The organism is uncultured Mesonia sp., from assembly GCA_947499595.1.
Classification (GTDB): Bacteria; Bacteroidota; Bacteroidia; order Flavobacteriales; family Flavobacteriaceae; genus Mesonia; species Mesonia sediminis.
The window spans coordinates 115,344-173,014 of record CANMOY010000006.1; the positions used below are offsets into that span (position 1 = coordinate 115,344).

Below are 57,671 nucleotides of genomic sequence, written 5' to 3' on the forward strand. Positions count from 1 at the left end.
GTATCCAGTGTAACGGATATACTCCTTAGCTTCCCATTTTTTCCCTGTAAGGTTGATTTTTTCTGCGTTTATAACGATTACGTTATCACCACAATCAACATGCGGGGTGAAATTAGGCTTGTGCTTTCCTCTGATCAACTTTGCCGCGATCGAAGAAAGACGACCTAACGATTGTCCTTCTGCATCTAACACAACCCACTCCTTATTCACGGTGCTTTTGTTGGCCGATACGGTTTTGTAACTTAATGTATTCACACTAAATAAATTTATAAATTAAACATTCCTTTCCCATTCCCGATTGAGGGAAATGGGTTGCAAAAGTACGATTTTTAATTTATTGAACAAGCCTGTCTTGTTAATTTTTATGTGAAGAGACTCAATTTCAATTGTTTGATCTGGATATATGCCTGCAAATACCCATGCTTTACCGTTCTATAGTATTGTGTATTGTGATAAATTTGTTGGTTTATAACTAAAAAGACCACAATTATAAGAAACCGGCCTGTTTTAATTCTTTTTGGATGCTAGCAATATCTTCTGGGATATTATGAACGTTTAACCAATTAAAGTCTAAACCGTGGTGGATACACTTTTTTGTTAACAACTCATTCTTTACTATATTTTCTGATAATTCTTTTAATAGGGGTTGAAATTCTAGGTGTAGGTCTTCATGCATCTTTTTAATTTGAACCAAACATTTAAAGATGCGTTTAATGATGTAAATATAAAATTTTTGACTAGCATAAAGGTTACTATTTTCAAATAACGAGGTGCCATACTTCAACAAGTTGTTGAGCATTAAAAGATTTAAATATACTTCGCCAAATTGATCTTTGGTAGTGCGACTGTGATCGCTGATTTCTGAACTGAGTCGGCTGGTGAATACCTTTAGTTGGTTGAGTGAAACCGATTCTTGTGCAATTTTTTTACTGATTTTTAAAATATGTTGCTCTAAGATAGCTCTGCGCTCATCTACATTTTTATCATCAATTAACCTAAAATGCAATTGCTTGATTAGGTTTTTGTCCTTTTTAAGCAGACGCAATAAGAGTTGGTCTTTTTCTTTTTGTGACAAGGCTAAAACCGCTTCTTTAAAATCGTTTGAAAATTTCATAAGCTATCTTTTTAAATTAATAGTAAGGTGATGGCTTAACTTGGTTTTTGAAAATATATTAATGCGCTTCAAGCCAGTTATTGCCTACACCAACCTCTACATCAAGTGGGACACTTAATTTAAAAGCGTTTTCCATTTCATATTGTACCATTTGCTTTAATTCTTTCAACTCGGACTTAGGTACATCAAAAATCAATTCATCATGAACTTGAAGCAGCATTTTAGATTTTAAATTCTTAGCTTCTAACTGGTTTTGAATATTGATCATGGCAACTTTAATGATGTCTGCTGCGCTACCTTGAATGGGTGCATTTACAGCATTGCGCTCTGCTGCACTGCGCACGACATTGTTTTTTGCATTGATGTCTTTAAGATATCGGCGCCTACCTAATACGGTTTCTACATATCCGTTTTCTCGCGCAAACTCAATTTGTTTATCAATATAATCTCGTAATTTGGGGTAAGTTTTGTAATAGGTTTTAATCAAATCGCCAGCTTCACTCCGGCTCATATCGGTTTGATTGCTTAAACCGAAAGCCGATACGCCGTAAATTATCCCAAAGTTTACGGTTTTAGCGTTGCTTCTTTGCTCGCGAGTTACATCGGCTAAGGGTACATCAAAAACTTTTGCAGCAGTAGAGGCGTGTATGTCTTCACCGTTTTTAAAGGCTTCGATCATGGTATCTTCTTGGCTCAGCGCAGCAATGATGCGCAACTCAATTTGGGAGTAATCGGCGGCTACCAAAACGTGATTTTCATCTCTTGGGATAAAGGCTTTTCGAACCTCACGACCGCGCTCGGTGCGAATAGGAATATTTTGCAAATTAGGATTGTTACTGCTCAATCGGCCCGTGGCTGCTACAGTTTGCATGTATTCGGTATGAATTCTACCGGTTTTTTCTTGTATTTGTTGTGGTAAAGCATCCACGTAAGTGCTCTTTAGTTTCATTAATCCGCGCCAAGCGAGAACATCAGCGATAATTTGATGCTCGCTAGCCAGATAAGATAAAACATCTTCTGCCGTAGAATATTGACCGGTTTTGGTCTTTTTGGGTTTTTCTACCAACTTTAATTTACCAAATAAAATTTCGCCCAATTGCTTGGGAGAGCCAATATTAAAAGATTCCCCTGCTTCTTGATATATTGTTTTTTCTAGAGCCAGAATATCTTTTTCTAAGGCTTGGGAGAGTTGCTCTAGAAAATCTTGATTCACTCGAATGCCTTCTAATTCCATTCTTGCCAATACCTTTACCAAGGGTAACTCGATCTCTTCATAAAGTTTTTTGGTCTGGGTGGCTTCTAATTCTTGACCAAAATACTCTTTGAGTTGAAAGGTGATGTCTGCATCTTCTGCAGCATATTCTTTTTGTTGCTCTAGCGGAACCTCGCGCATAGAAATCTTCTTTCTTCCTTTACCTATGAGTTCTTCAATGGGTTGCGGACTGTATTTAAGGTAGGTTTCTGCTAGAACATCCATATTATGACGCATGTCTGGATTGATAACATAATGCGCTAACATGGTATCAAAAATAGGACCTTTAAGCTCCATGCCGTATTGAGCCAATACCTTAATGTCGTATTTCAGATTCTGTCCTACTTTTATAATGCTTTCGTGGGTAAAAAATACTTCTAATTGGTCAAGTAAAGCTTTGGCTTCTTGGCGATCTTCGGGAAAGGGAAGATAATAGCCTTTGTTTTTGTTCCAGCTAAAGGCTATGCCTACCAATTCGGCTTCAAAAGTGTTGAGTGAAGTGGTTTCTGTATCAAAACAAACCGCAGGTTGCTTTAGCATTTGCTTGATAAAAAGTTCTAAAGGTTTGCCGGTTTCTATAAGTTGATAATAATGCGCTGTGTTTTCTAGATTGCGATAACCCGTGAAATCTGAAGTGTCTAAATCTTCTTGATTTACCGCATTACCAAATAGCGAAAATTGACCGCTACCAGCAGTAGGTTTTTCTTGGCTTGTTTTATTGGCTTCTGGAGTGGTTAGACCGCCATTGTTGGTGCTTTGCTCGTTATACATTTTAAGGAACTGCTCACTTAAACGCCTAAATTCTAACTCTTGAAATAAAGCCATTAGTTTTTCGGTGTCGGGTGGTGAGAGTTCAAAATCTTGCTCATCAAATTCTACGTCGCAATCGGTAAATATGGTGGCTAGTTTTTTAGAAAGTTTACCTAATTCTTCATTGGCTTGGACTTTCTCTTTCATTTTGCCTTTAAGCTGGTCAATATTTTCATATAGGCCTTCCATGCTACCAAATTGCTTAATAAACTTTTTAGCCGTTTTATCGCCTACGCCAGGTAAACCTGGAATATTGTCTGATGCATCTCCCATCATCCCCAAGTAGTCGATAACCTGCTCGGGCTTTTCAACGCCGAAACGTTTTTGAACCTCCTCAACACCCCAAATTTCAATCGCATTTCCCATACGTGCTGGGCGGTACATAAAAATGTTTTCACTTACCAATTGACCAAAATCTTTATCTGGGGTAACCATAAAAACTTGGTAATCTTTTTTTTCGGCCTGTTTGGCTAAGGTTCCTATAATATCATCGGCTTCAAGTCCTTCTAATTCTATTACCGGAATATGCAATGCCTTTAAAATATCTTGAATAATGGGAATAGATTGCCTGATGACATCTGGCGTTTCATCTCTATTGGCTTTATATTCTTCAAACATTTCGGTACGGGCCTTACTTCCTCCCTTATCAAAACAAACTGCAAGATGATCTGGTTTTTCACGCTTAATCACATCGAAAAGCGAATTTACAAATCCCATGATAGCCGATGTGTCTTGGCCCTTTGAGTTTATTCTAGGGTTTTTTATCAAGGCGTAATATCCTCTAAAAATTAGCGCATAAGCATCTAATAAAAACAGTCTTTTTTGCTGGGCCATAATTTCTGGTATTTAGAAGCGTAAAGCTACACGATTTTTTATCGAAAATAAAATTAAGAAGCTGTAATATGACGCGCTTGTGTGCGTACTATTAGATGTGTTATTCTTGTACAGAAGTTAATTATCTCCAAATTAAACCTTAAAAAGAGCAATATAAGTTAGTTTTGTAATCTCAAAATACAAAAAATGCGCTGGATAATTTTTATACTTTTTTATGCTGCAATTAATTTTTATAGTTACCAAGCTATTAAAACCTTAAGCAAGATTTTTTGGGTACAGGCTTTATTTATAGGCTTAAGTCTTATTTTTTTGGGCTACTTTTTATTTTATTGGTTACAACCGGCAACAGGAAGCGTTTTTACTGGAAAACGTAGTGTTGCTTTTGGTCTGCTCTTGAGTTTTATGGCTGCCGAAATGGTTTTGATTGCTATTTTAATGGGGGAAGATATCATTCGTACCTTAATTTTTTTAAAAAATAAAATAGTTCATCCAGAAGTCGCTCATTTGCCTGGCCGAAGAAAGTTTGTAAGTACGCTGGCTTTAGGATTGGCAGCTATTCCTTTTGGTTCTCTGCTTTACGGAATGTTTAAAGGAAAGTATAATTATAAGGTACTCACCTATGAGATTAACTTTCCCGATTTACCAGAGGCATTTGATGGTTACCAAATTACCCAAATAAGCGATGTGCATAGCGGTAGTTTTGATAATCTAAAGAAGGTGAAATATGCAATAGATTTAATTAACCAACAAAAAAGTGATGCTATCTTTTTTACGGGTGATTTGGTGAACAATACCGCCGATGAAATGGAAGCTTGCCAAGAGTTATTTGGTGAACTTAAGGCTAAAGATGGTGTTTTTTCTGTATTAGGGAACCATGATTATGGCGATTATGTGCGTTGGGACTCACCTCAAGAGAAAAAAGAGAACTTAAATCGCTTAAAATCTATTCAAAAACAAATGGGATGGAAGCTATTATTAAACGAGCATACGTACATCCGTAAAGGAGATGCTAAATTGGCTGTTGTGGGTGTAGAGAATTGGGGAAAAGGCGGTTTTGTGAAGCATGGCGATTTAGATCGCGCTGCAGCGGAATTAAGCAAAGAAGAATTTAAAATACTTTTGAGCCACGATCCGAGTTACTGGCAAGAGAAAATAAAAGCACACGAAAAAGAATTTCAACTTACCTTAAGTGGTCATACACATGGCATGCAATTTGGTATTGAAATACCCGGTTGGTTCAAATGGAGTCCGGTTAAATACCGATACGAAAATTGGGCTGGACTCTACAAAGAATTTAATCGTTATCTCTACGTAAATCGAGGGTTTGGCTACCTGGCTTACCCCGGTCGGGTAGGAATGTGGCCCGAAATTACCGTACTTAAATTGAAAAAAGCTTCTGCAAATGTTTAAATTTTAACGTTTAAAGCACAAAAATTATAGATTAAGTGTTTATATTCGATTTTAAAATAGATAAAATGAAATCGATAACCTTATATCTTTTATTGTTAATTACTTTAAGTGGTTTTGCTCAAGTAGGTATAAACACCGACAATCCTCATAGTAGTTCTATTCTTGATGTGCAAAGTGAGGCTGCGGGTGTTTTATTACCTAGGGTAGCCCAAGCGTCTCGCGATACCCTAACCACTGGTATTGCAAATTCTTTGCTGCTATTTGATACCGATAATAACCAATTTTATTACAACGCTGGCGATGAGACCACCAGTAACTGGTTGGCCTTATTGAGCAGTGAAAACAAACGCGATAATCACGTGTTGGTTAAAAGTGAAAGCGATTTACCCGCAGCAAGCGGTGGTGTGATTACGCTAGACAGTCAAACGCTCTATGAAATAAACGGAACCGTTACCTTAAGCGCCAGTATAGATTTAAATGGAGCTTACTTAGTTGGGCGAGATACCGATGAGGATGTTTTAAACTATTCTGGTAGCAGTAGTCTGTTCGTTGGTGATGCCTCAGGAAGTTTAAGGAGTGTGACCTTGATTAACGCTGGAACGGGAAACCTGTTTAATCTAACGGCCGCTTCGTCAAGTGAACGTCTGATAGGACAGAGTGTTGTGGTAAATGGTTTTAACTCGGTTGGAAGTGTATCTGGTTATGGTCTAGTTTTTTTTAATGTTTTTCAGTTTATCGGAAATGCAGATGGAATTACTTATACCGACATAAACAGCTTACTTCTTAATAACATAGGATGGCAAATTAATAACAACGGAACTTATGAAACTTTTACAGGAACGTTTAATTTTATTCAAAAATCAAGCGGTTTTTCTTACGTCGGTGCTAGTTCAACGGGAATTGATGTAAGTAGCAATCCAACCTTAGATAAGGGGGTGATTAAGGATGTTGTTTTTAATGGTTTAGGAGATTTTGTAAAGCCCTACTCGGGATCTAACACTTATGCTGGTTACAATTTCGATATAAACTGGGATGTTGATTGCGTAGGAATACCTCGCGAATCAGACAATAATGCTTCGGGGAACATCTACATTACAAGGAATTCTACCACTAGTAATCCTTCATTTAATGTCAGTAGTGCGGTACCGATAGATGCACAGATTAGTGCTGGGCAGCTTTTTCGCTTTTCAAACTCTACTTCCAATGTTACCGGTACCAATAATGTGTTGGTTTATGAAGGGAAGGAACCTAGAACCTTTACAGTAACGGGTAATTTATCGTATCAGTCTGCATCTACTAATTCTAATGGAGATGCTACCATTCACGCCTTCTATATTAATCGTTTTAACAGTACTGGATCCTTTATAGAAATACCATCTGGGACAGAAATTTACTCTGAAGTGGGTGACCATCCTGATACAAGGGTTCGAACTGTACCGCTGGGAGGAAAGGTAACCTTAAATCCTGGTGACTACATACAAATCTATGCGCAATATATAAGTACTAATGGAACAACTGCTCGAAATAACATTCGAATTTATTCGGTTAGCTTAACGCTAGAATAAAATCTTACAGCTACTAGAAAACACGAGACCAGTTTCTTTTAAGATCTTGGTATAAAAATAGCCGTGAAAATCATTGAGTATTTTTGAGTACTTACTTTTAAACACCTTTAAATTAAAACAACTTTCTCCTTTTCGGATTTAAGGAAGTGATTTAAAACAATATCCTGCTTGGGAGAAATATTCTAAGGTGTTAGGGAGTAATTTTTTAAGGTTTTTTTCGGCTTTTAAGCTGTCGTGAAATACTAAAATGCTACCCGGGCGTGTATTTTCTTTGATGTAATCCAAACGCTTGTCTAAGCAAATATTTGGTTTGTAATCTAATGTAAGGATATCCCACATAACAATTTGATGGTTTTGTGCAATACGTTTTGCCTGTTTTGCCCTAAGCTTTCCATAGGGTGGTCTAAAAAGCAGTTTTTGATCTGATGACGACTTAATATAATTCTCGCACTTTTCGGTGTTTTCTATATAGATCTCATTATTGGTTTTCCATCCGTTTAAATGGTTGTAGGTGTGGTTGCCCACGCGATGGCCTTGGGATATAATTTTTTTGAATACCTCGGGGTGCTTTTTTATATTTTCTCCTATGCAAAAAAAGCTTGCTTTAGCCTCGTAATTTGTCAATTGCTCTAAGACCCATGGTGTTACCTCAGGAATTGGCCCATCATCAAAACTAAGATAAATTGATTTTTCCTCGCGTGGCATATGCCATAGACGTTTGGGAAAAATCAATTTACCAAGTTGAGCAGCTGCATCAATAATCATTTCAAACTACAATGGTAAGCTGTCAGGATTAACCAATAAATTATCATCTGGTAGATTAGGTTGGACATCATCTTCTTCCAGGTTACTCGACTCTTCTAAAGATTCGTTTTCTAGCATAGATTCATCATCTCCATAAAAATGATTAAACAAAGTCAGGTGTTTGTTGAATGCTTTAACCTTCTCTTCGAATATTTCTTCGTCTTGGTTGATAACTAATAAATCGATAAGACTTCGGTAACGCTGAATGTTACTTACAATCTCATCTCCTAGCATATACTGGCGTTCTAAATCAAGCTGACTATAGTATGCCAAATACTCTTGGTATTTTTCTGCGGTTCTATTCCATAAATCTCTAGCCAGTTGTTTTTCTCCTACCTTATAATAACCGTCAATAAAGGGTTCAACTAATGAGTAATACCCAAATTTATCAAGCGGCATTTTTTCCATGGCTAAATTGATAATTTCAAGCGCTTTATCCTCTTCTCCTGCAGCTAACAAAGACTCTGTTAAGCGTGCTAGATTACTGCGGTAAGTGATTGCATTTTTACGCGTTTCTGGGTCGTGGTATATTTTATCGCTACCACTGTTGCCCCATTCCCAATTGCTCACAATTGAGTACATTTTTTCGTGATCTATTCTCCCCATCGAAAACGGATCTTTAGGATCTACTGGGGTTCTAATAGGAACAAGCTTATAGCAAACCCCGTCTAATTGCAGATAGTCTTTCATCCATAAATAATCATCGTCGCCAAAGCTACCTCCAGTGAAATACACCGGCCGCTTCCATTGCGTATTAGCCACTACATCGAGCATAAGCAACCTATTTTTATAGAGAATCTGACTATTAATTTCTATATCAATATAAGGCACAATCTTATCTGCATCTTCGGGTTTAACCAAGCCGATGTTAAGGGCATTTTCTTTGTTAACGGGTAAGCGTAGCGTCTTGGCGGGAAAAGTATTTATTACTTGGCCATTGGCTAGCTCAGCTTGGGTACTAGGATGGTCACTTTTAATATACTTTAGCCAGTCGCCAATCATTAAGGTGTCTGAAAGTCTTGGGTCTTGGGAGTAACGAATATACTCATTGGTCCCGTAGCGGTAATTTTTATTTTCAAGGGTAGTGCGAATGGGTTCGCTTTCATAAGCCTTAACCCGCATTTGATCAATATACCAGTCGGTTGCAAATAGACTGGTGTTAATCACCCTTACATCGGTTCGGTAATTTTCGATCTCTTGCACATACCATAAAGCAAAAGTATCGTTGTCACCAATAGTGAATAAAATGGCGTTTTCATCTACAGAGTCGAGGTATTTTTTAGCCATGGCCTGAGCAGTATATCGGTCTGAACGATCATGGTCGTCATAATTTTGCGAAATTAAAACACCGGGAACTGCCAATAGACATACCAAGCCAATACTGCTGGCAGCTATTTTGCTTGGAATATAATTTCGTAGCTTATGATAAATGGCGTAAACCCCCATTCCAATCCACATCGCGAATACATAAAAAGAACCTACTAGGGCGTAATCTCTTTCTCGAGGTTCGAAGGGGCGCTCGTTGAGGTATATTTTTAGGGCAATTCCTGTAAACAAGAAGAAAACCAATAAGACCCAAAAGCCTTTCACTTCTCTTTGTGCGTGAAAAAGCAATCCGATAAGGCCTAAAATCAAAGGAAGGAAAAAATAGGTATTTCGACCTTTATTATTCTCAACATCGCTTGGTAAATTAGCTTGAGTGCCTAAACGCATTTCGTCTATAAAATCGATTCCGCTAAGCCAATTGCCATGTAAATCGTTTAATCGACCTTGGATATCATCCTGCTTTCCAACAAAGTTCCACATAAAGTAACGCCAATACATATACCCTATTTGAAACTCGATTAAATACCTGAAGTTTGAAACGTCTGAAGGTTTTTGAACTACGAGGTAAGGACTAAATTGCTTTAAAAAACTGATGTAGTCTTCGTTGTTTAAACGGCCTAACGCATACTCTTTTTTAAATTGGTTTACCGTTTGAATTAATTGTTCTTCTTGTTGGTATTCTGGACTTATGGTAAATTCAATGGGACCCGTATACTCCATATAATTGGCCATATGTTCTGTGCTCCACATACGAGGTAAAAAGGTTTTATGCTCTTTACTAGAATTTTGTTTAGCGTTTTTCCAGTTGTTTACAATTTCATATTTTCCTGTCGTCTCGTTCTCTTCATATTTGGGTTTATCATCTATATAAGGATTATCGGCATCTAAGCTACCAAAAATATCAGTAAACTGGGGTCCGTAAAACAACTTAGTTTCAGGATATTGCTCTCGGTTATAATAAGCGAGTAGTTCACGAGCATTGTCGGGTCTATTTTCATTGATTACTGTTCCTGCGTTGGCACGGATAGGGAGCATGATCCAAGATGAGAATCCTATGAAAATGAATAAAATACAAAGTAAAATCGTGTTGAGGTGTATAAAATTTTGCTTTCGCGTATAATTCAATCCAAAATAAAAGAAAGCCACCAAAGCTAGCGCTGCAATTATAGTTCCTGAGTTAAAAGGTAATCCTAGACTATTGACAAAAAACACCTCGGCTTCACCAAAGAATGCTAGCGAGTAAGGTAAAAGTAATTTGAATATAAACATTAGAATACCTACCACTACTAGATTGGCAATGATAAAGTTCTTTACGGTGATATTTTTTACGTTTTTAAAATAGTATAAAAAGCCAATAGCGGGAATGGTAAGTAAGCCCATAAAATGAACACCAAAACTAAGCCCTATAATAAAAGCGATCAAAATCAACCAACGATTACCTCTGGGTTTAAACATATCTCGCTCCCATAAGAGGCCTACGTAAAATAGAATTGCCATTAGGCAACTAGCCATCGCATATACTTCAGCCTCCACGGCACTAAACCAAAAACTATCGGTAAAGGCAAAGGCTAAAGAACCTACTAATCCGCTGGCTAGAACCGCTATTTTTTCACCCGATTTTAAATGTTCTGCCGGTCCGCTGATTTTTTGAACCAATAGCGTTATAGACCAAAACATAAATAAAATAGCAAAAGCACTAGAGAAAGCCGATAGCATATTTACAGTAAAGGCTACCGTTTCGGCATCGGGAGCAAAGGTAGAGAAAAAAGCGCCCATCATTTGAAAAAGCGGCGCTCCTGGCGGATGTCCAACTTGTAATTTGGCCGAGGTGGCAATATATTCGCCTGCATCCCAAAAACTTGCAGTGGGTTCTAGGGTTAAAGTGTATACGGTGAGCGCTATAAAAAAGCTAATCCAACCTAAGGCTTTGTTCCAAAAAGTAAAATTAAATTCTTTCATTGAGTTGTATATTGTAAGCTTGGCTTTGCAACTAAAAATTTATCGATTTATTTTATCTGCATTCAAAAATAATACTGGCGAAGGTACTAAATATTGTTTGAAGAAAATTTTTTTAAAAAAAATTAAATTTTGTTTTGGACAATTGAATGTTTCCTTTATATTTGCAACCGCAATCAAGCATTGGCCTATGGTGTAACTGGCAACACGTCTGGTTTTGGTCCAGAAGAGTCTAGGTTCGAGCCCTAGTAGGCCAACAAAAATCCCAATTCATTTAGAGTTGGGATTTTTTCTTTTTATGGTGTTATAACGGATCAAGACCATTTTCTGGGGTCATCAACAATGGATCAAGACCATTTTCTGGGTTTTTGAGTTTTTAAGCAAATAATTTTAGGAGTCGGAATAGGAAAAATTCGGGTTTTCTTGCTCAACTTAACTGTGCTCTAAATGCTTTTATTTTGGCATTGAAGTTATATGAAGATTTGCTGATATTTAATTTGGGTATAATATTTTAAAGGAGAGTTTTAAATTAGAAATTAAATTTTTTATTTATCGCTCAATCTTTAAGTTTGGAGTTCTGCTTTTTTTGACTTCTAACACTAATGCAATTCAGCCTTATTTTCAATTTCGCATCGGATTGGCTCTTGGTTATCTTCAAACTCATCATCAAAAATATATTTATTTGCCTTTAGAATAAGCAGGCAAATGAGAAAAACGCTTGAAAGAAAGAAGGTGAATTTTGTAAATAAATTATTAGTTGCGTACAAAGTATAGTAAGCAAAACCAGAATGGCTGCCTAAAATAAAGATAATAAAAACTATACGTAGCAACATTTTTTTTCTTTAAAGATAGGGCTTCAAGCCGTGTTATATTTTTAAAATATTCCCAATTAATCTTAATTTAACGTATAGGATAAATGTGATTTAATATCTTAGAAAGTAAAATTATAGGAGAGTGGCTAGTAAAACTTTAAAATATATAATTCTCGGAATTTTACTTGTTGGAGTAGGTTATTATGGAACGCAATGGTATATCGAATTTCGGCTAAAGCAACATTTAAGTGAGGGGCTTTTAGGTGGAGAGCTGGTGTTTAGTAAACTTGATATAAATCTCTGGCAAAGAGCTGGACGATTAGAAAAAGTATCTTGGCATAGAACAAAAGGGGAGTCTATTTTTGAGGTAGATCAAATTGAAGTAAAAGGAGTGCAGCTCTTACAACTTGTGTTTAAAGACCAATTGGCTATTAGTGAGATTGAAATTGAACAGCCTAAAATTATATGGGTGAGTAATAAATCAATACCAGAAAAAAAGACGGAAAAGGAGATGAAAATAAACGCCATTACGGTGGAAAAAGTGCATTTGCGAAAAGGTAATTTCAAGTGGATGGAGCAAGATCGGCTGAAAGCGGAGGTAGAGCAAATTAATTTATCTGTTCATAATGTAGTGCTTAACCATAAAACAGTGAAGAAAGCTATACCTGTTGAATATGATAGCTATCGTTTTGAACTTCTTGATTTGTTCTTGAATGTAAATAACCTACAAGACTTGAAATTGAAAGAACTTGTTTTAGACGACTCGCTATTGGAGGCAAATGATTTGATTTATACACCTAAATATTCGAAGCGAGAATATGTAAATCACATACCTTACGAAAAAGATTTGATAAATCTTAAAATTGATCGCGTCGCTTGTGAAGAATTAAAATACTCCATTGATCAAATATTTTCTTTATATATACCAAGTGTAGACATTCATGAAGGGGATTTGCAAATTTATAGAGACAAAACAATTAAAGATGATGTGAGGCAAAAAAAGCTTTACAGTCAGATGTTACGCGAGTTACCTTTTAGCTTGAAAATAGATACGGTAGCTATTCATGACACATTTTTAAAATACCAAGAGAAGTTAGGAGAAAATGAAGTGGGTGAGGTGTCATTTGAAAATGTAAATGCCGCTATTGGTCATTTGATAGGAGGTCAAGCCCGATACAACTCCAAAAAAGAAACTACGCTTGACCTTAAGGCAGACTTTACGGGAATTTCAAAGCTAGATTTTGAGTATTCATTCCGAGTTGCTGATTCTACCGATGCTTTTCAATTTAAAGGAAGCGCCTGGGAGGTGGAGGATCACCAAGTAAATAAATTTTTTATTCCGGCTTTGGGTGTACAGGCTAACGGAAGCATTGATGCTTTGTACTATAATTTTAGCGGTGACCAAAATAAAGCCTCAGGCGAAATGATTATGGTTTATGATGAACTTAAATTTGAAGTGTTAAAGGAGAATGGGCAGAAAAAAAAGATAATGAGCTGGTTAGCTAATATTGTGGTAGATTCCAAAAATAAAACCCGTAAGCCTGTTGAGGTTACGGGTGTGAAAAGAGATAAAACAAAATCTTTTTGGAACTACTATTGGCGTTGTTTACAAAAAGGCCTTAAAAAGGAGTTGCTTTAATCTTGTTCTTTAATTTTAAAAGTAATTACAGGTATTTTAGCGTGATTTACAAGATCTTCACTAATGCTTCCGTTTAGGAAGTGTGCAATCCCTTTTCTACCATGAGTACTCACGCCTATAAGAGAGGCTTTTTTAAATGCAGCAAATTTTAAGATTCCTTTCTCAATAGATTCCGCTCCATATAAATCAAAAGAATAATTATCAAAATCTACATCTTTAAAGAAAACAGCTTTTTTCTTATTGATGTATTCGTCGGTTTTAAATTTATTTGCGGTATTGATGTAAACCACGTGCATTTCAAGATCCATTTTCTTAGCGAAATTTACTGCTTCTAGGAAGGAATCTCTATTTTTTGGCATAAGATCGGTGGCATAAACCATAGATTTAACCTTGCTCACTTCCAATTCGTTCTTCACAACCAAGACAGGGATGTCTGAGTTTCTTACTACTTTTTCTGTGTTGGAGCCAATGAAAATTTCTTTAAAACCGCTTGCCCCATGTGAACCCATCACTACTAAATCGACATCATTCTCGTTTGAGAAAGTCATAATCCCTTCAAAAGCCTCATTAAATTGTACGGTTTCATAAACTGTTAATCCGTCAAGGTAATCACTACTTAAAACATCAGAAAAGCGTTTACGCGCTAATTTCATAAAATAAATCGCCTCGGGTAAACTATTTGGGTTGCCGTCTAATGTGGGGTCGATCAATTGAGCTGGAAGCTCGAGCATATGTAGTAAATATATCTCGGCATCATAGTTTTTGGCTAGTTGGGCCGCCACTTTTAAGGCGTTTTCAGCTTGGTCAGAAAAATCTGTTGGGACAAGAATTTTTTTCATTTGTGTTATTTTAGTTGTCTGTTTTTGCTAATAAAAATTAAAAGTACAAATAATTTCGTTGGTTTCTAATTTATTATGTGAGAAAATATTATTACATTTGCATTGTAAACAAAAAAAGATAGGAGGGGACACTTTAAGTCCCCTCTTTTTATAACTAGAAAAGCGTTTTATGAAGCAAGAAATAGTAGCGGGATTATTAGAAGAAGCCCTTGCTGAAAACCCTTCGCTTTTTTTGATCGATTTAAGTATACAAGCAGGCAATCAAATTCAAGTAGTGATTGACGGTGATCAAGGAGTAAGTGTGAATGATTGCATTGCTGTAAGTCGAAAAATAGAACATAACTTAGATCGCGAGGAGGAGGATTTTTCTTTAGAGGTAACCTCTGCTGGAGTGACAGCGCCTTTACAATTACCAAGACAATTCAAGAAGAATTTGGGTAGAAAGTTAAAAGTTACTTTAGCCGAGCGTGTTTTAGAGGGTAATCTAGATCAAGTAGAGGAGGATAAAATACTGCTGAGTTGGAAGGCTAGAGAGCCAAAACCTGTAGGAAAAGGCAAGCATACGGTAAATAAAGAGGTATGGCTGCCACTAGAAGAGATAAAAGAAGCAAAAGTGATGATAACATTTTAACCTAAATTAGATATGGAGAATATCGATTTAATCAACTCATTTTCAGAGTTTAAAGATAATAAATTAATAGATCGTGTAACTTTAATGGCGATTCTGGAAGACGTTTTTAGGAATGCCTTGAAAAAGCGATTTGGACAAGATGATAATTTTGATATTATTATTAATCCAGATAAAGGCGATTTAGAAATTTGGAGAAACCGTATTGTGGTGGCCGATGGAGAGGTTGAAGATGACAATCAAGAGATTTCTTTGACAGAAGCTAGAAAAATTGAGCCAGATTTTGAGGTGGGTGAAGATGTTTCAGAAGAGGTGAAATTGATTGATTTAGGTAGGCGAGCGATTTTAGCGCTTAGACAAAACCTAATATCCAAGATTCACGAACATGATAACACAAACATATACAAGCAGTTTAAAGATCTTGAGGGAGAGATTTATACCGCCGAAGTACATCATATTAGGCATCGTGCGGCAATCTTGTTAGATGATGAGGGCAATGAATTGGTGATGCCAAAAGACAGACAAATCCCATCAGATTTCTTTAGAAAAGGTGATAATGTGAGAGGTGTTATTGAAAGCGTAGAGCTTAAAGGTAATAAGCCTACCATTATCATGTCTAGGACAGCACCTGAATTTTTAGAGAAGTTGTTTGAACAGGAAATCCCAGAGGTTTTTGACGGGTTGATTACCATTAAAAAAGTGGTGCGCGTACCTGGAGAAAAAGCTAAAGTAGCTGTAGATAGTTATGATGACAGGATAGACCCAGTGGGAGCTTGTGTTGGTATGAAAGGTTCTAGAATACACGGTATAGTTCGAGAGTTAGGTAATGAAAATATTGATGTGATTAATTACACCAATAACATTCAATTATTGATTACACGAGCCTTAAGTCCGGCTAAAGTGATGTCGATAAAAATGGATGAAGAAAATAAACGTGCGCAAGTTACTTTAAAACCCGAGGAGGTTTCTAAGGCCATTGGTAGAGGAGGACACAATATTAGACTTGCCGGACAACTAACCGGATATGAGATTGATGTTTACCGAGATGGCGAAGAAGAAGATGTAGAGTTACGTGAGTTTTCAGATGAAATCGAATCTTGGATCATTGATGAATTGTCAAGAATCGGTTTAGATACAGCAAAAAGTGTTCTTGAAAAAGATGTGGATGATTTGGTTAAAATTACCGATCTTGAAGAGGAGACAATAGTAGAAGTTATAAGAATTTTAAAAGAAGAATTTGAGTAAGATTTTTTTAAAATTTTAATACATAAATAAGAATAAAGAGGTTAATTTAGAGGCAATTTATGGCTGAAGCGAAAAATATGCGATTAAACAAAGTATTACGTGAATTTAATATATCACTAGACCGGGCTGTGGAGTTCTTGGAGTCTAAGGGTTATGAGATTGATGCACGTCCTACAACAAAAATTTCGGAGGAAGTTTACCAAGTGCTTTTTGAAAAATTTCAAACTGATAAAAGTAAAAAAGTGGCTTCTAAAGAAGTGAGTAAAGAAAAGCAAAAGGAAAAAGAAGAACTCCGTTTGGCTAGAGAGCGCGAACAACAAGAGAAATTGCGTAAACTGGAGGAGAAGAAAGAACGCGAAAGAAAACGCCAGGAGGAAGAAGAGCGTATTGTTAGAGCTAAAGCTAGCCTAGATGGTCCAAAGCAAGTGGGTAAAATTGACTTAAATAAATCGGCTGATAAAAAAGAAGCTGATAGTAAAAAAGAGTCTAAGGAAACTGTTAAGCCAGAGGAGAAAAAAGAAACTTCGGCAACAAAAAAACAGTCTAAAGAGGCAGGGCAATCTAAGGCCAAAAAGGAGCGTGAAACAGATGAGCCTAGACCAGAAGAGCGAATTCAAACAAATTACAAGAAATTAGATGGTCCTAATTTTACGGGTGAAAAAATCGACTTAAGTCAATTTAAGAAAAAACCGGCTAAAAAGAAGGAGGACGATAAAAATACTGCTAACTCAAAGAAGAAACGCAAGCGTATCGCTAAAGATCCTTCTAAAGGAGCTGCAGGTAAGAAAAAAGGAAACTTCAAAAAAGGCAATAAGGCTAGAAGGCCAGTGGTGAAAGAAGAGCCTACCGAAGAAGAAGTACAAAAGCAAATCCGCGAAACCCTAGAAAAGCTTCAGGGTAAATCTAATAAGGGTAGAGGAGCTAAATATCGTAAAGATAAAAGAGATCAGCACCGTCAAAAGACAGAACAAGAACAAGAGCAGCAAGAGCTAGAAAGCAAAACGCTAAAGGTAACTGAATTTGTTACTGTATCTGAAGTGGCGACGATGATGGATGTTCCGGTTACTAAAGTGATTTCGGCATGTATGTCGCTAGGAATGATGGTGACAATGAATCAGCGTTTAGACGCTGAGACACTAAGTATTGTGGCAGAAGAGTTTGGTTATGAAGTAGAATTTGTTACTGCCGACTTGGAGGAGGCTATTGAAATAGAGGAAGATAAACCTGAAGACTTAGAAAATAGATCGCCTATCGTAACTGTAATGGGGCACGTTGACCACGGAAAAACTTCGTTGTTAGATTATATCCGTAAAGAAAATGTAATCGCAGGTGAAAGTGGGGGTATAACCCAGCATATAGGAGCATACGGTGTAGAATTAGATAATGGAAAGCGTATTGCTTTCTTAGATACACCAGGTCACGAAGCGTTTACTGCAATGCGGGCACGTGGAGCGCAAGTTACTGATATTGCTATTGTTGTTATTGCAGCCGATGATGACGTAATGCCGCAAACTAAGGAAGCTATTTCGCACGCACAAGCGGCGGGAGTGCCTATTATATTTGCGATAAACAAAGTAGATTTACCTACGGCTAACGTAGAAAAAATTAAAGAAAAATTGGCCAGTATGAACTTATTGGTGGAAGATTGGGGAGGTAAAATACAATCTCAGGATATATCTGCCAAAAAAGGAACTGGGGTTAAAGAATTGCTCGAAAAAGTATTGCTAGAGGCCGAGTTACTTGAGCTGCAAGCAAACCCGAATAAGCTCGCTACTGGTACTGTTGTTGAGGCTTACCTAGATAAAGGTAGAGGTTATGTTTCTACCGTGCTTGTTCAAGGAGGTACACTTAAGATAGGTGACTACGTATTGGCAGGTACTACAAGTGGTAAAATCAAGGCGATGCACGATGAGCGTGGAAACAAAATTAAAGAGGCGGGGCCTTCTACTCCAGTTTCGATACTTGGTCTTGATGGTGCTCCGCAGGCGGGTGATAAATTTAGTGTTATGCGCGATGAAAGAGAGGCGAAAGATATTGCTAGTAAACGTACGCAATTGCAACGCGAGCAAGACGTGAGAACACAAAGACATATTACCCTTGATGAGATAGGAAGACGTATTGCATTAGGTGACTTTAAAGAGTTAAATATTATCCTTAAAGGGGATGTGGATGGTTCTGTAGAAGCCTTGACAGATAGTTTCCAGAAATTATCAACCGAAGAGATTCAAATTAACATACTTCACAAAGGCGTAGGTGCTATTACGGAAAGTGATGTGTTGTTAGCTTCAGCGTCTGACGCTATTATCGTTGGGTTTAATGTAAGACCTGCGGGTAATGCTAAACAGGTGGCTGAGAAAGAAGAGATTGATATCAGAACCTATTCTATTATCTATGATGCCATAAACGATCTTAAAGATGCAATGGAGGGAATGTTATCTCCAGAAATGAAAGAAGAGGTAACCGGTACAGCAGAAATTAGAGAAACCTTTAAAATTTCTAAAATTGGAACCATTGCAGGATGTATGGTTACCGATGGTAAAATTTACCGAAACAGTAAGGTGCGTTTGATTCGTGATGGTGTTGTAATTTATGACGGACTTTTAGCGTCTTTAAAACGATTTAAAGATGATGTAAAAGAAGTTTCAAAAGGTTATGACTGTGGATTGCAAATTAAGAACTACAACGACATCAAAGAAGGTGATATTGTAGAAGCATATCAAGAGGTTGCAGTGAAGAAGAAACTTAAATAGTTAACTGTTTAATTCTTAATAAAAAAAGGGATTGCAAACGCAATCCCTTTTTTTATTAAGCTTTTTTTTGATCTATGAGCGCGGTTTAAAAACGAATGCTTTCTTAAAAGTTTCTTTGAGATCTCTAAATGCTCTATCAGCTTCTATTCTATTTCTAAAATTACCAGCCCAAACCTTATAATTAGGGGCTTGGTATTCTATACTCGAAGTCATTTCAGGGAATTCTTTTTGAAGTTTAGCTCGAGTTTTTTCAGCTTCAATTAAAGTCGCATCAGCCGATAATTGTATAATATAGCGATCATTTATTTCTTTGGTTTCAACCATTTTATTTTTTAAAATCACTAACTCTTGTATCAGTGGATCTGCTTCAATTTTAAGTGTTCTCTCCTGCGCATTTATGCCTATTGCGGTCATCATAAAAACTCCAAAAAATAAGCATTTATACGTCCTTCCATTTTCGATCATAATTCTAGTTTTAGGCAAAAATATACTTTTCTAACTATTTTTAAAGAAATTTATTATTTAGAACTGGTATAAATTACGTATTAACACTTAGCTAACATTTTTAAAATGCGTGATAAGTGTTACTTTTGCTATTGTTTTTCGCAGTATTCAGGCTTGTTTAGAGGTAACTGCCTTATTGTGAAAGGTATATCAAGTTAAAGATGTTAATTCAACTGTAATATGAAAAAGGTGAAAATGCGCCATTCAAATTCAAGATTCCTTTTGCTCGCTCTAGCAGCATTATTTTTCTTTTCTAACCCCTCTTTTGCACAAGATGCTGCCGATAGTCCTTCGGTAGAAGAAAACACGACACCGGTCGATGAGGCTGGTCTAGAAGGTGATGTTAGTGCTGGTAAAGATTTGTTTAATAGTCTATGTGCAGCTTGTCATAAGCCTTATAAGCGAGCTATTGGTCCGGCTTTACACGGAGTAACTGAAAAACGAGGAAAAGAGTGGTTGTATTCTTGGATTAAGAATAGTTCGGCAATGATTGAAGCAGGAGACCCTCAAGCGGTTGCCATTTATGAAGAGTATAATAAGGTGGCGATGAATGCCTTTCCTCAATTATCAAATTCTGATATCGATAACATCTTGGCTTATGTAGAGCAGCCAAAACCCGAGCCTAAAGTGGCTGTTGCTACCGAAGGAGCTGCGGCGGCTGGTCAAGGGGGTGGTGCAGGAGTTTCTACTCAGGTTGTTTTAGGTATTTTGGCTTTTGTGTTATTATTGCTTTTGGTGGTTTTGTTTTTGGTGAACAAAACATTAACTCGTTTTGCAGAGGCAAATGGTGTGGTAATTGAAAAAGACGAAAAAACTTCTAAGCCTATTTGGAAGGCTTTTGTAGAGAACCAGTTTTTAGTGATTGTTACTACGGTAGTTCTTTTGCTAGTTGGTTCGTATTATGTATATGGTTTTTTTATGCAGGTAGGTGTAGATCAAGGTTACGCGCCTGTGCAGCCTATTCATTATTCTCATAAGATTCACGCGGGCGACAATGGTATTGATTGTAAGTATTGTCACTCTTCTGCTCGGGTGAGTAAGCAGTCTGGTATTCCTTCTTTGAATGTTTGTATGAACTGTCATAAGTCAATAGCAGAGGTTGCTCCTGAAACGGCAACAGAGGATTATTCAAAAGAATTTTATGATGGTGAAATAGCCAAGCTTTATGATGCTGTAGGATGGGATCCGTCTACGCAATCCTACACAGGAGAAGAGAAGCCTGTGAAATGGGTTCGTATTCATAATTTACCAGATTTGGCTTATTTTAACCACTCTCAGCACGTTACTGTGGCTGGTATCGAGTGTCAAAAATGTCACGGTCCTGTTGAGGAAATGGAGATTATGAGGCAGCACGCGCCTTTAACTATGGGGTGGTGTATAGAATGTCACAGAGATACCAAAGTGAATATGCAGGGTAATGAGTATTACGAGAAGATTCACGAAGAATTATCAAAAAAATATGGTGTTGAAACCTTGACGGCTGCTCAAATGGGGGCGCTGGAGTGTGGAAAATGTCATTACTAATTTATTAAGCAGTTAATATCTATTTTATATATGTCATCAAACAAGAAATACTGGAAAAGTGTTGAGGAGCTAAAAGATAATAGTTCTATTGTTGAGACGCTTCAGCAAAACGAATTTGTAGAGGAAATCCCTACAGATGAGTTCTTGGGTAATAAAGAGTCTTTGGAGAGTTCTAAAACCTCTCGAAGAGATTTTTTGAAATTTGTTGGATTTAGTACGGCAGCGGCATCCTTAGCAGCTTGTGAAGGGCCGGTTGTTAAATCTATTCCTTATGTAGTTCAGCCCGAAAGAATTGTTCCTGGAGTAGCGAATTATTACGCGACAACAATAGCTAACGGATTTGATTTCTCTAGTGTGTTGGTTAAAACTCGTGAGGGTAGACCAATAAAGATTGAGAATAATAGTTTAGATAAATTGAGTCCGGGGGCGAATGCCAGGGTTCATGCTTCGGTTCTTTCTTTGTATGATACTAATAGATTGCAGCGCCCAATGGTAGGTGGTGAGTCTGTTTCTTGGGAAACATTTGAATCTGATTTAAAGCAGCGTTTAGACGCTGTCGCTGGGAAGAAAATTGTTTTCTTGACACAGAGTTTTGCTAGTCCATCTACAGAGCGTTTGATGGAAGAGTTTAAACTTGCATACCCTAATGCAAGTCATGTAGTATATGATGATGTAGCAGAAGATGCTGTTTTGAGCGCTTTTGAGCAAAAATATGGTTACCGAGCCATGCCAAATTATGATTTTGCAAAAGCCGAAGTAATTGTATCTGTTGGTGCAGATTTCTTAGGTGATTGGCAAGGTGGTGGTTACGATTCAGGTTATGCTAAGGGTCGTATTCCGAAAGATGGCAAGATGTCAAGACACGTTCATTTTGAATCCAATATGTCTTTGACTGGCGCTAATGCTGATAAGCGTGTAATGGTTACCGCGGCAGAGCAAAAACAAGTTTTAGCGGCGCTTTACGGATATGTTTCGGGTAAATCAACTAGTGGATTGTCAGCGAAATTAGATGATGTTGTAGTAAAAGCTAAAGAGCAGTTGCGTAAAGCTGGTTCTGGAGCGGTTGTAGTATCTGGGCTTCAGGATGTTGATGCTCAATTGCTTGTGATGGCTATAAATGAAGCCTTAGGAAGTAAGGTGATGAGTACAGATGATCCGAAGCTTACTAAGCAAGGAAGTGTAGCTGAAGTAAAAGGTCTTATAGAGGATCTTAAAGCGGGTGCTGTTGGTGCGGTGATAATGGCAGGGGTTAATCCTGTATTTACTTTGCCTAATGGAGATGAATTTGCTTCTCTTTTGGCAAGTGTAGATGTTTCTGTAGCTTTCGCTGAGCGACTAGATGAAACTGCAAAACTTTGTGGATTTGTTGGGGCGGAACCTCATTATTTAGAAAGTTGGGGTGATGTACGTTTTACTAAAACTCAATTCGGTTTAACCCAACCAACCATACGTCCGTTATTTGCCACTAAGCAATTTCAAGACGTATTGTTGAGTTTATTAGGAAAAGAAGAAAATTATTATAAATATATAAAAGAGACTTGTAAAGGGATTTTAGGTGGTACCAATTGGGCTACTGCACTGCATGATGGTGTATTTACTTCTAGTGCAGGAGCTGACTTAAAAGCAAGTGAAGGCTTTGTGGCTAATGTAAGCATTTCTAATGCGGCCAATCGTCTAGCGAAGGCTGAAAAAACCAACGGTTTAGAGCTTCACTTGTATACAAAAACCGGAATGGGTAGTGGAAGACAGGCTAATAATCCTTGGTTACAAGAATTTCCAGATCCGTTAACGCGAGTATCTTGGGATAACTATTTAACCGTGTCAAAGGCAGATGCTGAAAACTTGGGGTTTGTAAATGAACATGTGGCTGATGGTGGTTTAAACGGTAGCTATGCAAACTTAAGCTTGGATGGCGTGGTTTTAGAAAATGTACCAGTAATTATTCAACCTGGTCAAGCAGTGGGAACCTTAGGTTTAGCACTTGGTTATGGTAGAAAAGAAGCTATACAGAGTGAAATGCAGGTGGGAATAAATGCTTTCCCATTATATAAAGATTTTAATTCCGTTCAAAATATTAGTGTTGAGAAAGCGAGTGGCATGCATGAATTTGCTTGTGTGCAATTGCATAAAACATTAATGGGGCGTAGTGGAGATATAATCAAGGAAACCACTTTAGAGATTTTTAATACTAAAGATAAAGAGCATTGGAACGCTATACCGCATGTTTCTTTAGATCATAAGCCGGTTTCTGTTAATTCTCCCGAAGTTGATTTGTGGCAAGAATTTGATAGAAGTGTAGGACACCATTTTAACCTTTCTATAGACTTAAATGCTTGTACCGGATGTGGTGCCTGTGTGATTGCTTGTCATAGCGAGAACAACGTTCCAGTTGTAGGTAAAGAAGAGGTTAGAAAAAGTAGAGATATGCACTGGTTGCGTATTGATAGATATTATTCTTCTGAAGAAACTTTTGTTGAAGACTTAGAAAAGAAAGACAATTTTGATGGTCTAGGAGATTCACTATCAGGATTTGGTGAGCTAGAAGAAGCTTCGGGTAATCCGCAAGTGGTTTTCCAGCCTGTTATGTGTCAGCATTGTAACCATGCGCCTTGTGAAACAGTTTGTCCTGTAGCGGCAACTTCACACGGTAGACAAGGTCAGAACCAAATGGCTTATAACAGATGTGTGGGTACGCGTTATTGCGCAAACAACTGTCCTTATAAGGTGCGTCGTTTTAACTGGTTTAGATATAACCAAAACGATTCATTTGACTATAATATGAACAATGATTTAGGGAGAATGGTGATTAACCCTGACGTGACGGTTCGTTCTAGAGGGGTTATGGAAAAATGTTCAATGTGTATTCAGATGACTCAGAAAACGATTCTTGACGCTAAACGTGAAGGTCGTGAGGTGAAGAAAGATGAGTTCCAAACAGCTTGTTCTCAAGCTTGTGGTACTGGTGCTATTCAGTTTGGAGACATTAATAACGAAGAGAGTGAAGTTTATAAGAATAAGCAAGATGATAGAATGTATCATTTGTTAGAGTACTTAGGTACCAAGCCGAATGTTTTCTATCAGACTAAAATTAGAAACACATCAGAAGTTTAATTAAGTAAAGAATTAATTTTAAAAATACTATGTCTCATTACGAAGCACCTATAAGAAAGCCGCTAGTTACCGGGAATAAGACCTATCACGATGTAACATTAGACGTTGTTGCGCCGGTTGAGGGAAGGGCTAACAAATCTTGGTGGATTGTTTTTTCTATTGCCTTAGTAGCCTTTATTTGGGGATTGGGTTGTATAACTTATACCGTCTCTACCGGAATTGGTACTTGGGGTCTAAATAAAACCGTAGGCTGGGCCTGGGATATTACCAACTTTGTATGGTGGGTAGGAATCGGGCACGCCGGAACCTTAATTTCAGCTGTTCTATTATTGTTTAGACAAAAATGGAGAATGGCTATTAACCGTTCTGCAGAGGCGATGACTATCTTCTCTGTAGTGCAAGCAGGATTATTCCCAATTATTCACATGGGTAGACCTTGGTTGGCTTATTGGGTTTTACCCATTCCTAACCAGTTCGGGTCTTTATGGGTTAATTTTAACTCTCCGTTACTGTGGGATGTATTTGCAATTTCAACATACCTTTCTGTATCGTTAGTTTTCTGGTGGACAGGTTTACTTCCAGATTTTGCTATGATTCGTGATCGTGCGGTTAAACCCTTTCAAAAGAGAATCTATTCTATACTTGCCTTTGGTTGGTCGGGTAGAGCCAAAGACTGGCAACGTTTTGAAGAGGTTTCTTTAGTGTTAGCTGGTCTTGCAACTCCATTAGTACTTTCTGTACACACTATTGTATCTTTTGACTTTGCTACCTCTGTTATTCCAGGGTGGCACACCACCATATTCCCCCCTTACTTCGTTGCAGGGGCAATTTTCTCAGGATTTGCAATGGTAAACACGCTTTTGATCATTATGAGAAAAGTTTCTGGATTAGAAGATTATATTACCGTACAGCATATTGAATTGATGAATATCGTAATTATGATTACCGGTTCAATAGTTGGGGTGGCCTATATTACCGAGCTAGTTATAGCATGGTACTCCGGAGTAGAATTTGAACAGTATGCCTTTTTGAATAGAGCAACTGGACCTTACTGGTGGGCTTACTGGGCCATGATGACTTGTAACGTATTTTCTCCCCAATTTATGTGGTTTCCTAAGTTACGAAGAAGTATCATGTTCTCATTCTTTATTTCGATTGTTGTAAATATTGGAATGTGGTTTGAACGATTTGTAATTATTGTTACTTCTTTACACAGAGATTACTTGCCTTCTTCTTGGACAATGTTCTCACCAACTTTTGTAGATATTGGAATTTTTGTAGGTACCATTGGATTCTTTTTTGTACTGTTTTTATTGTATGCGAGAACTTTCCCAGTAATCGCACAAGCGGAGGTAAAAACAATTTTGAAGTCATCTGGAGATCGTTATAAGAATATGCGTGCAGCACATGGTGATGAAGTGAAGTTGTACGAATTGCCGAAAGAGCAAAAGGTTAATGTGGTTATAGATTCGCCTGAGACAAAATCAGCAACAGCTCAAAATAAAGAGCTTTTGGTACAACAGCTTTTAGATAGAATCGGAAGATTTGATTCGGCTAGCCAACAACAGGATGATTTGACAAAGATTGATGGGATAGGGACAAATGTTGCGCATCAACTACATCAAATAGGGGTTTTTACCTATGATCAAATCAGTAAAATGACAAATGAGGATTATGCACTTTTAGATCAATTACTTGTCGATTATGATGGGCAAGCAGATAGAAAAGATTGGTCTGGACAGGCAACTAACTTAAAAAATAACTAATTGAAGATGGCATCAACAAAGATTCATGCAATTTACACAGATGATGATATCTTAATGCAAGCGGTTAAAGATACCCGTGCTAAGCATTATCATATCGAAGAGGTTTTTACGCCTTTCCCTGTTCACGGACTAGATAAAGCGATGGGTTTACCACACACGCGCTTGGCAGTTACTTCTTTTCTTTATGGATTAGTAGGGTTGTCGGTCGCCATCTTGATGATGAATTTTATTATGATCGAAGACTGGCCACAAAATATAGGAGGTAAACCAAGTTTCTCATTCCTAGAGAACCTTCCTGCCTTCATTCCAATTATGTTTGAGCTTACAGTATTTTTTGCGGCTCACTTAATGGTAATTACTTTTTACTTAAGAAGTAGGTTATGGCCTTTTAAAAAAGCTGAGAATCCGGATGTTAGAACGACCGATGATTTGTTTTTAATGGAGGTTTTAGTCGAGAATAATAACATAGAAGAAATGGCTCAATTCTTTAAGAATACTGGGGCATTAGAAGTAAATTTAATAAACAAATAAACCTTATGAGAAGTTTATTTAAACTAGCGAGTATTTGTGGTCTATCTTTAATAGCAGCATCTTGTGCTGGTGAGAAAGACAGAAATTATCAATACTTCCCAGATATGTATGAACCTGTAGGGTATGAAGCTTACGGCGAATATGATATTTTTGTGAATGGACAAGAAGCTAAATTACCAGCAGAAGGTTCGGTTCCAAGAGGTTGGATGCCTTATGAATATGAAAATAACTTAGATGGTTTTGATGCTGCAAAGGCCGAGCTTAAAAATCCGCTTCCTTATACAGAAGAAAATGTAAATGAGGGAGCAGCTTTGTATACCATATATTGTGCAATCTGTCACGGCGATAAAGGCGATGGCAAAGGTACTTTGGTAAACCGAGAGAAAATTTTAGGGGTGCCTTCTTACGATGATATGGGAAGAGCTATAACCGAGGGTTCTACTTATCACGTTGTGTATTATGGTTTAAATAGTATGGGATCGTATGCCGCTCAAACCGATGAGAAAGAACGCTGGCAAATCGTACATTACGTGATGGATCTTAAGAATGAGCTTGAAGGGAAACCTAAAAGAGATTTTATGACTCCAGACGAAATTGCCCATTGGGAAAAAGCTGGAATTGCTGGAGATAACGCCAATAATAAAGCACAGGAATCGGCAGATCAAAACCTATCAAAAGAAGAAAATAATTAAGAATAACCGCATTACTATCTATTAATATGTATACGCTATCTGGTAAATTAAAAATTACAGCTATAATCTTTATGATTTTAGGGGCAATAGGATTGGTTTATGCCTTTGCAACTGCACCCACCTCGATTGAAGAAGTAAAAGAGATTTTAGCTGCTCAAGAGCATCACGGTAATCATGAAATGGCCGCGGGAGAGCATGCAGTTGCTCATGGAGATGCATCACATGATGATGAGCATGCCGAACATGTTCTTCATCAATTACAAAACAAACCTTGGGCCGCACTTTATGTGGGAGCCTTCTTTTTCTTTATGATCGCTTTAGGTGCTTTAGCCTTTTATGCGATTCAATATGCAGCACAGGCCGGTTGGTCGCCAGTACTATTTAGGGTTATGGAGGCTATCACTGCCTACTTGTTGCCAGGTAGTATAATTGTATTTATTCTTTTGGCTTTGTCTGGTGTTCACCTTAATCATTTATTCATTTGGATGGATCCTGATGTAGTTGCCACCGATGAAATAATCCAGAATAAATCTTCTTACTTAAATGTTCCATTCTTTTTGATTAGGGCTGCCATTTATATTATCGGGTGGAATGTATTTAGATACTTTTTAAGAAAAAATTCATTAAAGCAAGATGAAGCTAACGATAACAGCTACTACAGAAAAAACTTTAAGTTATCTGCAGCTTTTCTAGTATTCTTTATTGTTACTGAATCCATGATGTCTTGGGATTGGATTATGAGCTTAGATCCGCACTGGTTTAGTACTTTGTTCGGGTGGTATGTGTTCTCTAGTTTATTTGTTTCGGCGATTACTGTAATTGCTTTAGTAACTATTTACCTAAAATCTAGAGGGTACCTTCCTTATGTGAACGATAGTCATATTCACGATTTAGGGAAGTTTATGTTCGGTATCAGTATATTTTGGACTTACCTATGGTTCTCTCAGTTTATGTTAATTTGGTACTCAAATATTCCGGAAGAGGTGGTTTATTACGTTACTAGAATAGAAAAATACAACTTAGTATTTTTCGGAATGGTAGCTATTAACTTCCTATTTCCTTTGTTGGTATTAATGAATAGTGAGTATAAAAGAATTAATTGGTTTGTTGTTATGACTGGTGTAATGATTTTAGTGGGTCATTATTTAGATATTTATACTATGGTAATGCCAGCAACCGTTGGGGAGTCTTGGTTTATTGGTGTGCCAGAAATAAGTGCGGTACTTTTCTTTGGAGGTTTATTTACTTTCGTTGTATTTAACGCATTAACAAAAGCACCTTTACTAGCAAAAAGAAATCCGTATATTAAAGAGAGTGAACACTTTCATTATTAAAATTTAAAAAGTTAAAGACTACGATAAAATGACTGTATTTTTAATCATATCTGTTTTAGCCTTATTGGGATTGACCTTTTGGCAAATGTCAAAAATCCTGAAATTATCGAAGCCTGTGTCTAGTGATGATCCTAGTATTGCTTCAGATAAAGACAATAAAACCCAGGCCTATTTATTGATGGCCTTTACGGTTTTCTTGTATGTTTTTATGTTTTATAATTTTTGGAATTATACAGACTTGTATCTTCCTGAAGCTGCCTCAGAACACGGGGTAGATTACGATCGTTTAATGTTTATAAGTATGGGAGTAATTATTTTTGTACAAATGATTACTCAATTCTTACTGCATTACTTTGGTTGGAAGTATAGAGGTAAAAAGGGCCAAAAAGCGCTTTTTTACGCCGATAACGATAAATTAGAATTCATCTGGACAATTATTCCTGTTATCGTATTGGCCGGGCTTATTATTTACGGATTGTTTACCTGGTCTGATATTATGTTTGTCGATGAAGATGAGGATACTTTGGTGATTGAGGTGTATGCTTATCAATTTGGTTGGAAAGCACGTTATTCTGGTGAAGATAATACCTTAGGAAAAGCCAATGTACGCTTTATTGAAGGAGTTAATACGTTAGGGGTAGACGAAAGTGATCCGTACGCAATGGATGATAAAATTACCACAGAATTACACTTGCCAGTTAATAAGAAGGTACTCTTTAAATTTAGATCGCAAGATGTGTTACACTCTGCTTATTTTCCATTCCATAGAGCACAAATGAATGTGGTACCTGGTATGATTACTCAGTTTGGCTTTACACCGACCTTAACTACAGAACAAATGCGTACTACCGATTATATGGTAGATAAAGTTAAGGAGCTTAATGAGATTAGAAAACAAAGAACAAAAGAGTTAGAAGCTCAAGGCGAAATGGGATTAGATCCTTATGAGTTCGATTATTACTTATTATGTAATAAAATTTGTGGGGTTTCTCATTACAATATGCAGATGAAAATTGTAGTGGAAGAAGAGGATGAATACCAAGCTTGGCTTGCAGAGCAACCAACTTTTGGTTCTACAATTGAGAAGAAATAATAATACATTAGAAAAGATATAATAGCTTATAAATATGTCAGTAAACGCAACATTAAACGCTCAAGATCAGCACCACGATGATGGTCACGGTCACCACCATAAAGAAACGTTTATTACTAAATATATTTTTAGTCAAGATCATAAAATGATCGCTAAACAGTTTTTGATTACTGGGTTTGCTATGGGATTCATAGGGATTTTGATGTCCATATTGTTCAGAATCCAATTGGCTTGGCCAGAACAATCTTTTTATATTTTTGAGTTACTTCTTGGCGATAAATATGCGCCAGATGGAGTAATGACGCCAGATTCTTATTTGGCATTAGTTACCATTCACGGTACTATAATGGTGTTCTTTGTATTAACTGCCGGTTTAAGTGGTACTTTTAGTAACCTATTAATTCCATTGCAAATTGGAGCGCGTGATATGGCTTCCGGTTTTATGAATATGGTTTCATATTGGTTATTCTTTATATCATGTGCTATCATGATTAGTTCTTTATTCGTAGAATCGGGACCAGCATCAGCTGGGTGGACTATCTATCCTCCATTGAGTGCTTTACCAGAGGCTATTCCTGGTTCTGGTTTAGGAATGACGCTTTGGTTAATATCTATGGCAATCTTTATTGCGCAATCGCTAATTGGTTCATTGAATTATATCGTTACTGTACTTAACTTAAGAACAAAAGGTATGTCTATGACACGTCTTCCGCTTACAATTTGGGCTTTGTTTGTAACGGCTATTATTGGTGTGGTTTCTTTCCCTGTTTTATTAAGTGCCGCGCTAATGCTTATCATGGATAGGAGTTTTGGTACATCCTTCTTCCTTAGTGACATTTATATTAAAGGAGAAGTTTTAGCACACCAAGGTGGTTCACCTGTACTTTTTGAGCACTTATTTTGGTTCCTAGGGCACCCAGAAGTATACATTGTTATTCTTCCAGCAATGGGTCTGGTTTCTGAAATCATGGCAACAAATTCAAGAAAGCCTATATTTGGTTACCGGGCGATGATTGCTTCTATATTGGCCATTGCCTTTTTATCTACAATCGTTTGGGGTCACCATATGTTCGTATCAGGAATGAATCCTTTCTTAGGTTCTGTGTTTACTTTTACAACTCTTTTAATTGCGATTCCTTCTGCGGTGAAAGCTTTTAACTGGATCACTACCTTATGGAAGGGTAACCTACAGCTTAATCCGGCGATGCTATTCTCAATTGGATTTGTTTCTACATTCATAACAGGAGGATTAACCGGAATTATTTTAGGAGATAGCACTTTAGATATTAACGTTCACGATACTTATTTTGTTATAGCACACTTCCACTTGGTGATGGGTATCTCGGCAGTGTACGGTTTGTTAGCCGGTGTGTACCACTGGTTCCCAAAAATGTACGGTAGAATGATGAACAAAAATTTAGGGTATGTGCATTTCTGGATTACTGCTGTTGGAGCATACGGAGTTTTCTTCCCTATGCATTTTATCGGTCTAGCCGGACTTCCTAGAAGGTACTACACCAATACAGCGTTTCCTTATTTTGATGATTTAGCCGATGTAAATGTACTAATCACATTGTTTGCTATTTTAACCGCATTAGCGCAATTGATTTTTGTGTATAACTTTATCGTTTCTATATTTTATGGAAGGAAAGCTACGCAGAACCCTTGGAATGCGACCACGTTAGAATGGACTACTCCGGTAGAGCATATCCATGGTAACTGGCCGGGTGAAATACCAAGTGTTTACCGTTGGTCGTATGACTATAGTAAAATGAATAAGGAAGAAACAGACTATGTAATTCCTGGGCAAGATTTTGTGCCACAGCACATACCACTTCAGCCTAATGAAGATGAATTAAGTCATTGATACTTCTTTTAATAAATCACAAAAGCCTTTTCAAGATTTGAAAAGGCTTTTTGTTTATCTTTGTTTTTATGAATGAGCATTTAGATCCAACCGGAGAGGGGTTCTCTCCAGCCGAGCATGATATAGAGAAAGCCTTAAGGCCTTTATCTTTCAATGATTTTGCAGGTCAAGAAAAGGTCTTGGAAAATTTAGCCATTTTTGTTCAAGCCGCCAACCTACGCGATGAAGCTTTAGATCATACACTGTTTCACGGGCCTCCAGGTTTAGGTAAAACCACGCTAGCTCATATCTTAGCCAATGAACTCGGAGCGGGTATCAAAATCACCTCTGGTCCCGTACTGGACAAACCTGGTGATTTGGCTGGATTATTAACCAATTTAGAGCCACGAGATGTTTTATTTATAGATGAAATACATCGCCTGAGTCCGGTTATAGAAGAATACCTCTACTCTGCCATGGAAGACTTTAAGATAGATATCATGATTGAAAGCGGACCCAACGCACGTAGTGTGCAGATAGAATTAAATCCTTTCACTCTTGTTGGAGCCACTACTCGTTCTGGTTTATTAACCGCACCCATGCGTGCCAGGTTTGGTATTTCAAGTAGATTACAATATTATAATACAGAGCTCTTGGCCACCATTATAGAAAGAAGCGCTAGTATTTTGCGAGTTCCAATTAGAACTCAAGCGGCTATAGAAATTGCAAGCCGCAGTAGAGGAACACCTCGTATAGCCAACGCCCTATTGAGAAGGGTTAGAGATTTTGCACAAATAAAAGGAACAGGTCAAATCGATTTAGCTATTGCTCAATATGGTTTAGAAGCACTCAATGTTGATGCTAATGGACTTGATGAAATGGACAATAAAATATTAACCACCATTATTCACAAGTTTAAAGGTGGCCCTGTGGGGATTACCACTTTGGCTACGGCAGTGAGCGAAAGTGCAGAAACTATTGAAGAAGTCTATGAACCTTTCTTAATCCAGCAAGGTTTTATTGTTAGAACCCCGCGCGGGCGAGAAGTAACCGAGGCTGCTTACAGGCATTTGGGTATTTCTAGGCCTAATTCGCAAGCAGGGTTATTTTAATGATTTAACATGAGCACTACCCTTCCTTATAAAAAACTTATTAAACTCGAAGCAGACCGGCTTGGGTTCATTTCTTGTGGTGTGAGCAAAGCAGACTTTCTTGAAGAAGAAGCTCCTCGTTTAGAGAAATGGCTAAAAGAGGGTAAAAATGGACAGATGGGCTATATGGAGAATCATTTTGATAAACGGCTTGATCCTCGATTGCTTGTTCCTGGGGCAAAAAGTGTAATATCTTTACTTTATAATTATTACCCTTCCGTAAATCAGAGAGATGATACCTACAAAATTAGCAAATATGCCTATGGTCGAGATTATCATTTCGTGATTAAAGATAAACTAAAAAGCTTATTTGAATATATAAAAAATGAGATCGGAGCCGTTGAGGGACGTGTTTTTGTTGATTCTGCACCAGTTCTAGATAAAGCTTGGGCTGCTAGAAGCGGATTGGGATGGATTGGTAAAAACAGTAATTTATTGGCCAAAAAAACAGGCTCATTCTTCTTTATTGCAGAATTAATTTTAGACTTAGAATTAGAACCCGATACTCCCGTAACAGATCACTGTGGTAGCTGTACGGCCTGTATTGATGCTTGCCCAACAGAAGCAATTCATGAACCTTATCGCGTAGATGGTAGTAAATGTATATCTTATTTTACCATTGAGCTAAAAGAGGAAATACCACAATCAGAAAAAGGTAAATTTGATGACTGGATGTTTGGTTGCGACATTTGTCAAGATGTTTGTCCTTGGAACCGATTTTCAAAACCCCATAATGAACCACTTTTTGATCCACACCCCGATTTGCTGACTTATACAAAATCTGATTGGGAAGAGATTACACAAGAAACTTTTGGTAAGATTTTTCAGAAATCGGCCGTTAAACGGACTAAATTTGGGGGTCTTCAGCGTAATATCTCGTTTTTAAAAAACCAATCTTAGCAAATCAAAAAACTTATGTTTACATTTGTAGGTTCGCTAAACGAAATACAAATGAGTATACAAAACGAAAGAAAAAGACGAGAAGCTTTAGTTTATCACGCCAAACCCAAACCTGGAAAAATAGAGGTTGTGCCAACAAAAAAATACGCGACGCAGCGTGATTTAGCATTGGCTTATTCTCCTGGAGTTGCCGCTCCTTGTTTAGAGATAGAAAAAGATAAAAACAACAGCTACAAGTATACATCAAAAGGTAATTTGGTTGCAGTTATATCAAATGGTACTGCCGTTTTGGGTTTAGGAGATATCGGGCCAGAGGCCTCTAAACCCGTAATGGAAGGGAAGGGCTTGTTGTTTAAGATTTTTGCAGATATAGATGTTTTTGATATAGAAGTTGATACCAAAAATGTAGATGAGTTTATACAAACGGTTAAGAATATTGCACCGACTTTTGGTGGAATAAACCTAGAGGATATAAAAGCACCAGAAGCATTTGAAATTGAAAGACGCTTAAAAGAGGAGTTAGATATACCCGTAATGCATGATGATCAGCACGGTACGGCTATTATATCGGCTGCCGCACTTTTAAATGCAGTTGAGCTGGCAGAAAAGAAAATAGAAGATGTAAAAATTGTAGTGAGTGGTGCAGGAGCCGCTGCAGTTTCTTGTACTAGGCTTTATAAAGCTTTTGGGGCCCAGCCAGATAACATTGTTATGTTAGATAGCAAAGGGGTAATCCGTAAAGACCGAGAGAATTTAAGTGCCGAAAAGGAGGAGTTTGCAACCAGCCGCAAAATTGATACTCTTGAAGAGGCGATGCAAAATGCAGATGTTTTTGTGGGCTTATCTATTGCCGATATTGTAACGCCAGAAATGCTTCTAAGCATGGCTAAGAATCCTATTGTTTTTGCTATGGCTAACCCCAACCCAGAAATTGACTACGATTTAGCGGTAAGTACAAGAAAAGATTTGATTATGGCAACTGGGCGCAGCGATCATCCTAACCAAGTAAATAATGTACTTGGTTTTCCGTTTATTTTTAGAGGAGCATTAGATGTTCGGGCAACAAAAATTAATGAAGCTATGAAAATGGCTGCTGTTAGGGCCTTAGCAGAGCTAGCTAAAGAAAATGTTCCAGAGCAAGTCAATATTGCCTACGGAGAGACCAAATTAGGCTTTGGTAGAGAATACATCATACCTAAGCCCTTTGACTCTAGATTACTTACCAAAATACCCCCAGCTGTTGCAAAGGCGGCCATGGAAAGTGGCGTTGCTAAAGAGCCCATAGAGGATTGGCAACGCTATGAAGATGAGCTTTATGAGCGTATGGGGGGTGATAATAAAATTACCCGTTTGCTTTTAAACAGAGCTAAATTAAATCCTAAACGTGTTGTTTACGCCGAAGCAGATCATTTGGATGTATTAAAAGCAGCTCAAATAGGTCACGATGAAGGCTTATGTAAACCCATTTTATTAGGAAGAAAAGATGTGATTCTTGAGTTGATGCAGGAACTGGAGTTTGAAAAAACAGATGCTGTTGAGATTATAGATCCTAAGTCTGATGAATGCAAAGATCAAGTAAATGCGTATGCCGAAGTGTTTTGGAATGCCAGAAAGCGAAATGGAATTACCTTGTATGAGGCGCAAAAATTGATGCGTGAGCGAAATTATTACGCCAGTATGATGGTAAATGAGGGAGATGCAGACGCTTTATTGTCTGGTTACTCAAGAGCCTATCCAACCGTAGTGAAACCAATTTTAGATTTGATAGGAATGGATAAAGGGGTTACTCGAATTGCAGCAACCAATTTGATGAATACTACCCGTGGTCCGTTGTTTATTAGTGATACCTCAATTAATATAGAGCCCGATTCTGAAGATTTGGCTAAAATTGCTTATATGACTAGTCGAATCGTGAAAATGTTTGGTATGGAACCTATTATGGCCATGGTTTCTTATGCAAATTTCGGGTCCTCCAAACATGATAAAGCAAAGAAAATAAAACGTGCAGTAGAGATTTTACACGACAAAATGCCAGATTTGATTGTAGATGGCGAATTGCAAGTAGATTTTGCTTTAAATCGACGCATGTTAGAAAGTAAATTCCCGTTTTCAAAATTAGCGGGTAGAAAGGTGAATACGCTTATTTTTCCGAACCTTGATGCGGCCAATTCTAATTACAAATTGATAAAAGAATTGAATCAAACCGATTCTATTGGTCCTATTTTAATGGGATTAAAAAAACCTGCACACGTACTGCAATTAGGAGCTAGTGTAGAAGAAATGGTTAACATGACTGCCGTTGCAGTTGTAGATGCACAAGAAAAAGAAAAACGAGCTCACACAGGAATACCGCATTAAAATACAGGTAAAAAGCAGGTGTGTTAAACCTGCTTTTTACTTTTTGTATCCTAATTAATTTGCTACATTTGGAGCTTTAACGCTTTATTAACGTTTATGATTGCTTATTTAAAAGGTAGATTAGCCGAAAAGTCACCTACTCATGTGGTAATTGACTGCCAAGGTGTTGGTTATTTTTTACATATTTCTTTACATACCTACGAGCAACTTCCGCTTGACGAGAACGTAAAAATTTATACCTATTTACAAGTTCGAGAAGATGCGCATACTTTATTCGGGTTTATGCAGGTGCAAGAGCGTGAGATTTTCAAAAAACTCATATCAGTGTCGGGTATAGGCGCAAGTACAGCAAGAACCATGCTCTCTTCTTTATCTCCACAAGAAGTTGTTGAAGCTATAACCCAAGAAGATGTTGATGTGATTAAAAGTGTAAAAGGGATAGGAACCAAAACAGCGCAAAGGGTAATTATCGATTTAAAAGATAAACTAGGAGATCACCTTGAACATGCACAAATTTCAATGCCTCAGGGCAATAGTGCAAAGCAAGAAGCGTTATCTGCACTAGAAACTCTTGGGTATAGTGCAAAGCAATCTGAAAAAGTAGTGCAGCGCATTTTAAAAGAAACTCCAGAGTCAACCGTTCAACAAATTATAAAGCTAGCTCTAAAAAACTTATAAAAATCTTGAATACAATTGCTCTAGGTAATAAAAGTAAGATTGTTGCTTTTCTGGTTTTAGGCTTGATTTTTAGCCCTAAGCTTTGGGCGCAACAAGATGCTGTGCAAGATAGCACCAAGACAGGACATCAAACGGGTAAGATAGATTTAAGTTACCCTAATAGTATTGAACAAAAATATACTTATGACCCCATTTTAGACCGGTATATTTATACTGAAAAAACTGGAGAGGTGAATGTCAATTATCCATTGGTTTTAACACGTGAGCAATTTGAAAATTTGATTTTAAAAAATCAAATGAAAGAATATTTCAAGCAAAAATCTGATGCCCTAACTGGAAGAAGTGATGAGGCCAAAGAGGCACAAAAGAACTTGTTGCCCATCTTTTATGTAAATAATGATTTTTTTGAAAGCATTTTTGGGGGTAGTGAAATTGAAATTATCCCACAGGGTTCGGTTGAAGTAGATTTAGGAGTGCTATACACCAAACAAGATAATCCCTCATTATCGCCTAGAAATCGAAGTAGTTTTACCTTTGATTTTAATCAACGTATAAGCTTGAGTTTGCTGGGTAAAATAGGTAAGCGCCTCGAGATCAACGCTAATTATGATACACAATCTACTTTTGACTTCCAAAACCAAATCAAATTAGAGTACACTCCTACAGAAGATGATATAGTAAGAAAGATAGAGGTGGGTAATGTGAGTATGCCACTCACCAGCTCGCTAATGCAGGGTAGTCAAAGTCTATTTGGAGTAAAAACTCAATTACAATTTGGAAAAACTACAATAACAGGAGTTTTTTCTGAGCAAAACTCAGAACGACAGACTACAGAAATACAAGGCGGTGGAGCGGTAGAGAAATTTGAAAAATTCATACTCGATTATGATGAAAACAGGCATTTTTTCTTGGCGCAATATTTTAGAGAACATTACGATAAAGCGCTAGAGAATTATCCTTTTATAAATAGCAATGTGCAAATTACCCGAGTGCAATTATGGGTAACCAACCGAACAAACTCAACCCAAGCACTTACCGATGCCAGAAATATTGTTGCGATTCAAGACTTGGGAGAGTCTAACCCTAGAAAAGTTGGAGTTTTATTAGATGCTAATGGCAATCCGAGCAATCCGCCGGCATTTTCAAACTTTATCAATGCTCCTGCCAGTGCATTTCCTAACAATAGTAATAACGACTTTAATCCGCTGGGTATTAATGGTCCACAACAGAGTTTGTTAACCGAGGCTATTCGCGATGTAGCGAGTGTAGATCAAGGTTTTGGAGCTGTTTCTTCTCAAGTAAGTGAGGGGACAGACTACGCCAAATTAGAAAATGCACGTCAATTACAGCCATCTGAATATACTTTACATCCACAATTGGGATATGTCTCTTTAAATCAGCGTATCAATAATGATGAGATGTTGGCTGTAGCTTTTCAATTTACAGTAAACGGTCAAGTTTATCAAGTGGGTGAATTTGCAAATGATGGGGTTCCAGCTACCCAAGGGCAAACCACGGGTACAGATCCTAACAACCAAAACCAAGTGGCAGTGAGTCAAAATTTAGTGGTTAAAATGCTTAAAAGTCCTATTACGAATGTGAACGAACCGGTTTGGGATTTAATGATGAAGAACATCTATAGTTTGGATGCTTTTCAAATTGAAAAAGAAGATTTCAGATTTAATATACTTTATACAGATCCTCAACCCTTAAACTATATCAAAGGAGTGGCGAATGCCAATTTACCACCAGATGTAGAAGATAAAACCTTATTGCGTGTTTTTAATCTAGATAATTTAAACTTAAATAACGACCCTGTTCAAGACGGTGACGGATTTTTTGATTTTGTAAATGGTCTAACCATTGATACACAAAACGGTCGGGTTATTTTTACTAGTGTAGAACCATTTGGTGAGTATCTTTTCAATAAACTTGATAATACCCCAAACGGAGGTCCAGAAGATTACGAAAATCCGCTAAGTTATAACGCCAATCAAAAGAAATATGTTTTTAGGAGTTTGTACACCACTACAAAAATTCAGGCAGAGCAAGAAGAAGCCGATAAGAATAAATTTCAATTAAAGGGTAGTTATAAGTCAAGTGGTCAAGGAGGGATCCCAATTGGTGCTTTTAACGTGCCTCAAGGCTCTGTGGTGGTTACCGCAGGGGGAAGAACTTTGCAAGAGGGAGTAGACTATACGGTAGACTATCAATTAGGTAGAGTAAATATATTAGATGAAGCTTTATTGGCCTCAGATACGCCGATTCAAGTTTCAACTGAAAATAATGCGTTATTTGGACAACAAACCAAGCGTTTTACCGGCTTAGATATACAACACGAATTCAATAAGAACTTTATTATTGGAGCCACTTATTTAAACCTGAATGAGCGACCGCTAACTCAGAAAGCAAACTACAGTTATGAGCCTATAAACAATTCGATGTATGGCTTTAATTTAAACTACTCTACAGAGGTTCCTTTCTTTACGCGATTGGTGAATAAACTACCAAACATAGACACCGATGTGCCTTCTAATTTTTCTGTACGTGGTGAATTTGCTTATTTGCATCCTGGTAGTCCTAAGGGCGATAATTTTAATGGAGTCGCCACCAGTTATGTAGATGATTTCGAGGCTTCTCAAACTTCAATTTCAGTAATGAGTCCTTTATCGTGGTTCTTGTCAAGTGCACCACTAGGCTTTGGAGGAGAGCGTAGCAATAACGATTTGGCTTCTACATACAAACGTGCTCACTTATCTTGGTACACCATAGATCCTATTTTTTATACAAATCAGCGTCCTTCAGGTATTAGCGATAATGATCTTTCTTCATATGCCACCAGACGCGTATTTATAGATGAAATTTTTCCCGATACCGATATTGTTCAGGGGCAAACTCAGGCTATTTATACTTTAGATTTAAACTTTAATCCGCAAGAGCGTGGCCAGTATAACTTTAATCCGGCTGCGACCGATAATACACTTCCTAATCCTAAAGAAAATTTTGGAGGAATAATGCGTGAGATTACGACTACAGATTTTGAACGATCTAATGTAGAGTTTATCGAATTCTGGGTGATGGATCCGTTTATTTATCAAGAAAATGCCAGCATCAATGAAGGATTGATTACCCTTAATCTGGGAAATATTAGTGAAGATATTTTAAAAGACGGTAGAAAGCAATACGAAAACGGATTACCAGTAGACGGATCAACAGATAATACCCTAGAAACGGCGTTTGGAAAAGTGCCAAGTAACCAATCTTTGGTTTATGCTTTTGATACAGAAGGTCAGCAAAGAGTAAATCAAGACCTTGGTCTTGACGGTCTAGACGATACCGAAGAAAGTCTGCAATTTCCGCAATTTGCTGGACTAGAAGATCCTGCGAACGATAACTATGAATTTTATTTAAGTGCTACGGGAAATATTTTAGAGCGCTACAAAAAATATAACGGTTTGCAAGGTAATAGTCCCACAGAAGTGGGGCAGAACAATAGAGGTAGAACTACAGTACCTTCTGTAGAAGATATCAATCGAGATAACACCATGAATACTATAGACAGTTACTTTGAGTATAAGGTTCCTGTTTTTAGAAATATGAGTGTAGAGAATAACACCGCAAGTTTTGCTGGGGTTGACTATGATTATATTACCGATGTAAAGACCTTAACCACTACTTTGCAAAACGGTAAACAAATGGAAGTGCGCTGGGTACAGTTTAAGATACCCTTACGCACCGAAAGTCAATTTGCGGTAAATGGTATTGCAGACTTGCGCTCTATTCGTTTTATGCGAATGTTCCTTAGCGGATTTGAAAAGGAGGTAACCTTAAGATTTGGAAGTTTAGATTTGGTACGCGGTGATTATAGACGCTACAACCAAGCCGTGGTTCCCGACGGTACCGATCCAGAAATTACTACCGGAACTACATTTGAAGTAACCGCTGTAAGCAAGGAGCAAACTTCAGATTATGTAACACCGCCAGGAGTTGTACGAGAAGAATTAATCGATAACAATCAGCGCGTGCGAGAAGACGAGCAATCCATGTCTCTGGTAGTTAAAAATTTAAAACCCAATGATTCTCGGGCGGTTTATAAGAACTTTCAGATTGATATGCGTCAATTTGAAAATTTAGAGATGTTCTTGCATGCCGAGTCGTTACCCGCCCCAGAACCCACTTTATTAGATGGAGAATTATCGGCTTTTATACGTATGGGTACAGATTTTACCGATAACTTTTATCAAGTTGAGATTCCTCTTACGGTAAGCGACCTAAATTCAACTGTACCTAGAGATGTGTGGCCCATAGAAAATGATTTAAAACTCCCCCTAGCTTTATTGCAGCAAATAAAATCATTGGTTATAGGAAACCCTAATTTTAACCCAGGACAGCTAAACTATTTTAATAAAGAACTGCAGCCTATCACCGGGAATACTTCTGGAGAGATGAAGGTAGGTATAAAGGGGAATCCAACTTTTGGCGATATACGTATGTTGATGCTAGGTTTAAAAAATACCGGAACAACACAGGCTAGTGGTGAAGTTTGGTTTAACGAGTTACGCCTTTCTGATATGAAAAATGAAGGCGGCTGGGCCGCAATCGTAAATATGGATACCAATCTAGCCGACTTCGCCAGTGTAAGCGCTACAGGTAAGCGAAGCACTGTTGGTTTTGGTAGCATAGAACAAGGGCCTAACCAGCGTAGTAGAGAAGATGTGAAACAATATGATGTTGTAACCAGCTTAAATATGGGACAATTACTGCCCAAAAAATGGGGTGTAAAAGTACCATTTAGCTACAGCCGTGGGGAGGAATTAATCACTCCTCAATTTGATCCAGAATATTTAGATTTAGAATTAGAGACGCTGTTAGATAATGCTACACCCGAACGCAAGCGCGAATTGCAAGAACGAGCCGAGGATTATACAAAGCGTCAAAGCGTTAGTGTTATTGGTCTACGAAAAGAAAGGCAGAATCAAGATAAAGTACCGCTTCCTATTGATGTAGAAAATTTCACCTTTTCAGGAACCTATAATCAAGAGGATCATCGTGATTTTGAAATAGCAGAAGCATTAAGCCAAAATGTTAACGTAGGTGCAACTTATGAGTACGCACCACCAAAAGTTGCAGTAGAGCCTTTTAAAAACATTGCCGTTTTAGATAGTAGTGATTACTATCAGCCGCTAAAAGATTTCAATTTTAATTTATTACCTACTAGTTTATCCGCTTCAAGCACCATTTTGAGGCAATATAACGAACAACGATTTAGAGAAATCAATCTGCCACCAGGTTCTTTAGGTTTGCCAAAGTTATATCAGCGCAATTATACATTCGACTATCAATATGCTATCAATCATCAATTGACTAAATCCTTAAATTTTGTACTCTCGGCAAATACCAATCGAATAGTGCGTAATTATATAGATGAAGAAAACAGGCAAGACAATAGCGTTGGGGTTTGGGATGACTTTTTTGCCATCGGAGATCCAAATAGCTTTAACCAAAATTTACAAGTAAATTATGAGTTGCCTTTTGAGAAGTTTCCATTCCTTAAATTTTTAAGGGCAACCTATTCTTATACGGGTAATTTTCAATGGCAACGCGGATCTCAAATCTTACGAGATTTACCCGGTATCCCTGATTTAGGAAATACCATACAAAATGCTAACACCCACCAAATAAATGGTACGGTAGAAATGGGGACTCTTTACGATTATATAGGTTTAAAGAAAAAAGGCGGGAATAGTAATAAGTCTGCAATCAACATGAATGCGCGTCCGGCTAACGCTCTCGGGTTTTCAAGAAGTGGAGGCACAAATGCCGCAAATACAGATGATGAGGAGTTGAGCTTTGGTGACCGCGTTTTAAATACAGGTATAGATGTTGTGACTGCTTTAAAACGTCTTACTTTTAATTATCAAGAAACCAATGGTATGTTTTTACCAGGTTATACTAACGATATCGGGTTTTTAGGCACCTTAAAACCCAGTGCAGGTTTTGTTTTTGGAGGTCAAAATGATATTCGTGAGCGCGCAGCTAGAAGGGGTTGGCTTACCACATATCAAGAATTTAATGAGCAATATACAGAGAATGAAACACGCAATTTGAGTGTTCAAGCTAATATTGGTTTGTTGCCAGGCCTTACCTTAGACTTAAACGCCAATAGGGTTTATTCTGAAAATTATGCCGAAAATTACCGAGTAAATCAAGACGATTTGCAATATAGATCGCTGGCTCCCAATAGCTTTGGTAATTTTAATATCTCTACTATTATGATTAGCTCGGCTTTTTCTGAAAGTACCAAAGAGCGATCAGAAGCATTTGAACAGTTTCGGGAGAATAGACTTGCCGTTGCTAACCGTTTGGCACGTAAAGCCGGTATAGATTTGTCAGATCCAGCCAACATTAACCAAGAAACCGGGTTTCCTAAAGGATTTGGAAGAACTAGTCAGGCGGTGCTGTTACCTTCCTTTCTATCGGCTTATACCGGTAAAGATGCTCAAGATATTAGTTTAGGTGCCTTTAGAGATGTACCTTTGCCTAACTGGACTTTAAAGTACACGGGTCTTATGCGCATTAAATGGTTTAAAGATACTTTTAGAAGATTTACGCTTCAGCATGGATATACTTCGCTGTACAGTATAAATCAATTTCAAAGTAATTTAGATTATGATAGAACCAATCCGTACAGTGTAACCAATCTAGACCAATCAGGAAATTTCAAAAATCCGTTTTTAATTTCAAACATTAATTTAAGTGAGCAATTTTCACCTTTAATTAAGGTTGATATGGAGTTGAAAAATAGCATTAAGCTTTCAACTGAAATCAGAAGAGATAGACAGCTTTCTTTGAGTTTTGATAATAACTTATTAACCGAAGTGCAAGGAAATGAATATATATTTGGTTTAGGTTACCGGGTTCAAGATTTAAGTTTTACTACAAAGGTAGGGGGTAACAACCGAATTATTAGAAGTGATTTAAACCTTAAAGCCGATATTTCTTTTAGAAGAAATGAATCTATCATAAGGTATTTAGATTTTGCTAATAGTCAAACCACGGCGGGTCAGGATTTGTGGAGTGTATATTTTACGGCAGATTATGCTTTGTCAAAAAACTTAACGGCCATATTTTACTATGATCATACTTTTTCGCAGTATGCTATCTCTACTGCTTTTCCTACCACAACTATACGTTCGGGTATAACCCTTCGATACAATTTCGGAAATTAAAAAAACACAACTATAAATTAAATCAGTTAATATTATGAACATTCCAAATGAATTAAAGTACACTAAAGACCACGAGTGGGTTAAAATAGACGGTGATGTTGCTACTGTGGGTATAACCGATTTCGCGCAAAGCGAGCTAGGTGATATTGTTTATGTTGAGGTAGAAACAGAAGGCGAAGAATTAGCCAAAGATGAAGTTTTTGGTAGTGTAGAGGCCGTTAAAACCGTTTCTGATTTGTTTTTGCCTTTGAGTGGTGAAATCATCGAGTTCAACGAAGGACTAGAAGACGAGCCAGAGAATGTAAATACAGATCCGTATACCGAAGGCTGGATTATTAAAATTAAAATAAGCAACAAAGAAGAAATAGAAGACCTATTAGATGCAGAAGCTTATAAAGAACTTATTGCCAGCTAAACTTTTACTCGTTCTTGCTTTGGTTAATACCTTGTGCATTGTTTACCTATCTTTAACCAGTACGCAGGGTTTACCAAAAGTTCAAATCAATCAGGCCGATAAGATTTTTCATTTTTCGGCCTATTTTGTTTTAAGCTTTTTATGGATTTGGTACGTCTTTAAAGCAGTTAAAAACACTAGGTTTATTTCAATTAAAAAAATAGTTTCTTTACTCGTAATCATTTTTGGCATTTTTATTGAAGTGTTACAAGAAAGTCTTACAAGTTACAGAACTTTTGATTATTGGGATATTTTGGCCAATTCTGCCGGTGTGATGGTCGCATATTGGGTTTCAGGCTCTTTGATGAAGTCCGAGAAACAAGAAAAGAAGTTAAACTTTTAGATTTTTATCAAAAAATATTTACATTAGCAATTCGTTAAACTCAAGTTATGAAACCAAAAAAGAATCCAAAGAAAGATTTAGGAAGAAAAAGTGTTTTGTTCTTCCAAATTGGTCTTATTCTAATGCTTTTGATTACTTGGCGTGCCATTGAGTGGAAAACTTATGACAAAGAAGCCATAGACCAAGGAGTAGTGCAATTTGACCAACTAGAGGAAGAAGATGTGCCCATTACCGAGATACAAACCCCACCGCCACCACCACCTCCACCGCCACCAGCACCAGAGGTGATCGAAGTAGTTGAGGATGATGTAGAAATCGAGGAAGAAATTATTGAGTCTACCGAGGTTACAGATGAGCCAGAAATAGTTGAGGTTGATGATGTGGAGCCAACTCCTGAAGAAGTGATAGAAGATGTTCCTTTTACGGCTATTGAAGATGTTCCTTTATTTCCTGGCTGTGAAAAATATAAAACTAACGCCGATCGTAAGAAGTGTATGTCTGATAAAATCAAGAATTTTGTAAATAGTAAATTTAATACAGATCTTGGTTCAGAACTTGGCTTGTCTGGTGTAAATAGAGTATACGTAAGATTTAAAATTGACAGAAACGGAAAGGTTGTAGGTGTTCAAGCTAGAGCTCCGCACCCAAGGTTGCAAAAAGAAGCCGAGCGTGTTGTGGGTATGTTGCCTAATATGGTGCCCGGTAAACAACGTGGTAAACCAGTTGGTGTTTTGTACTCACTTCCTATTATTTTTCAAGTGCAAGATTAATCTTAATCTTATTCAATATAAAAGCCTTCAAGAATTTGAAGGCTTTTTTTATGGTTTTTAAAGTTTTAATTTTAGACGCTAAGCTTTGCGCTATAAGCCACTTAGTTTTACATTTGTGTACTCAACTATTTTTAAATCTATGGCTAATTTCAATTTGCTTTTCTTCACGCTTTTACTGGCTAACCTAACTTTGGCTCAACAAACGACCCAAAGAATAGAGCAATTTCCCGTTTTTGATTCTTGTGCTACTCAATCCGAAAAGGAAATAGAAAATTGCTTTTATGAGCGATTAAACGAATTGGTGTATGAAAATTTTAATATACCAGCCAATCTGAAGGATATAGAAACCCAAATCGATGTATTATTCGAGGTTGATAAATCAGGAAGTTTTAATGTGCTTTATGTGACTAGTGTTCATAAAGCCTTGAAAGACGAAGTGTACCGCAGCTTTAACTCATTCCCTAAACTGAAACCAGCGGTTTTTAACGGCAAACCCACCTATATGCAGTTTCGCTATCCTATAAAACTACCTTTAGAAACACCAAAAAAAACTGTTCAAGAAAAGGCAATCAACAAAGGAAGTCAAGAAATTAAACTTCAAGAATACGATTTAGTCAACCAAGCTAAAGTGCCCTATACAAATCCAGAATATGAAAGCCAAATCACTATTCCGTTATCCCACGAAATATACAATCGGTTCGATAAGGAGTTAAATCAGTTGGGAAGTAATGCTCATACTTCGGTCAAGCCGATGACTTACAATCGCGTTAATGCTTACTATGATTTTAAAACCGAACATGAAAAACTAAAATTACCTCTAAAATCGTGGTTTGGTAAAAAGTTTTTTAATGAGCATCTGGTGCGTTTACAAACCGAAGATTACTGGTTTACCGCAGATGTTGCGGCAGACCTTCAAATAGGTAAAGATTTTGACGCTGATTTTAATTCGACTTACAATAATACTCGCGCCGCTGTAATACAAGGAGGGATTGGCTCTAAGTTTAATTTTTATGCAGCGGTTTATGAGAGTCAAGGACGCTTTGCCAACTATTTTAATGAGTACGCTAATAGTATTCGTCCGGATGGCGGAAATCCTGCCGTAATACCGGCAAGGGGAATTGCAAAAGATTTTAAAACAGATAGTTATGATTATCCTATCGCAGAAGGTTATATTTCTTACACCCCAAATAATTATTTTAATTTACAATTAGGACATGGAAAAAACTTTATTGGCGACGGTTATCGCTCTATGCTATTGAGCGATAATGCAAGTCCGTACCCATTTTTCAAAATTAACACCAGTTTTTGGAAAATTAAATATACCAATATTTGGATGAGTTTGCGTGACATAAGGCCTGCGGTGACAGAGTCTGGCTCTTTTCGAACAAAATACATGGCCACTCATCATTTAAGCTACAATGTAAGCAAGCGATTAAATATTGGATTGTTTGAATCTGTATTATGGGAAAACGATAACGATCGAGGTTTTGATTTTAACTACTTGAATCCGGTTATTTTTTACCGTGCCATAGAATTTTCAACAGGTTCTAGAGGAGGAAATGCCTTGATCGGTCTTGATGCCAAATACAAATTTTCAAATCAAATTAACGCCTATACCCAAATGATGATCGATGAGTTTTCATCTTCAGATATTTTTGGAGGCCAGCAGAGTTACAAAAACAAGATTGCCTATCAATTGGGCCTTAAATTATATGACTTTGTTGGCGTACGCAATTTAAATTTACAGGTAGAATATAATCAGGCTCGACCTTACACTTACTCTCATAATACAGTAGTTTTAAATTACGGTCATAACAATCAATCTTTGGCGCATTTATGGGGTGCTAATTTCAGAGAGTTTTTATTCATAACTCGCTATAAGCAAAAACGCTGGTATGGCCATGCTAAATTTATTTTAGGAAGACGCGGTTTAGAGTTGGAAGCAGATTTAGATCCGTTTTACGGCGGAAATATTTACGGAAGTGAAGACCAGCGAATAAGTGATAAAGGAAACCAAATGCTACAAGGGAACACCGCGGACTTTTTTTATGCTGAGACAGAGTTGGGGTATCTGCTTAATCCGGCTACAAATTTAAAAGTGTATGCTAATTTTATTTATCGAAATTTGACACCCGATATTGAAAATACATTCCTGCCGTCTACGGGCTCCACTACTTGGTTAAATTTTGGGTTTAGAACCGACTTATTTAATTGGTACTACGACTTTTAAAAATATAGCAGCAAGCTTTGTCTTTACCGCTTTTAAGCAGTATCTTTGCAGCTACAATTTTTAGAAGATTGAGCAAGACCATAGAAAATACTTATCAGGTAAGTCGGTTAACCGATTTTAAAGAAATTACCAAAATGCGTTTGGCGGTAAGTGTGGTTTTTTCTTCTATTGCTGGTTATTTTCTAGGAGCCGATAAAATTAATTTTTTTACGGTTTTATTGCTAGGTATTGGAGGTTATATGATGGTGGGTGCAAGTAATGCTTTTAATCAAGTTTTAGAGCGTGATTTAGATGGATTAATGAGCCGTACCAAAAACAGGCCTTTACCAGCAGGTAGAATGAGTGTGAAAATGGCGCTGTTTATTGCTGTTAGTTTCACTTTATTGGGGTTGGCTGTTTTGTATATCATCAACCCTGTAACGTCTATGTTCGGTGCAATATCAATCTTTTTGTATGTAAGTGTTTACACCCCATTAAAAACAAAAACACCACTTTCTGTATTTGTAGGTGCCTTTCCAGGAGCAATACCATTTATGCTTGGCTGGGTAGCCGCTACAAATGATTTTAGTATCGAGCCAGGAACGCTTTTTATGATTCAGTTTTTTTGGCAATTCCCGCATTTCTGGGCATTAGGCTGGTGGTTGTACGATGATTATGAGAAAGGTGGATTCTTTATGCTGCCAACGGGAAAACGAGATAAAGGGACTGCGATTCAAATAATACTTTATACTATTTGGATGGTGGTAATTTCACTAGTACCCACACTAGGGGTTACCGGCAACTTATATCTGAGTCCGATTGCAGGGGTATTAATATTTTTACTTGGCGCAGGTATGATGTATTATGCCGTGAAATTATACCGTGATAGAGACCAGAAAACGGCTAAGCAGCTTATGTTTGCTAGTGTTAGCTATATTACCTTACTACAAATAATTTATGTTTTAGATAAATATATTCGCTTATGGATTTAACAGATGGTACCGAGAGAGAAAAAATAGCACGGTCAAAAAAAATGATGTTGTGGTTCGCAATCATAAGCATGGGTATGATGTTTGCCGGACTTACCAGTGCATTTGTGGTGAGTAAAGATCGGCCCGATTGGATTGAAGATTTTCAATTACCAGCGCCTTTTTTGTACAGTACAATTGTTATTTTGCTAAGTAGTGTTTGCTTACTTTTTGCTAAAAAAGCCGTAAAGAATAATGAAACCAAAAAAGCTGGTTGGTTACTTATAGCAACCTTTGTTTTGGGTAGTGTTTTTGTTTGGATGCAATTTCAAGGATTTATGGAAATTTTGGGTGAGGGGTATTATTTTACAGGAAGTGCGAGCAACATAACTTCATCTTTTATTTATTTAATTGTTATATCTCATATCGCCCATATAGTGGCGGGTTTAATCATTTTATTGGTCTTAATTTATAATAATTCTAAACAGCGTTATAAATCTGGTCAAATGCTTGGATTAGAGCTAGGTGCGACCTTTTGGCATTTTGTAGATGTCTTGTGGATTTATCTGTTTTTCTTTTTATATTTCTTAGGATAATAAAATTAACTATTTTTGCTTAATATTTAACACTAATTTCTATTTATGGAAGCTACTGTTGCCCAAACAGGCACCGAAGGAAAAACTTGGGGTGGAGGAAATAAACCACTTGGAGCAAGTTATGGAAAATTAATGATGTGGTTTTTTATTGCATCGGATGCGCTTACGTTTTCGGCGTTTTTAGCAGCTTATGGTTTTTCAAGATTTAAGTTTATAGACTCTTGGCCTATAGCCGATGAGGTGTTTAATCACTTTCCGTTCTTACACGGGGTTGACGCACCCATGTACTATGTGGCGTTGATGACTTTTATTCTAATATTTTCATCGGTGACCATGGTGTTAGCTGTAGATGCAGGACATCATATGAACAAAAAGAAAGTTACACTCTACATGTTTTTAACCATTATTGGTGGTTTGGTCTTTGTAGGATCGCAAGCTTGGGAGTGGAAAAATTTTATAAACGGTACTTACGGTGCGGTTGAAACACGAGGAGGTCAAATTTTACAATTCGTAGATACCGATCACGAGCGCGTTGCTTTAGCCGATTTTGCTAAAACTTTACCTCAGGATCGTATAGAACACCAGCCTAGCAATGGTGTGTGGTATGATGCTGATAAGCAGACGTCTGCTAGTTTTACTGTAGAGGAAATTACTAAGGGATTTGAAGCTAATCCAAATATATTGGTTCGTATTCAGCAATTAGATGAAAACGGTAAGAAAATTGTTTTATCTAGAGAAGCTTCATTGGCAAAATTAAAGAATGATGCTGTTACAACCGTTGAAGGAGCAAACCTTACCAATAATGAATATGGACCACCATTGTTTGCCGATTTCTTTTTCTTTATCACAGGATTTCATGGTTTTCACGTATCTATGGGTATTATTCTAAATATTATAATATTCTTTAATGTTTTAGTAGGTACATATGAGCGAAGAGGAAGTTATGAAATGGTAGAAAAAGTAGGGTTATATTGGCACTTTGTAGACTTAGTTTGGGTATTTGTATTTACTTTCTTTTACCTTGTTTAATAAAAAACACAATTAAAAATGGCACACGATTCAACACATACTAATCAATCAGCAACAAAGCGAATTTGGTATGTATTTATGTTACTTTCTGTAGTAACTATTGTAGAGGTGGTATTGGGTATCTTTAAACCAGCATTCTTGGTGCAGACCGATATCTTGTATATGCATCTTTTAAATTGGATATTTATTATTTTAACGGTGTATAAAGCTTATTTAATTACTTGGGCCTTTATGCATATGGAAGGTGAAAAGAAAGGCCTGAGGCGTTCGGTAGTATGGACAATAGTTTTCCTAGTATGTTATTTGGTTTTTATACTTCTTGCAGAAGGAGTTTATATACATGACGTTTTTTCTAACGGTTTTGTGACTTGGAATTTCTAATAGAAAACATACGTTAAATCATACAAAAAGGCGGTTTTATTGAACCGTCTTTTTTATTTTTGTAAAAGCAATTTTGTTGTTATGAAAAAATATTTTGTGCTCACCTTATTGTTTGCATTGCCTATTGTGGCTTACTTATTTTTTTCTTCAGGAATTAATCATTTTGCTATTCTTCCCACTTTAACCAAACCTATTTCTGAAATCGATAATTTTCATACTTTTCAAAATGAAGAAGTGCGTTTGAAAGACCATATTAGTGTTCTTTTCTTTATGGGGAATAGGGTGAAGGAAATGGAAGGGCATGCTTTTAATCTTAATGAAAAAATTTACGATAAAAACTATCAGTTTAAGGACTTTCAATTTGTGATATTGGCTGAAGATGGGCAAGAACAAGCGGTCCAAGATCTGCTAAATCAATTAGGCACCACCATAGATGTCAAGAATTGGAAATTTGCTTTTGGGAGCCAGAATAACATACAAGGGGTCTTTGAAAGTCTTCAAACACCTCTACAATTAAATGAAGGTGGTGCTAATGAACACGTTTTTATTATTGATAAAGAGTTAGCTTTACGCGGAAGAAAAGATGAGGAAGACAAAACTGTAGTTGAAAACTATGGTTATGATACTTCTTCTGTGGCAGAGCTTAGCAACATAATGAGCGACGACATTAAAGTAATTTTAGCTGAATATAGATTGGCCACTAAAGGAAATGCAATTAAAGATAACGATGAAAAATTATAAATACATTGGTATAACCTTTATTATTCTAATTTTTGGAATTTGGGCGGTTCCTAAAATAGTTGATCGCTTTAGCGGTAATAAAGTTGCTATGACAGTAATAGGTAAGGTGCCTAGTTACCAGTTGACCAATCAAGATGGTGAGCTCATTTCTGATGAAGACTTTAAGGGTAAGGTTTACGTGGTAGAGTTCTTTTTTACTACTTGTCCTACTATTTGCCCCGAAATGAATGAAAATATGACAAAAATTCAAGACGAATTTTTTGGTAATCCTAATTTTGGTATAGCTTCTTTTAGTATTAATCCAGAATACGATACGCCAGAGATTTTAGCTGCCTATGCCAAAAAACATGGTATATCTCATCCTAATTGGCATTTGTTAACCGGTGAACGAGACGCTATATTTGAATTAGCCAATCAAGGTTTTAATCTTTATGCTGCCTACAACCCTAAGGTAAAGGGTAACTTTGAACATTCAGGATATTTTGCTCTAATCAATAGGCAAGGTGAGATTGTTTCTCGCCTCGATGAATATGGTAACCCAAAAGGTTATTACGATGGGTTAGACCCGAAAGACCTAAACATGCTTAAATCTGATATAAAAAAGTTGTTGTAAAATGAAAGAGGTAATTCAAAAGGGTAAAGATAAAATTGTTGTACCTATTATTATTAGCTTATCTATTGCGGTGCCACTTATAGTATTAGTCCTGCTCAATCTTCCTACAAGATATGATTTGTTGGGATTAGATATAGGTACATATCCTTTTTTTCACGCCGTTTTAAATGGGATTACAGCAGTACTTTTGTTACTTGGCTATGTATTAATCCGTAAAGGAGAAAAACTACTTCATCGCAATGTAATGATTACTGCTTTTGTTTTGTCTTGCGTGTTTTTAATTAGTTATGTTTTCTCTAAATTAAGTAACGATCCTGTTCCTTATGGAGGAGAAGGATTTTTAAGGCCATTGTATTTTTTTGTTTTAATTTCGCATATCGTGCTTTCTGCTATAATAGTACCATTGGTCTTGTTTACCATGTATAGAGGTTTAACAGCAGAATATAAAAAACACGTTAAAATAGCCCGATATACTTTTCCTATTTGGTTTTATGTGGCTGTAACAGGAGTTTTGGTGTATTTATTTATGTTACCTTATTATGGATAAAAAATTAGTCTTTTTTTTGTTTTTCGTATTGTTTATTGGTTTGATATTGCCAGTCAATGCACAATGCGCCATGTGTCGAGCAGTATTAGAAAGCGACCCTGATGGGACAGCCGCTAAGTCAATAAACAATGGAATTATGTATTTGATGGTTTTTCCTTATCTGCTGGTTGGAGGGGTTGGCATAGCGGTTTACCGCACCTTAAAAAACAGAAAAAAGGAAGCATAGTGACGCGCTTTTTGTAACAAAATTCCATCATATTCGTCCTATGATTAGTAGGTTTTAAAAGTAGAGCAAAAGGAAATTAAGTTGCTTATGGTGATTTATTTGATCCAGTTGTAACAATAAACCTACTTTTTCTACTTATAAATTAGTAAATTGTAATGATGCGAATAAAAACTTTACTCCTTACCTTAGTTTGTCTTCCGGCTGTACTTTTTAGCCAAGAAAAAAAATGGACGCTGAACGAATGTGTTACGCATGCCTTAGAGAACAACATCAGTATCAAGCAATCTGAGTTGGATGTAAAAAGTGCCCAGTACGATAAAAGAGATGCTATAGGTAATTTTATACCAAGTCTTAATGGTTCAGGGTCTTACTCTGTAAATACCGGAGCTAACATTAACCCGGTTACCAACCAGTTTGAGAATGAAGTTTTTACTTCTTTTACTACAGGGTTTAATTCTTCACTTACTTTATTTGACGGTTTAAGAAACATTAGGCAGCTTCAAAGAGCCAAATTAGCTCAATTGGCTACGCAATATCAACTTGATAAAATGAAAGATGATATTAGTCTTGCCGTGGCAAACGCCTATTTAAACGTCTTGCTTAATAAAGCCAACCTATCATCGCTGCAAAGTCAAAACGAGGTTAGTAAGGAGCAGCTAAAGCGTACAGAAGATTTGGTAGAAGGTGGCGTACTACCGAAAGGAGATCTTTTAGAAATAAAAGCCAATATGGCAAATGAAAAGCAACAAATAGCCATATCACGAAATAATGTAAAAATTGCTTTAATTAATCTAGCGCAGTTGATGTTGGTTAAAGATTATGAAAATTTTCAAATCGTTGATGAAGGTTATGAGCTGGTTTCAAATGAAGTAGCTAACCAGCCTGTGGCATCTATTATCGCTTCCGCGGAAGAGAATAGGCCAGAACTTAAAATTGCCGAACAAAATCTAGCCATTGCACAAAAAGATGTGCAAATTTCTAGGGGAGCATATTATCCTACTTTAACCGCTTTTTTTGGATATAATACTCGTTATTCAGATAATGATTTTTTTGAACGTTCATTCACAACGCAGTTGTATCAAAATGATGGAATTGGCTATGGAGTGCAATTAAACGTACCTATACTTAACGGTTTGGCCACTAGAAATAATGTAGCTCGCAGTAAGATAAATTTAGAAAGAAGAAAGTACCAATTAGAGCAAGCTAAATTAGATTTAGAATCTAATGTATATCAAGCACACGTAGACGCCCAAGGAGCTTTAGAAGCATATGAAGCGGCTCAAGAAGTGGTTAAATCACAAGAATTGGCTTTTGATTACGCTCAGCAACGCTATGATGTTGGTCTTACCAATGGTTTTGACTTTACTCAAGCTAAACAAAGATTAGACAACGCTATTATAGAACTTAATCGTGCTAAATACGACTATATTTTTAAATTAAAGGTGCTTGAATTGTATTTTGGAATTGATCCGCAAAACTTAAAATTATAAAAATGAAAAAAAAGAAAATACTTGTAATTGTAATAAGTGTATTGGTTTTAATTGCCTTTTTAATAGGAGGTAAAAAAGCGGGTTGGTTTGGAAAGGCAGATGACCTTAAACAGGTTGAGGTGGCCCTTCTAGAGAAAATGAACTTGATAGAAACGGTGTCAGCAACGGGTAAAATACAGCCAGAGGTAGAGGTTAAACTATCTTCTGAAGTTTCGGGTGAGATTATCGAACTTCCAATAAAAGAAGGACAACGCGTTGAAAAAGGTGATTTATTGGTAAAAATTAATCCAGATTTATACCAATCTAGTCTACAGCGATCACAGGCGAGCTACCAAAATATTAAAGCCAATTTAGAGCAAGCTAAGGCTAGCCTTAAGGAAGCTGAAGCTAACTATAACCGAAACAAAACTTTGTTTGAGAAAGGGGTTATTTCACAAAGTGAATGGGATGCCGTTTTATCTAGGTATGAGGTAGCAAAAGCCACACAAAAAAGCGCCTATTATAATGTTCAAAGTGCTGCGGCAACGGTTAACGAAGCACAAGATAACTTAGGCAGAACTACAATTTATGCACCCATGTCGGGTACAATTTCAAAATTAGACGCCGAATTGGGCGAGCGTGTAGTAGGAACCCAGCAAATGGCGGGTACAGAGATACTACGTGTCGCAAACCTTAACGAAATGGAAGTTGAGGTAGATGTAAATGAAAATGATATTGTAAAGATTAACGTAGGTGATTCCGCTTTAGTGGAGGTTGACGCTTACTTGGATAAAAAATTTAAAGGATTGGTAACGGCTATTAGTAATTCCGCAAACGATGCGCTTTCTGCCGATCAAGTAACTAACTTTAAGGTGAAAGTGAAAATTTTAAAAGAATCTTATGCCGATTTATTAGCGGGTAAAGGAGAAAACTATTCACCCTTTCGACCAGGGATGACAGCCACAGTTGATATAATTACAAACAGTAAAAAAGACATTCTTGCGGTTCCTATTAGCGCGATTGTTATTAAAGCAGAAACGACCAAGTCAAACGCGTCTGGTTTAGACGACAAAACTTACGAAGCCGTATTCATTAAAGAGGAAGGCAAAGCAAAGTTACAAGCCATAAAAACCGGTATTCAAGATGAAACCAATATTGAAATTCTTGAAGGTCTTAAAGAAGGAGATGAAATAATTACAGGTCCGTATAGTTTAGTTACTAAAAAATTGAAAGACGGTCACGCGGTTGAAGAAATTAAAAAATCGAAATAAATTGGCATTATTATTAGCGTTAGAAACAACAACTACCAATTGTTCTGTTGCGTTGTGGAAAGATGAGAAGTTAATAGATTTAATCGAAGATCGCACTCCTGGATATTCCCACGCTGAATTGCTTCATACTTTTATCCAAAAAGTAATAGAAGATAATGGTTTTTTATTAAAAAGTTTAGATGCAGTAGCCATAAGTAAAGGTCCAGGGTCGTATACTGGATTACGAATTGGGGTGTCGGCGGCTAAAGGTTTGTGTTATGCCTTAGATGTTCCGCTTATTGCCGTTGATACTTTAGAGGCCCTAGCTATGCAGTATAATAAAGAAACGCACGGAGAGGTAGATAAAATTATATCTTGCCTAGATGCTCGCCGAATGGAAATTTATGCCGGTTTTTATTCGGTGAATTCGAAATCAGATACTGGCTTAACAACAATTAAACCCGTTGAAGCTTTAATAATTGAATCAGATTCTTTTCAAGATGAAAAAAGACAGCGTCTATTATTTTTAGGAGAAGCTACAAGTAAGTTGTCCGAAAAGATAGAGTCTAAAGATAATTTTACTTTTGTTGAAGCACAACCTTCTGCAAAAGAAGTAGGTATTTTGGCTATGCGAAAATATAAAATAAGCGACGTAGAGGACGTCGCTTATTTTGAACCATTTTATTTGAAAGATTTCAAATTAGGGTAATCCCTTATTCGGGTTTGCTAATAATATGAATGTCTCTTTGAGGGTAAGGAATACCAATTTCAGCAGCATCTAATCTTCTTTTAGCCTCTTCGATGGTATACCAGTGACAATCCCAGAAATGCTCATTGAGTGCCCAAAAACGTAAAGACAAATTAACTGAATTATCGGCAAGTTCTGTTACCACTACTTGGGGTTCAGGATCGCGCATAATGTTTTCTTGTTCCAGCATAAGGTTTTCCAAAATATCTTTAGCTTGTTTTATATCTGCATCATAAGAAATACCTATGGTAATGGCATCTTTTCGTTTTCCTTCAACAGTGTAGTTAATAATGTTATCGTTAGCTAAAGGGCCATTGGGTACCGTTACCAATTGATTTCCGAATGTATTTATTTTTGTATAAAATAAAGAGATTTCTTTTACAGATCCAGAAACACCTTGAGCCTCAATCCAATCTCCTATTCTAAAGGGCTTTAAAATAACTATAATCACACCTCCGGCAAAATTAGCTAAAGAGCCTTGTAAGGCTAATCCAATAGCTAAACCGGCAGCACCAATAACCGCAATTATACTAGTGGTTTCTATACCAATTTGATTAATAGCTGTAATGAAAACGAGAATCTTAAGCGTATATTCAATAATTTTGGTTAGAAATTGCTCCAACGCAATACCATAGTCTTTTTTGCTTAAAATTTTTCTTACATATTTAACAATCACTTTAGAAAGCCACCACCCAATAATTAAGATGACAATTGCGGCTAATAAATTTGGTAAGAAATCGATTATTTTATCGATATACTCTTTCGCGTAATTTTCAAATTCAGTTATTTCCATATTTTTAATTTTTGTTTGTTGCATAATATGAAACAAAGTGCTTTTTTAAAATTTTTATTCGTTTAATTTTTGTTAATAATTATTACCCAATAAGAGCTTTATGGCTTCCTGGGTATTATATACAGGAGGGAGGCAAGCTTTTTCTGTGCAGATTAATACTTCTTCCTTTACGGTGTTCTTTGTGCTTTTTTGGCTTGTATTAGTCGTACGATAAAAGTTAATAAGTGCTTTTCTTTTGCTAAACGCAGACCACAAATTTTCATTGGTTTTCACCAAAAAAAACGGATAATCTCGTTTCAGTTGGTTTTGTAGCCATTGAGAATAGTCGCTAGGAGAGTGCATAAAATCTGAAGAGATGCTATCCTGCATTTTTTCAAAATGTTCTTGATATGCAGTCTTGCCCGTAAGCAATGCTAGTTTATGTAGATTCTCACTCATAATAGCATTGGCACTAGGGACAACGTTATCGCGCAAAGCAATTGGTTTTATAAATAAATCTTCGTTTTGAATCTCGGAATAATAAAAAAAGATATCGGCATCTTTTTTAAAGTTCTTAAAACAATACTGGATAAGGGCCTCGGAAAGCTTTAAATAAATAGGCTTTAGACTAACTTCATGCATACTAAGTAAGGCCTGAATAAAAAACGCGTAATCTTCTAAACTCCCAGCTTTTTTATCTTGATGCTCGTGTAATTCCTTATAAAGCTTATTGCCGTCGTAGTTGAGCTGTAGTATTCGATCTATTGCTTTTTGGCATCGCATTAGGAGAGGTTGCTCTTGTGTAGTTTTATAAACATTCAAGTAGGTTGTAATTGCCATAGCATTTAGTGAAA

Annotated in this window: 43 protein-coding genes and 1 tRNA gene (2 of these 44 cut by a window edge); 35 read left to right on the forward strand and 9 right to left on the reverse strand. The window is 37.0% G+C overall.

The window, feature by feature from the left end; genetic code table 11:
• The 3 genes from rplM to polA all read right to left on the reverse strand — a co-directional run.
• Positions 1–255, reverse strand: partial view of a 50S ribosomal protein L13 gene (gene rplM, locus ACH2AZ_RS08760; RefSeq protein WP_379043911.1) — the 5' portion only. It extends 201 nt beyond the left edge of the window; 255 of the gene's 456 nt are visible here — the first part of the coding sequence; the start codon lies at positions 253–255; the stop codon falls past the left edge of the window.
• 232 nt (positions 256–487) lie between these two features.
• Positions 488–1,114, reverse strand: a complete 627-nt coding sequence (locus ACH2AZ_RS08765; protein ID WP_394907536.1) for a hypothetical protein — start codon at positions 1,112–1,114, stop codon at positions 488–490.
• A 58-nt stretch (positions 1,115–1,172) separates the two neighbouring features.
• Positions 1,173–4,010 carry a DNA polymerase I gene (gene polA, locus ACH2AZ_RS08770; RefSeq protein WP_394907537.1) on the reverse strand — a complete coding sequence of 946 codons (2,838 nt, stop codon included), beginning with the start codon at positions 4,008–4,010 and terminating at the stop codon, positions 1,173–1,175.
• Positions 4,011–4,196: 186 nt separating this feature from the next.
• On the opposite strand from polA, the gene ACH2AZ_RS08775 reads away from it, so the two are divergent.
• Positions 4,197–5,420: a metallophosphoesterase gene (locus ACH2AZ_RS08775; RefSeq protein WP_394907538.1), complete on the forward strand. Its 1,224-nt coding sequence runs from the start codon at positions 4,197–4,199 to the stop codon at positions 5,418–5,420.
• Positions 5,421–5,485: 65 nt separating this feature from the next.
• Positions 5,486–6,985 (forward strand): hypothetical protein, encoded by a 1,500-nt coding sequence (locus ACH2AZ_RS08780; protein ID WP_394907539.1) that lies wholly within the window; start codon positions 5,486–5,488, stop codon positions 6,983–6,985.
• A 138-nt stretch (positions 6,986–7,123) separates the two neighbouring features.
• On the opposite strand, the gene ACH2AZ_RS08785 is transcribed toward ACH2AZ_RS08780, so the two are convergent.
• Positions 7,124–7,750, reverse strand: a complete 627-nt coding sequence (locus ACH2AZ_RS08785; protein ID WP_394907540.1) for a polysaccharide deacetylase family protein — start codon at positions 7,748–7,750, stop codon at positions 7,124–7,126.
• Between the two features lie 6 nt (positions 7,751–7,756).
• Positions 7,757–11,074 carry a DUF2723 domain-containing protein gene (locus ACH2AZ_RS08790; RefSeq protein WP_394907541.1) on the reverse strand — a complete coding sequence of 1,106 codons (3,318 nt, stop codon included), beginning with the start codon at positions 11,072–11,074 and terminating at the stop codon, positions 7,757–7,759.
• A 181-nt stretch (positions 11,075–11,255) separates the two neighbouring features.
• On the opposite strand from ACH2AZ_RS08790, the gene ACH2AZ_RS08795 reads away from it, so the two are divergent.
• Together ACH2AZ_RS08795 and ACH2AZ_RS08800 are read left to right on the forward strand one after the other, a co-directional pair.
• A tRNA-Gln gene (locus ACH2AZ_RS08795) sits at positions 11,256–11,328 on the forward strand.
• Positions 11,329–12,025: 697 nt separating this feature from the next.
• Positions 12,026–13,522 (forward strand): hypothetical protein, encoded by a 1,497-nt coding sequence (locus ACH2AZ_RS08800; protein ID WP_394907542.1) that lies wholly within the window; start codon positions 12,026–12,028, stop codon positions 13,520–13,522.
• On the opposite strand, the gene ACH2AZ_RS08805 is transcribed toward ACH2AZ_RS08800, so the two are convergent.
• Positions 13,519–14,361 carry a universal stress protein gene (locus ACH2AZ_RS08805; protein WP_394907543.1) on the reverse strand — a complete coding sequence of 281 codons (843 nt, stop codon included), beginning with the start codon at positions 14,359–14,361 and terminating at the stop codon, positions 13,519–13,521. The genes ACH2AZ_RS08800 and ACH2AZ_RS08805 overlap by 4 nt on opposite strands.
• Positions 14,362–14,530: 169 nt before the next feature.
• On the opposite strand from ACH2AZ_RS08805, the gene rimP reads away from it, so the two are divergent.
• Genes rimP through infB form a run of 3 tightly spaced genes read left to right on the forward strand, consistent with a single transcriptional unit; the run spans position 14,531 to position 18,984 of the window.
• Positions 14,531–14,992, forward strand: coding sequence for a ribosome assembly cofactor RimP (gene rimP, locus ACH2AZ_RS08810; RefSeq protein WP_394907544.1), 462 nt, complete (start codon positions 14,531–14,533; stop codon positions 14,990–14,992).
• Positions 14,993–15,004: 12 nt separating this feature from the next.
• Entirely contained in the window at positions 15,005–16,234 is a 1,230-nt protein-coding gene (nusA, locus tag ACH2AZ_RS08815; RefSeq protein WP_394907545.1) for a transcription termination factor NusA, read from the forward strand.
• A gap of 59 nt (positions 16,235–16,293) precedes the next feature.
• Positions 16,294–18,984 (forward strand): translation initiation factor IF-2, encoded by a 2,691-nt coding sequence (infB, locus tag ACH2AZ_RS08820; RefSeq protein ID WP_394907546.1) that lies wholly within the window; start codon positions 16,294–16,296, stop codon positions 18,982–18,984.
• Positions 18,985–19,056: 72 nt separating this feature from the next.
• Here infB and ACH2AZ_RS08825 read toward each other — a convergent pair whose 3' ends face one another.
• Complete coding sequence (locus ACH2AZ_RS08825; protein ID WP_394907547.1) at positions 19,057–19,449, reverse strand: SPOR domain-containing protein; 393 nt, start codon at positions 19,447–19,449, stop codon at positions 19,057–19,059.
• A 219-nt stretch (positions 19,450–19,668) separates the two neighbouring features.
• Between ACH2AZ_RS08825 and ACH2AZ_RS08830 the strand changes: the two genes are divergently transcribed.
• The 28 genes from ACH2AZ_RS08830 (at position 19,669) to tsaB (ending at position 56,006) form a co-directional block, all read left to right on the forward strand.
• On the forward strand, positions 19,669–21,012 hold the full coding sequence (locus tag ACH2AZ_RS08830) for a cytochrome c3 family protein (protein ID WP_394907548.1): 1,344 nt from the start codon (positions 19,669–19,671) through the stop codon (positions 21,010–21,012).
• Positions 21,013–21,042: 30 nt separating this feature from the next.
• A complete protein-coding gene (locus ACH2AZ_RS08835) occupies positions 21,043–24,123 on the forward strand; it encodes a TAT-variant-translocated molybdopterin oxidoreductase (RefSeq protein WP_394907549.1) in 3,081 nt (1,026 codons plus the stop codon).
• A gap of 29 nt (positions 24,124–24,152) precedes the next feature.
• A complete protein-coding gene (gene nrfD, locus ACH2AZ_RS08840; RefSeq protein ID WP_394907550.1) occupies positions 24,153–25,889 on the forward strand; it encodes an NrfD/PsrC family molybdoenzyme membrane anchor subunit in 1,737 nt (578 codons plus the stop codon).
• Positions 25,890–25,895: 6 nt separating this feature from the next.
• A complete protein-coding gene (locus tag ACH2AZ_RS08845; protein WP_394907551.1) occupies positions 25,896–26,420 on the forward strand; it encodes a DUF3341 domain-containing protein in 525 nt (174 codons plus the stop codon).
• Positions 26,421–26,425: 5 nt separating this feature from the next.
• Positions 26,426–27,112 carry a c-type cytochrome gene (locus tag ACH2AZ_RS08850; RefSeq protein WP_394907552.1) on the forward strand — a complete coding sequence of 229 codons (687 nt, stop codon included), beginning with the start codon at positions 26,426–26,428 and terminating at the stop codon, positions 27,110–27,112.
• A gap of 26 nt (positions 27,113–27,138) precedes the next feature.
• Positions 27,139–28,446 carry a quinol:cytochrome C oxidoreductase gene (locus ACH2AZ_RS08855; RefSeq protein WP_394907553.1) on the forward strand — a complete coding sequence of 436 codons (1,308 nt, stop codon included), beginning with the start codon at positions 27,139–27,141 and terminating at the stop codon, positions 28,444–28,446.
• A gap of 28 nt (positions 28,447–28,474) precedes the next feature.
• Positions 28,475–29,539: a cytochrome c oxidase subunit II gene (locus tag ACH2AZ_RS08860; protein ID WP_394907554.1), complete on the forward strand. Its 1,065-nt coding sequence runs from the start codon at positions 28,475–28,477 to the stop codon at positions 29,537–29,539.
• Between the two features lie 34 nt (positions 29,540–29,573).
• A complete protein-coding gene (locus ACH2AZ_RS08865; protein WP_394907555.1) occupies positions 29,574–31,406 on the forward strand; it encodes a cbb3-type cytochrome c oxidase subunit I in 1,833 nt (610 codons plus the stop codon).
• 68 nt (positions 31,407–31,474) lie between these two features.
• Positions 31,475–32,497, forward strand: coding sequence for a Holliday junction branch migration DNA helicase RuvB (gene ruvB, locus ACH2AZ_RS08870; protein WP_394907556.1), 1,023 nt, complete (start codon positions 31,475–31,477; stop codon positions 32,495–32,497).
• Between the two features lie 9 nt (positions 32,498–32,506).
• Positions 32,507–33,436, forward strand: a complete 930-nt coding sequence (queG, locus tag ACH2AZ_RS08875; protein WP_394907557.1) for a tRNA epoxyqueuosine(34) reductase QueG — start codon at positions 32,507–32,509, stop codon at positions 33,434–33,436.
• Positions 33,437–33,451: 15 nt separating this feature from the next.
• A complete protein-coding gene (locus ACH2AZ_RS08880; protein ID WP_394907558.1) occupies positions 33,452–35,794 on the forward strand; it encodes an NADP-dependent malic enzyme in 2,343 nt (780 codons plus the stop codon).
• A gap of 96 nt (positions 35,795–35,890) precedes the next feature.
• Positions 35,891–36,472, forward strand: coding sequence for a Holliday junction branch migration protein RuvA (gene ruvA / locus ACH2AZ_RS08885; RefSeq protein WP_379043839.1), 582 nt, complete (start codon positions 35,891–35,893; stop codon positions 36,470–36,472).
• A 5-nt stretch (positions 36,473–36,477) separates the two neighbouring features.
• Positions 36,478–43,701, forward strand: a complete 7,224-nt coding sequence (gene sprA, locus ACH2AZ_RS08890; RefSeq protein ID WP_394907559.1) for a cell surface protein SprA — start codon at positions 36,478–36,480, stop codon at positions 43,699–43,701.
• 34 nt (positions 43,702–43,735) lie between these two features.
• On the forward strand, positions 43,736–44,116 hold the full coding sequence (gcvH, locus tag ACH2AZ_RS08895) for a glycine cleavage system protein GcvH (RefSeq protein WP_394907560.1): 381 nt from the start codon (positions 43,736–43,738) through the stop codon (positions 44,114–44,116).
• On the forward strand, positions 44,082–44,498 hold the full coding sequence (locus ACH2AZ_RS08900; RefSeq protein ID WP_394907561.1) for a VanZ family protein: 417 nt from the start codon (positions 44,082–44,084) through the stop codon (positions 44,496–44,498). The genes gcvH and ACH2AZ_RS08900 overlap by 35 nt, the downstream gene beginning before the upstream one ends.
• A 47-nt stretch (positions 44,499–44,545) precedes the next feature.
• Positions 44,546–45,268, forward strand: coding sequence for an energy transducer TonB (locus ACH2AZ_RS08905; protein ID WP_394907562.1), 723 nt, complete (start codon positions 44,546–44,548; stop codon positions 45,266–45,268).
• A 139-nt stretch (positions 45,269–45,407) separates the two neighbouring features.
• Positions 45,408–47,498, forward strand: a complete 2,091-nt coding sequence (locus tag ACH2AZ_RS08910; protein ID WP_394907563.1) for a gliding motility protein RemB — start codon at positions 45,408–45,410, stop codon at positions 47,496–47,498.
• A gap of 68 nt (positions 47,499–47,566) precedes the next feature.
• A complete protein-coding gene (gene cyoE / locus ACH2AZ_RS08915) occupies positions 47,567–48,469 on the forward strand; it encodes a heme o synthase (protein ID WP_394907603.1) in 903 nt (300 codons plus the stop codon).
• Entirely contained in the window at positions 48,460–49,041 is a 582-nt protein-coding gene (locus ACH2AZ_RS08920) for a cytochrome c oxidase subunit 3 (RefSeq protein ID WP_147861580.1), read from the forward strand. The genes cyoE and ACH2AZ_RS08920 overlap by 10 nt, the downstream gene beginning before the upstream one ends.
• A gap of 45 nt (positions 49,042–49,086) precedes the next feature.
• Positions 49,087–50,070 carry a cytochrome c oxidase subunit 3 gene (locus ACH2AZ_RS08925; RefSeq protein WP_394907564.1) on the forward strand — a complete coding sequence of 328 codons (984 nt, stop codon included), beginning with the start codon at positions 49,087–49,089 and terminating at the stop codon, positions 50,068–50,070.
• 18 nt (positions 50,071–50,088) lie between these two features.
• On the forward strand, positions 50,089–50,451 hold the full coding sequence (locus tag ACH2AZ_RS08930; RefSeq protein WP_394907565.1) for a cytochrome C oxidase subunit IV family protein: 363 nt from the start codon (positions 50,089–50,091) through the stop codon (positions 50,449–50,451).
• Between the two features lie 81 nt (positions 50,452–50,532).
• Entirely contained in the window at positions 50,533–51,192 is a 660-nt protein-coding gene (locus ACH2AZ_RS08935) for a hypothetical protein (protein WP_394907566.1), read from the forward strand.
• Positions 51,179–51,805, forward strand: a complete 627-nt coding sequence (locus ACH2AZ_RS08940) for an SCO family protein (protein ID WP_394907567.1) — start codon at positions 51,179–51,181, stop codon at positions 51,803–51,805. The genes ACH2AZ_RS08935 and ACH2AZ_RS08940 overlap by 14 nt, the downstream gene beginning before the upstream one ends.
• 1 nt (position 51,806) lies before the next feature.
• The gene (locus ACH2AZ_RS08945) at positions 51,807–52,352 is read left to right on the forward strand and encodes a DUF420 domain-containing protein (RefSeq protein WP_394907568.1); all 546 of its coding nucleotides are present in this window, start codon (positions 51,807–51,809) and stop codon (positions 52,350–52,352) included.
• A complete protein-coding gene (locus ACH2AZ_RS08950) occupies positions 52,345–52,578 on the forward strand; it encodes a hypothetical protein (protein WP_394907569.1) in 234 nt (77 codons plus the stop codon). Before ACH2AZ_RS08945 ends, ACH2AZ_RS08950 begins: the two co-directional genes overlap by 8 nt.
• A 155-nt stretch (positions 52,579–52,733) precedes the next feature.
• Positions 52,734–54,068: a TolC family protein gene (locus tag ACH2AZ_RS08955; protein ID WP_394907570.1), complete on the forward strand. Its 1,335-nt coding sequence runs from the start codon at positions 52,734–52,736 to the stop codon at positions 54,066–54,068.
• A gap of 2 nt (positions 54,069–54,070) precedes the next feature.
• Entirely contained in the window at positions 54,071–55,318 is a 1,248-nt protein-coding gene (locus ACH2AZ_RS08960; RefSeq protein WP_394907571.1) for an efflux RND transporter periplasmic adaptor subunit, read from the forward strand.
• Between the two features lies 1 nt (position 55,319).
• A complete protein-coding gene (tsaB, locus tag ACH2AZ_RS08965; RefSeq protein ID WP_394907572.1) occupies positions 55,320–56,006 on the forward strand; it encodes a tRNA (adenosine(37)-N6)-threonylcarbamoyltransferase complex dimerization subunit type 1 TsaB in 687 nt (228 codons plus the stop codon).
• A 4-nt stretch (positions 56,007–56,010) separates the two neighbouring features.
• On the opposite strand, the gene ACH2AZ_RS08970 is transcribed toward tsaB, so the two are convergent.
• Both ACH2AZ_RS08970 and ACH2AZ_RS08975 read right to left on the reverse strand, forming a co-directional pair.
• Complete coding sequence (locus ACH2AZ_RS08970) at positions 56,011–56,838, reverse strand: mechanosensitive ion channel family protein (protein WP_394907573.1); 828 nt, start codon at positions 56,836–56,838, stop codon at positions 56,011–56,013.
• 72 nt (positions 56,839–56,910) lie between these two features.
• A protein-coding gene (locus ACH2AZ_RS08975) for a thioredoxin domain-containing protein (RefSeq protein ID WP_394907574.1) crosses the window boundary here: on the reverse strand, positions 56,911–57,671 show its end. Its footprint extends 1,252 nt past the window's final position; 761 of the gene's 2,013 nt are visible here — the last part of the coding sequence; its start codon lies off the right edge, out of view; the stop codon is at positions 56,911–56,913.

Bases quoted from the DNA above. Each gene is read 5' to 3' on its own strand.
- ACH2AZ_RS08765 (WP_394907536.1), bottom strand. From the start codon at position 1,114: ATGAAATTTTCAAACGATTTTAAAGAAGCGGTTTTAGCCTTGTCACAA.
- polA (WP_394907537.1), bottom strand. From the start codon at position 4,010: ATGGCCCAGCAAAAAAGACTGTTTTTATTAGATGCTTATGCGCTAATT.
- ACH2AZ_RS08775 (WP_394907538.1), top strand. From the start codon at position 4,197: ATGCGCTGGATAATTTTTATACTTTTTTATGCTGCAATTAATTTTTAT.
- ACH2AZ_RS08780 (WP_394907539.1), top strand. From the start codon at position 5,486: ATGAAATCGATAACCTTATATCTTTTATTGTTAATTACTTTAAGTGGT.
- ACH2AZ_RS08785 (WP_394907540.1), bottom strand. From the start codon at position 7,750: ATGATTATTGATGCAGCTGCTCAACTTGGTAAATTGATTTTTCCCAAA.
- ACH2AZ_RS08790 (WP_394907541.1), bottom strand. From the start codon at position 11,074: ATGAAAGAATTTAATTTTACTTTTTGGAACAAAGCCTTAGGTTGGATT.
- ACH2AZ_RS08805 (WP_394907543.1), bottom strand. From the start codon at position 14,361: ATGAAAAAAATTCTTGTCCCAACAGATTTTTCTGACCAAGCTGAAAAC.
- rimP (WP_394907544.1), top strand. From the start codon at position 14,531: ATGAAGCAAGAAATAGTAGCGGGATTATTAGAAGAAGCCCTTGCTGAA.
- nusA (WP_394907545.1), top strand. From the start codon at position 15,005: ATGGAGAATATCGATTTAATCAACTCATTTTCAGAGTTTAAAGATAAT.
- infB (WP_394907546.1), top strand. From the start codon at position 16,294: ATGGCTGAAGCGAAAAATATGCGATTAAACAAAGTATTACGTGAATTT.
- ACH2AZ_RS08825 (WP_394907547.1), bottom strand. From the start codon at position 19,449: ATGATCGAAAATGGAAGGACGTATAAATGCTTATTTTTTGGAGTTTTT.
- ACH2AZ_RS08830 (WP_394907548.1), top strand. From the start codon at position 19,669: ATGAAAAAGGTGAAAATGCGCCATTCAAATTCAAGATTCCTTTTGCTC.
- ACH2AZ_RS08835 (WP_394907549.1), top strand. From the start codon at position 21,043: ATGTCATCAAACAAGAAATACTGGAAAAGTGTTGAGGAGCTAAAAGAT.
- nrfD (WP_394907550.1), top strand. From the start codon at position 24,153: ATGTCTCATTACGAAGCACCTATAAGAAAGCCGCTAGTTACCGGGAAT.
- ACH2AZ_RS08845 (WP_394907551.1), top strand. From the start codon at position 25,896: ATGGCATCAACAAAGATTCATGCAATTTACACAGATGATGATATCTTA.
- ACH2AZ_RS08850 (WP_394907552.1), top strand. From the start codon at position 26,426: ATGAGAAGTTTATTTAAACTAGCGAGTATTTGTGGTCTATCTTTAATA.
- ACH2AZ_RS08855 (WP_394907553.1), top strand. From the start codon at position 27,139: ATGTATACGCTATCTGGTAAATTAAAAATTACAGCTATAATCTTTATG.
- ACH2AZ_RS08860 (WP_394907554.1), top strand. From the start codon at position 28,475: ATGACTGTATTTTTAATCATATCTGTTTTAGCCTTATTGGGATTGACC.
- ACH2AZ_RS08865 (WP_394907555.1), top strand. From the start codon at position 29,574: ATGTCAGTAAACGCAACATTAAACGCTCAAGATCAGCACCACGATGAT.
- ruvB (WP_394907556.1), top strand. From the start codon at position 31,475: ATGAATGAGCATTTAGATCCAACCGGAGAGGGGTTCTCTCCAGCCGAG.
- queG (WP_394907557.1), top strand. From the start codon at position 32,507: ATGAGCACTACCCTTCCTTATAAAAAACTTATTAAACTCGAAGCAGAC.
- ACH2AZ_RS08880 (WP_394907558.1), top strand. From the start codon at position 33,452: ATGTTTACATTTGTAGGTTCGCTAAACGAAATACAAATGAGTATACAA.
- ruvA (WP_379043839.1), top strand. From the start codon at position 35,891: ATGATTGCTTATTTAAAAGGTAGATTAGCCGAAAAGTCACCTACTCAT.
- gcvH (WP_394907560.1), top strand. From the start codon at position 43,736: ATGAACATTCCAAATGAATTAAAGTACACTAAAGACCACGAGTGGGTT.
- ACH2AZ_RS08900 (WP_394907561.1), top strand. From the start codon at position 44,082: ATGCAGAAGCTTATAAAGAACTTATTGCCAGCTAAACTTTTACTCGTT.
- ACH2AZ_RS08905 (WP_394907562.1), top strand. From the start codon at position 44,546: ATGAAACCAAAAAAGAATCCAAAGAAAGATTTAGGAAGAAAAAGTGTT.
- ACH2AZ_RS08910 (WP_394907563.1), top strand. From the start codon at position 45,408: ATGGCTAATTTCAATTTGCTTTTCTTCACGCTTTTACTGGCTAACCTA.
- ACH2AZ_RS08920 (WP_147861580.1), top strand. From the start codon at position 48,460: ATGGATTTAACAGATGGTACCGAGAGAGAAAAAATAGCACGGTCAAAA.
- ACH2AZ_RS08925 (WP_394907564.1), top strand. From the start codon at position 49,087: ATGGAAGCTACTGTTGCCCAAACAGGCACCGAAGGAAAAACTTGGGGT.
- ACH2AZ_RS08930 (WP_394907565.1), top strand. From the start codon at position 50,089: ATGGCACACGATTCAACACATACTAATCAATCAGCAACAAAGCGAATT.
- ACH2AZ_RS08935 (WP_394907566.1), top strand. From the start codon at position 50,533: ATGAAAAAATATTTTGTGCTCACCTTATTGTTTGCATTGCCTATTGTG.
- ACH2AZ_RS08940 (WP_394907567.1), top strand. From the start codon at position 51,179: ATGAAAAATTATAAATACATTGGTATAACCTTTATTATTCTAATTTTT.
- ACH2AZ_RS08945 (WP_394907568.1), top strand. From the start codon at position 51,807: ATGAAAGAGGTAATTCAAAAGGGTAAAGATAAAATTGTTGTACCTATT.
- ACH2AZ_RS08950 (WP_394907569.1), top strand. From the start codon at position 52,345: ATGGATAAAAAATTAGTCTTTTTTTTGTTTTTCGTATTGTTTATTGGT.
- ACH2AZ_RS08955 (WP_394907570.1), top strand. From the start codon at position 52,734: ATGATGCGAATAAAAACTTTACTCCTTACCTTAGTTTGTCTTCCGGCT.
- ACH2AZ_RS08960 (WP_394907571.1), top strand. From the start codon at position 54,071: ATGAAAAAAAAGAAAATACTTGTAATTGTAATAAGTGTATTGGTTTTA.
- ACH2AZ_RS08970 (WP_394907573.1), bottom strand. From the start codon at position 56,838: ATGGAAATAACTGAATTTGAAAATTACGCGAAAGAGTATATCGATAAA.